Below are 56,701 nucleotides of genomic sequence, written 5' to 3'. Positions count from 1 at the left end.
ACCGCCTGTCGCTGGAGCAGGTGGCCGAGGGCTACAGGCTTTTCGACAAGAAACAGGAGGAGTGCCGCAAAGTCATTCTCACGCCCGGTTCGAGCGATGTCCCACTGACCGAAAACCTCGAAGTCACCCCGATACCCGCGTTGTAAATACCCAGCCAGGCTTGCCGGCGAAGGCGTTTTCAAGAACGCCTACGCCAGCAAGCCTGGCTCCTACGAAAAGCGATCTAAACTCTGGCTTCGTGCTGCCGCACTTCATCCGAGCGCTGGGTGGACACTGGAATGGGTGGAAACTCTTCGTTAAGTAAGCGCAAATGCTCAATCGCTTCGCCGAACTTCAAATCTGCTTTCCTGCGCATCGCCTGATAGCGATCAAACAACTCCCCGTCCATTTTGCCGCTCTCCAGTAACTCAAACGCGCTGCGGCTCAGTGCCTGGGCTTCTTCGAACATCTGACGATTACGCTCCAGAGCGAATGCCCGGCAGGCTTTGATTTGCTCGGAGGTGGAGTATTGAATCATGACCAGTACCTTATTATTCGAGGTCCCGTTTAACAGGTTTCGAGGCCAGAGAGGCGCCGATTCCGACGAGTCCCGCCGAACAACTGTGAGGCGGGATTAAACGTGTGACACGCTGGATTACAGAAGAATTTCAATTTGTTGAGCTCGAAAAATCGATAATTCGTTCGCGAAAAACGCAAGCCAAGAATCAACTATTTGGATTCTTCCACCGCTCATACCGGGCAAGCACCGGTTGCGTGCTGACCCCGTGGAACAGGATGCTCAAGGCGACCACCGACAGCGTCAGGTCAGTGCACAGGGTTGCCACCGACTGCCCAAGCCCATGGTTCAACGCATAAAATAGATAGAACAGGCTGCCGATCCCGCGTATGCCGAACCAGCCAATCAACGCGCGCTGCCGCCCGTCGAGCAACCGGCCCCACGGCATGGCGATGACGCACAGCGGTCGAATCAGGAAAAACAACACACCCGCGATCACCAGCGCTCGCCAGTCCCAATGCGCCACCAGCACCACGCCGAGCAGCGTCACCAGAAACACTTCCATGGCCCGTTCCACCAGGCTGCCGAAGGCGAGCATGTCGCCCATCATGATGCCCGCCGCGACCTGGGTGTCTTCCAGGTGTTCGGTATCGCCATGCACGGCGTGCTGCGGCTCGACGTTCTGATGACCAACGACGGGCTGAACCAGGTGTTCGGCGGGCGGCTGCGTGTGGCCGCTGGACTTGGCTTCGACCTGACGCAAACCGAGGCCTGCGGCGAACACGGATAGAAAGCCATAGGCGTGAATCGCTTCCGCCCCGACATAGGCCAGCGCGATCAGTGCCAGCGCGAGGTAGTCGTTGGGGGAAAGGGTGCTGTCGTCATTCTTGATCTGCAGTGACAACGTCAGTCGGCCAATGCCGCGCCCCATCCAATAGCCCATGAGCAATCCGGCCGGGACCGCCCACAGCAGGCTGCGCAACACCCAGTCACTTACCCAGCCAGGATTGCCATCGTGCTGCAGCAGAAGCAGCCCAAGGATCACAAACGGAAAAGCGATCCCGTCGTTGAGCCCGGCCTCACCCGACAGTCCGAAGCGCACGCTGTCGTCATCCCGGGCGTCGTTGACCTGTACCAGGGCCGCGAGTACCGGGTCGGTGGGCGCTAGAATCGAGCCGATCAACACAGAGAGGCCCCAGGAAAACCCGAAGCCGTAGTGCAACAGCAGGCAAATACCGGCAATGGTCAGCACCATCACCGGACCGGCCAGGCCGAACGCAATTCGCCAGGTTCTATCCTGGAGGGGCAAGCGCAGTTTCAAACCGCAGACGAACAACGAAAAGAGCACCGCGACTTCCGTCAGGTGCTCCATCCAGATCGAGGCGTCGCCCGTGTCCAGCTTCAAAAAACCGAGCCCGGCCGGCCCGATGGCGACGCCCAGCACCAGGCACACCGCCGACGTGGTCACCGGCATCCAGCGCAGGTACGAGGAGGTCAGCGCCAGCGTCAGCAGCACGGCGCCCAACACCGCGACCCATAAAATGAAGCTCATTCTTGATACTCACTGGATGGGTGCCGCGATGTCGGGCTTCTGGTATTCAACCGACTGTTGCGCGCAAGTATTCAGGCGTCAGCACGTTGAACCAGAGCAGGATCATGGAGACCAGGATAGTGACCAGCACCAACAACCCAACGCCCCAGACGCAAGCGGCGTTCAGCAGACCTTGTTCCTTGCGCTCGTGCATGAACGTTGGCAAGCCGACAAACAGAAGGAACGTCGAATAGATCGACGCGGCGCCCAGCACCGTGATCGCCAGCCAACGGCTCGGGTACAACCCGGCAATGCCGGCGAGGAAAAACGGCGTCACGGTGTAGGCCGCAAATCCGATGCATTGATTGACCGTCGGCCGTGCGTCGAAGGTGCGCGACATCCAGCGGATGAACAGGCCCATCAGCGCCACGCCGGCAACGATGGTCACGTACAGCAACACGCAAAGTTGCAGCGCGCTGGCACTGCTGAGCTTGACTGTTTCGTTCTCGGCCAGGCTCCAGCCGACATAAGTAGTCCCGATAAACAGGCACACGGCAGGGATCAAGGAGAGCAGCAACAGGTGAGCGAGGTAGTGGCGCGGATGTGCTTCTTCTTCCTTGCGGATATCCGTCCACGCGAAGTTCGGTTGGGTAAACAGCTTGACGATAGGTGCGGACATGACGGCCTCCTGATCTGGAGCGGCCCGTGACAGGGCCCCTAAACGTATTGAGGGGCGAATTTTGGCAGGGGTTCACTTTTTTCTGCCCTGAGCGAGACACAGTCCGATAGAGGGAATGTTTACAGCTGCGCAGAGTCAACCGAGCAATTGCACTGTTGCGGATGATTTGCCATGAGCGTCAGTCAATCCGTGGTCGAGTATTTGCGTCAAAATGACTTGCTGCTGACCACCGCAGAATCGTGTACGGCCGGAAAAATCATCACGCTGCTGGCAGAGGTTCCGCACAGCGGCGAGTTGATCGAATGCGGCTACGTGGTGTATTCCCCCGAAGCGAAGCAACGCTTGCTCAACGTCAGCCCCGAGACGATCGACACCTTCAACTTGACCAGTTGTGAAGTCGCGCGGGAAATGGCCTTGGGCGCGCTGCGAGACAGCACAGCCAACGTCGCGGTGGCGACTACCGGCATCCTCGGGCCGGAAGACGTCGATGGCATTCCTGCGGGCACCATTTGTTTCGCCTGGGCCTATCAGTCCGAGCGGGGCCACCATGTATTCAGCCAGCAACAGCAGTTTTGCGGCACGCGTTGCGAGGTTCAGTTATTGGCCGCGGAGCACGCGTTGAAGCTGGTTCCGCATTTTCATCAACAGGCGATCGCCGCTGAGCAAGGCCAGGGAACGCAGCATGAACGATGAATCCAGCCATAGCGATTTTCACAGCCGCGACTATCCCGTGCGTGAAGACATGGCGTATCAGGTCAAGGTCTGGCGATTCGAGCGCTGGGGCTGGTACACCCTGGTGCTGTTGATCTTACTGGCGCTGCTCGGGTTGTTTTCACGCGGGCCGCTGAGCACCCGTGACGTTCACGGTGGCGATGGCAAGGTCCGGGTGCAATACGAGATGTTCCACCGCAACGGCTCGTCCAACCCGATGCAGATCAGTGTGATCGGTGCGCCCGATGCCACGGTCGAGCTGGAGCTGAGTGGTGCGCTGCTGGACGGTTTCAGCATCGAAACCCTGCAACCGGAACCCGTGCGCGCCATCAGTGCCGGCCAAGGCTTGAAGCTGTGGCTGCAGACCGACGCTCAGGGTCAGGCCAGCCTCTACCTGACGTTGCGCGGTGATGGGCTGGGGCTGTGAGAACGGCAAGGTGCTGCACAAGCGCTTGCGTCACGCTCGATTGGTCGAAGCCGACATCATGGAAGCCGCGCGCTCGAGCCAGGGCATCGAAACCCTGGATCAGATCAAGTTCGCGATCATTGAGCGCAACGGCAAGATTTCGGTGATAGCGCAAGAGCAGTCATGAGGCCGCTGCCCAAACACAGCCTTCGGCAGCGGCCACAAGACAGGCTTAAAGCATCGGTTTGCCGCCGGTAATCCCGTAACGCTGACCGGTGATGTAGCTGGCTTCGTCCGAGGCCAGCAGCACATAAATCGGCGCGACTTCTACCGGTTGGCCGGGCCGTCCTAGCGGGGTCTGGCCACCAAAGTTCTGCACTTCTTCATCCGGCATGGTCGAGACGATCAGCGGCGTCCAGATAGGCCCCGGCGCCACGCAGTTCACCCGAATGTTCTTCGGCCCGAGCATCTGCGCCAGGCCGGCGGTGAAGTTGGCAATCGCTCCCTTGGTGGTGGCGTAAGGGAGGAGGGTGGGCTTGGGCATGTCCGAATTGACCGAACTGGTGTTGATGATCGAACCGCCAGCCTGCATGTGCTTGAGCGCTGCCTGACAGATCCTGAAAATGGCCGTGATGTTCACATCGAAGGTCATCACCCATTCTTCGTCCGGGATGTCTTCGAAGTGTTCGTGGGTCATCTGGAACGCGGCGTTGTTGACCAGAATATCGATCCGGCCGAAGCGCTCGACGGTTTTGTCGACCAATGCCTGGCACTGCGCTTTCTGTGCAATATCGCCGGGCAACAACAGGCATTGGCGGCCGGCCTGCTCGACCCAGCGCGCGGTTTCCCGGGCGTCTTCATGTTCGTTGAGGTAGGCCACCACCACGTCCGCGCCTTCACGGGCGAAGGCAATGGCCACCGCACGGCCGATACCGCTGTCGGCGCCGGTGATCAGGGCGATCTTGCCTTCCAGTCGGCCGGAACCTGTGTAGCTCTGTTCGCCACAGTCCGGGTACGGGTCCATTTTCTGTTGGGAGCCGGGGACCGGCTGGTGCTGTTTGGGGAAGGGTGGTTTTGGGTAGTCGTTCATGGGAAATCTCCGGTTTCAAGGCAGAAGAGTCAAAGGGTTGACCCTGGTGTTTTGCCTTGAGTTCGGTTGGATTTCGCAGGCTGTCTCAAACCAAAAAGATGACCCTGTGGGAGCGGGCTTGCCCGCGATTGCGGTGGGCCAGCCAATATTAATGTTGACTGTGCTGACGTCATCGCGGGCAAGCCCGCTCCCACAGGTTTTTTGGTGTTGTTGGGATGAGGTCAGGCCTTGAGGTTGAGCAGGCTGCGTTCCATGCGTGCAATGCCGTCTTCAAGCAAGGCCCGTGGGCAGCCGAAATTCACGCGAACGAATTGTTTGCTGTCATCGCCGAAATCTAGGCCGGGGCTGAGCCCGACTTTCGCGTGATCGAGGAAGAACTGCTGCGGGTTCTCCAGCCCCAGCGCCGAGCAATCGAGCCACGCCAGATAGGTGCTCTGCGGCACATTCATCGTGACGCCCGGTAAGCGGGTGCGCACGGCGTCGACCAGGTAGTCGCGGTTGTCTTGCAGATACGTCATCAGTTCGGCCAGCCAGGGACCGGCTTCGCTGTAGGCGACGCGGGTCGCTTCCAGGCCCAACGGGTTGACGCTGTCGACCATGCCGCAACGGGCGTGGTTGACCCGTTCGCGTACGGCCCGGTCCTCAATGATCATGAACGAGGTTTTCAACCCGGCGATATTGTAGGCCTTGCTCGCCGACATCAGCGTAATGGTGCGCTGGGCAATCTGCGGGCTCAGCGTGGCCACGGGCACGTGTTTGCGTCCGTCGAAGCACAGTTCGGCGTGGATTTCGTCGGAGATGATCCAGGCGTCCTGCTCCAGGCAGATGTCAGCCACCGCTTGCAGTTCTTCCCGAGGGAATACCTTGCCTAGCGGGTTATGCGGGTTGCTCAACAGCAGGGCACCGCCGCCGGCCAGGGACTGGCGCAAGGTGTCGAGCCGCGTGGTGTAGGTGCCGTCAGCCAGTTCTTCGAAATCCAGTTCAACCTTGTTCAACCCCCAATGGCCCGGCGCATGCCGCAGCGGCGGATAGTTGGGAACCTGCACCACCACGTTCTGTTGCGGCTGGACCAGCGCTTTGAGCGCCATGTTGAAACCCGATTCCACGCCCGGCAGGAAGATCAGCGCCTGCGGTTCGACACGCCAGGCGTACTTGTTCCAGAGATCGGCAACGATGGCCTCGCGCAAGTCGTCCTGCGCCACGCTGTAGCCGATCATCGGATGTTCCAGGCGCTTTTGCAGGGCCTGGATGATCACCGGCGGCGCGGCGAAATCCATGTCGGCCACCCACATCGGCAACACGTCGGCCGGGTAACGGCTCCATTTGGTGCTGCCGGTATTGTGGCGATCGAACACCTGATCAAAATCGAAAGTCATGCGCAGTCTCGTAACAGCTGGGTGGGTGATGGCGGCCATGATAATCGCCAAGCCCCTGTGGGAGCGAGCCTGCTCGCGAAGGCGTTGTGTCAGCCGACATGAATGCTGGATCTGCCGGCCTCTTCGCGAGCAGGCTCGCTCCCACAGTAAGCGGCACAGGGCCGACGGTCGGCTCTCGTGGCGAATTCGACAGCCCTGTCTAGTATTCAAGTGTCGGTAGCCACGCTGCCGCCACCGTGATTGTCCAGAAAAACCCGGCTTAAGTACCGGGTCATCACCTGATCAGGAGTGCACGATGGACCTCAGCCGTCGTCAGTTCTTCAAGGTCGCTGGTATCGGCCTTGCGGGCTCGAGCCTGGGCGCGCTGGGCATGGCCCCGCCAGCCTTCGCCGAGCAGGTACGCCATTTCAAACTCGCCCACACCCATGAAACCCGCAACACCTGCCCGTACTGCTCGGTCGGCTGCGGCGTGATCATGTACAGCCAGGGCGACAATGCCAAGAATGTCGCGCAGAGCATCATCCACATCGAAGGCGACGCCGACCACCCGGTCAACCGCGGCACCCTGTGCCCCAAAGGCGCGGGCCTGCTGGACTTCATTCACAGCCCCAGCCGCTTGCAGTACCCCGAGGTACGCAAGCCGGGCAGCAGCGAATGGACGCGAATCTCCTGGGATGAAGCGCTGGATCGCGTAGCCGACCTGATGAAGGCCGACCGCGACGCCAACTTTATCGAGAAGAACGCGCAGGGCCAAACGGTGAACCGCTGGCTGACCACCGGTTTCCTCGCGGCTTCCGCGGCGTCCAATGAAGCGGGTTACATCACCCATAAAGTGGTTCGCAGCCTCGGCATGCTGGGGTTCGATAACCAGGCGCGTGTCTGACACGGCCCGACGGTGGCAAGTCTTGCCCCGACGTACGGCCGTGGTGCCATGACCAATACCTGGACCGATATCGGTAACGCGAATCTGATCCTGGTGATGGGCGGCAACGCAGCAGAAGCGCACCCGTGCGGCTTCAAATGGGTGACCGAAGCCAAGGCGCACAACAAGGCGCGCTTGATTGTGGTCGATCCGCGTTTTACCCGGACCGCCTCGGTGGCCGACTATTACGCGCCGATTCGCACCGGCACCGACATTGCCTTCATGGGCGGGCTGATCAACTACCTGTTGACCGAAAACAAGATCCAGCACGAATACGTGCGCAACTACACCGACGTGTCGTTCATCGTCAAAGCCGGGTATGGCTTCGAGGACGGGATCTTCAGCGGTTACGACGTGGCCAAGCGCGTCTACACCGACAAGTCCGGCTGGGGCTATGAGCTCGGTGAGGACGGCTTCGTCAAGGTCGACCCGTCCCTGCAAGACCCGCACTGCGTCTATCAACTGATGAAGCAGCATTACAGCCGCTACAACATTCAACTGGCGAGCCAGATTTGTGGCATGCCGGTCGATGCCATGCAGAAAATCTGGGAAGAAATCGCCACGTGCTCGCAACCGGGCAAGACCATGACGATTCTCTATGCGTTGGGTTGGACCCAGCACTCGATCGGCTCGCAGATCATCCGCAGCGCGGCGATGGTGCAACTGCTGCTGGGCAACGTCGGCATGCCGGGCGGTGGCGTCAATGCCTTGCGCGGGCACTCCAACATCCAGGGCCTGACCGACTTGGGCCTGCTGTCCAATGCGCTGCCGGGCTACCTGACCTTGCCGCAGGATGCGGAGCAGGACTACAACGCCTACATCGTCAAACGCACGCAGACACCGCTGCGTCCAGGGCAGTTGTCCTACTGGCAGAACTACAGCAAGTTCCACGTCAGCCTGATGAAAGCCTGGTACGGCACCAACGCCACCGTGGAGAACAACTGGGCTTTCGACTATTTGCCAAAACTGGACATCCCCAACTACGACATCCTCAAGGTCTTCGACCTGATGGGCCAGGGCAAGGTCAACGGCTACATGTGCCAGGGCTTCAACCCGATTGCCGCGCTGCCCGACAAGAACCGGGTGATGGCGGCGCTGGCCAAGTTGAAATGGCTGGTGGTGATGGACCCGCTGTCCACTGAAACCTCGGAGTTCTGGCGCAACGTCGGGCCCTACAACGACGTCAAATCCGCCGACATCCAGACCGAAGTGATTCGCCTGCCCACCACCTGTTTTGCCGAAGAAGACGGCTCGCTGGTCAACAGCAGCCGCTGGCTGCAATGGCACTGGAAAGGCGCGGACGGACCGGGTGAAGCGCGCACCGACGTGCGGATCATGAGCGAGTTGTTCATCCGCCTGCGTCAGCGTTACCAGGCCAATGGCGGCGCTTATGCCGAGCCGATCCTCAAACTGTCGTGGCCGTACAAGATCGCCGATGAGCCTTCGCCGGAAGAACTGGCCAAGGAAATCAACGGCTACGCCACCGCCGACATCACCGATGCCAGCGGCGCGGCGATCAAGGCCAACGCGCAACTGGCCGGTTTCGGTCAACTCAAGGACGACGGCAGCACCGCGTCGGGCTGCTGGATTTTCTGCGGCAGCTGGACCGAAACCGGCAATCAGATGGCCCGACGCGACAACAGCGATCCGTATGGCATGAAACAACATCAGGGTTGGGCCTGGGCCTGGCCGGCGAACCGACGGATTCTTTACAACCGTGCTTCTTGCGACCCACAAGGCAAGCCATGGGACGAGAAAAAACGCCTGGTGTGGTGGAACGGCAAAGTCTGGGCCGGCACCGATGTGCCGGACTTCAAGGCCGACTCGGCACCGGAAGCCGGGATGAATCCGTTCATCATGAACCCCGAAGGCGTGGCGCGTTTCTTCGCTGTCGACAAGATGAATGAAGGCCCATTCCCTGAGCACTACGAACCGTTCGAAACACCGATCGGGATCAACCCGCTGCACCCGGACAACAAGAAAGCCACCAGCAACCCGGCGGCTCGGATCTTCGATTCGGTGTGGGATTCCCTTGGCGTGGCCAAGGATTACCCGTATGCCGCGACCAGCTACCGGTTGACCGAGCATTTCCACTTCTGGAGCAAGCACTGCAAGCTCAACGCGATTTCCCAGCCGGAGCAGTTTGTCGAGATCGGTGAAGTGCTGGCGAAAGAAAAAGGCATCGTTGCCGGCGACAAAGTGCGGGTCAGTTCCAAGCGCGGCTTCATCGAAGCGGTGGCGGTGGTGACCAAGCGCATCCGGCCGTTGCAGGTCAACAATCAAGTGGTGCACCAGATCGGCATCCCGCTGCACTGGGGATTCACCGGGCTCACGCGTCACGGTTACCTGACCAACACCCTGGTGCCGTTCCTCGGCGATGGCAACACTCAGACCCCGGAATCCAAGTCATTCCTGGTCAACGTGGAGAAAGTCTAAATGGCCAGCCAAGACATCATCGCCCGTTCGGCCACCACCACGTTCTCCTCGTCGGTGCGCAATCAGGAGGAAGTGGCCAAGCTGATCGACACCACCAAGTGCATTGGCTGCAAGGCGTGCCAGGTCGCGTGCTCGGAATGGAACGAGCTGCGCGACGACGTTGGCCACAACCACGGCACTTACGACAATCCCCAGGACCTGACCGCGGAAACCTGGACGTTGATGCGTTTCACCGAGCACGAAACCGACGCCGGCAACCTCGAATGGCTGATCCGCAAGGACGGCTGCATGCACTGCGCCGAGCCCGGTTGCCTGGCGGCGTGCCCCAGCCCTGGCGCGATCATCAAGCACGCCAACGGCATCGTCGATTTCGACCAGGACCATTGCATCGGCTGCGGTTATTGCATCACCGGTTGCCCGTTCAACATTCCGCGCATTTCGCAGAAGGATCACAAGGCTTACAAATGCACCTTGTGTTCGGACCGGGTGGCGGTGGGCCTGGAACCGGCGTGCGTGAAAACCTGCCCGACCGGCGCCATTGTCTTCGGCACCAAGGAAGACATGAAGGAACATGCGGCGGAACGCATCGTCGACCTGAAAAGTCGTGGCTTCGACAACGCAGGCCTGTACGACCCCGAAGGTGTCGGCGGCACTCACGTCATGTACGTGCTGCACCATGCCGACACGCCGAAGTTGTACGCCGGCCTGCCGAGCGCCCCGACCATCAGTCCGTTGGTGGAATTGTGGAAAGGCGTGAGCAAACCCTTGGGCTTACTGGCCATGGGTTTGGCCGTGTTGGCCGGGTTCTTCCACTACGTGCGGGTCGGGCCGCAAGTGGTCGAGGAGGACGAACTGCCGACCACCGTCGATCCTGCGGTACATGAGGTCGATCCATCGGTACACACCTTTGATCCGCGCGGGGAGAACAGACCATGATCCGCCGACAGATCCTGCGCTACACCTCGAACCAGCGCACCAACCACTGGCTGGTGGCGATTTTCTTTTTCATGGCGGCGCTGTCGGGGCTGGCGTTGTTCCACCCGGCGCTGTTCTGGCTGAGCAACCTGTTTGGCGGCGGACCGTGGACGCGCATCCTGCATCCGTTCCTGGGCGTGGTGATGTTCGTGCTGTTTCTGGGACTGGTGATTCAATTCTTCCGGGCGAACTTCTTTATCAGCAATGACCGCTTGTGGCTGCGGCGCGTCGGGCGGGTGATCCGCAACGAGGAAGAGGGCGTGCCCGCGATCGGCAAGTACAATCCGGGGCAGAAGCTGCTGTTCTGGATCTTGCTTATTTGCATGCTGGTGCTGCTGTTCAGCGGGTTGGTGATCTGGCGCGCGTATTTCAGCGAGTACTTCGGCATCACCAGCATTCGTTGGGCGATGCTGCTGCATGCGTTGGCGGGTTTGATCCTGGTGCTGAGCATCATCGTGCACATCTACGCCGGCATCTGGATCAAGGGTTCGGTCAGTGCCATGACGCATGGCTGGGTCAGCCGCGCCTGGGCGAAGAAGCACCATGAACTCTGGTACCGGGAAGTGACCCGCGACGAAAACCCCGAGCGGCCGATCAGTAAAAAAGGATAACCCCTTGGCGACCATTCTTGAGCCTGGAGAGATCGAAGCGGCGGCGAGTTCACCGCCGTTTCTGCATCAGCCACCGAACAACCTCTTCACCCTGCGGGCCTTGCGCCTGGAGCGTTTGGCCGAGGGCAATCCACTGGCCGATTACTTGCGATTAGTCGCTGGCCTGTCCCGCGTGCAGCAGGGTTTGCTGGACGCTCCACCGGTATCGGCCATGCCCGATCCAGAACGCCTGCGGCTGTGCCAGCAACATGGCTTGCCGCCGTTCGCCGCCGACAGCCTGACGCGCGAAGACGGTTGGTTGCCGTGGCTCGACGCGTTGTTGCAGCATTACCCGGCGCCCACGCAACCGGCGGTCGAGAACGCCGTGGCGACGTTGCGCGGCGCCGACGCCGGGCAACGCAAGGCGTGGGCGATTGCCTTGGTCAGCGGTCAGTACGCGCTGGTGCCGGCAGCGTTGGTGCCGTTTCTCGGCGCTGCATTGCAAGCGGCCTGGAGTCACTGGCTGCTGCACACGCCGGGCCTTGCGTTGAAGCCCGGCGACAGCCTCAATCAATGCCCGTCTTGTGGTTCGCCGGCCATGGCCGGGGTGATTCGCCATCGCGGCAAGTACAACGGTTTACGCTACCTGGTGTGCTCGCTGTGTGCCTGCGAATGGCATGTGGTGCGGGTCAAGTGCGTGTACTGCGAACAGAGCAAAGGCCTGGAATACGTCAGCCTCGATGACGACCGTCACGCCGCCAATCAGGCACCGTTGCGCGCGGAAGTCTGCCCCGGTTGCCGCAGCTACCTGAAACTGCTTTATCTGGAAAACGACGCCGAGGCCGAAGCGCTGTCGGCGGACCTGACCAGCCTGATGCTGGACATGCGCCTGGAGCAGGAAGGTTACCTGCGCCTGGCGCCGAATCTGCTGCTGGCACCCGGAGGCGACTGAGCTTATCCCTTCAAGCGCAACGGCTACACTCAGGCGCGACGGTCAACGTTTGCGGGAGCGCCTGATGTCTTCCAGATCTGCCAGCTCAACCCTGCGGCTACCCTCCATCGACAGCTTGTTGCGGCATCCTGCGTGCCAGCCATTGGCCGAGCGCTATGGGCGTGACGCGCTGCTGAGCAGTCTGCGGCAATTGCTCGATGACTTGCGTGAACCGGTGGTTTCGGGGCACATCGACGCCGTTGAAATCGCGCCAGACGTGTTGGCAGGCCGGGCTGCTGAACGCTTGGCCGCTCAGCATCGCAGCCACATCCGCCGCGTGTTCAACCTGACCGGCACCGTTCTTCACACCAATCTCGGTCGGGCACTGTTGCCGGAGGAGGCCATCGACGCGGTTCAGATGGCCGCCCGTTATCCGCTCAATCTTGAATTCGACCTGCGCAGCGGCAAGCGCGGTGACCGTGACGACTTGATCGAAGGCCTGATCCGCGAGCTGACCGGCGCCGAGGCGGTGACCGTGGTCAACAACAACGCTGCCGCGGTGTTGCTGACGCTCAACAGCCTGGGCGCACGCAAGGAAGGCATCATCTCTCGCGGTGAATTGATTGAAATCGGTGGCGCTTTCCGCATCCCCGACATCATGGCGCGCGCCGGGGTGAAGCTCCACGAAGTGGGCACCACCAACCGCACCCATGCCAAAGACTACGAAGCCGCCATCGGCCCGCGCAGTGGTTTGCTCATGCGTGTGCATGCGAGCAATTACAGCATTCAGGGGTTCACCACGCGTGTTCCGACGGCGGAACTGGCGGCGTTGGCCCACAAGCATGGGCTGCCGCTGCTGGAAGACCTCGGCAGCGGCAGCCTGTTGGACCTGACACGCTGGGGCCTGCCCGCCGAACCGACGGTGCGTCAGGCGTTGATCGATGGCGCGGACATCGTCACGTTCAGTGGCGACAAATTGCTCGGCGGTCCGCAAGCCGGGTTGATTGTCGGGCGCAAAGAGCTGATCGCGAAGATCAAGAAGAACCCGCTCAAGCGCGCATTGCGGGTCGACAAACTGACCTTGGCCGCCCTCGAAGCGGTGCTGGGCCTGTACCGCGATCCGGATCGACTGGCTGAACGCTTGCCGGCGTTGCGCCTGCTGACCCGTCCGCAGGCTGACATCCTGGCGCAGGCCGAACGTCTGCAACCGTCACTGGCTCAGGTGCTGGGCGATGGCTGGAACGTAAGCGCGGTGCCGGCGCTGGGCATGATCGGCAGCGGCAGCCAACCGGTGGCGCGCTTGCCGAGTGGCGCGTTGTGCTTGCGGCCGCAGGTGTCCAAACGGCTGCGCGGACGCTGCCTGCACAGTTTGGAAGCGGCCCTGCGTGCCTTGCCGATTCCGGTGCTCGGGCGCATCGATGACGACGCCGTGTGGCTGGACCTGCGGCAACTCGACGACGAGGCGGCGTGGCTGGCGCAACTCGGTCAATTGCAGGAGGAGGGCGCGCAACAGTGATTGTCGGAACGGCAGGCCACATCGACCATGGCAAGACGTTATTGCTCCAGGCCTTGACCGGCCAGGCCGGTGATCGTCGCCGGGAAGAACGCGAACGCGGCATGACCATCGACCTTGGCTACCTCTACTCAGCGCTCGAACCCGGTGCGGCCCTGACCGGTTTTATCGACGTGCCCGGTCATGAGCGCTTCACCCACAACATGCTGGCCGGGGCGCAAGGGGTTGATCTGGTGTTGCTGGTGGTGGCGGCGGACGACGGCGTGATGCCGCAGACGCGTGAACATTTGGCCATCGTCGAACTGCTGGGCATTCCACGGGCATTGATCGCGATCACCAAGTGCGACCGGGTCGACGCGGCCCGAGTGCAGGCCGTTCGCGAACAAATCGAAATGTTGCTGGCCCCCGGCCCTTATGCCGGTGCGCCGCAGATTGCGCTGTCGAGCGTGACCGGAGACGGCGTCGATACGCTGCGCCAGGCCTTGGTCGACGCGCAAACTGATGTGCTTCAACGCAGTGTCAGCGGTGGGTTTCGTCTGGCGATCGACCGCGCCTTCAGCGTGGCCGGCGCCGGTACCGTGGTGACTGGCACGGCGCTGTCCGGGCAGGTGGCGGTGGGCGATACGTTGTGGCTCTGCCCGCAGGGCAAACCGGTGCGGGTGCGCGGGCTGCATGCGCAGAATCAGGCTGCGGACACTGCGTTTGCCGGCCAGCGCGTCGCGTTGAACCTGAGCGCCGAACGCCTGGCACTGGAGCAGATTCATCGTGGGCACTGGTTATTGGCCGATTGGCTGTTTGCACCGACCCAGCGTGTGGACATCGAGATGCACGTGTTGGCCAGCGAAGCCCGGGGCTTTGAGCACTTTCAACCGGTGCACGTTCACTTGGGCACCCAGGACGTGACGGGGCGGGTGGCGTTGCTCGAGGGTTCCAGCCTGGCGCCGGGTGAGCGGATGTTCGCGCAGCTCCTGCTGAAAGCGCCGGTGCATGCGGTGAAGGGTGATCGTTTGATCCTGCGTGACCAGAGCGCCCAACGCACCCTCGGCGGTGGCCGGGTGCTCGACCCTTTCGCGCCGACCCGACAACGGCGAAGTCCAGAACGGCTGGCGCAGCTACAGGCACTGGCCACCACTGACAGTCTGGAAGCCGTGCTGCCTGCGCTGCTGACTCACAGCGACTCCGGGCTCGACCCGCAGCAATTGGAGCGTCAGTTCAACCGTCCGCGCAGCACGTGGGTGTTGCCCGATGACGTGCGCTTGATCGACACCCGTCAAGGTCCGTTGTTGTTCAGCGCTGACCGTTGGAACGCTTTGAAAGCGCCGCTACTGGAGCACCTCGCACGCTTTCATCAACTGGAACCGGACCAAATGGGCCCGGACCGAGATCGCCTGCGTCGCTTCAGCGGCACCCCGCTGGACCGCTCGACGTTCATCAGCCTGCTCGACGAACTGCTGGCCAGCGGCGCCATTTCCACCAGCGGGCCATGGCTGCATCTACCCGATCACCAGGTGCGGTTGAGCGCAGAAGATGAAGCGTTGTGGCAACAGTTGCAGCCGGTGTTCGAACAGGCCGGTTTCGATCCGCCGTGGGTGCGCGACCTGGGCCACGATGAGGCCGCGGTGCGCTTGCTGCTGCGCAAAATGGCGCGGCTGGGGTTGCTGCATCAAGTGGTTCGTGACCTGTTTTACACCGACGCGGTGCTGCGCCGATTGGCGGCTATGCTGATGCAACTGGCGGCCGAGAACCCGGTCATACAGGTTTCGGCCTTTCGCGATGCCGTGGGCCTCGGTCGCAAGCGCAGCATCCAGATTCTCGAATACTTCGACCGAATCGGCCTGACCCGACGGTTTGGCGACCGACGCCAGATTCGACCCGATAATGCGCTGGCAACGCAACCATAGGCACCGCGTTTATCCTGTTAAAACGCGTCATCGTTAACGTTCATCGCGAGCAAGCTCGCTCCTACAGGGGAATGCATACTCAGAGATCAGGCCGGCCGGTAGGCCGCCGTGCTTTTGATTTTGACGCACCGCCCCCTCGTAAGGCCGAGTGCAGGTTCTGCGCAGTGGGCAACCCGGCATGGATGCCGGGTTAGCCGCCGCCGGCCATGGATGGCCGATGGCGGCGGGCCCACGGAGCAGGACCGGAGCGAGGGCATGCCGAGCCTAGGCGAGGCACCGAACGAAAGGGGCAAGAGCCCTTGGTTACTTGGGGCTTTTCCAAGTGACACGCCGTAAGGGCGTAACCCAAAGCAGCCGTTACCGCAGGAATGGATATGTACACCATCAACTATCCACGCAGCCTTCGCTGGCAATCCATCGCCTACAGAGATTTACACTGATTTCAAGGAAGGCAATCGCGCCCGGTGGCGCGGCCGGGCTTCAAACCCGGTTGGGGACGGCATCCGTTCCCGGGCAGGTTCGACTCCGGCTGCCTTCCGCCATTTTCAAAGACGCCCGAAGCTCAGCGGGTACTGAATGACCACATAAACCCGGTCGATGTCATCACCGGCCTGAGCCGTGTTCGCCCGATGCGACACATGGGACAGTTGCAGCGACAAGCCCTTGGCCGATCCGGATTGCACGACGTAACGCAAATCGATGTCCCGCTCCCAATGCCGTCCGCCGTCGCCTTGTTGAGGCACGAACGCCCCGGCTGTCTCGTCGAACGGGTTATAGGCCCCGCCCTGAGGCGCATGGGTACCATCAATCTGACTGCCCTTCACATAGCGGGTCATGAAGTTCAGGCCGGGAATCCCGAACGGCCCCAGATCGAGGTCGTAACGTGCTTGCCATGAGCGTTCGTGGGCGCCATTGAAGTCAGCGTACTTGATCGAGTTGGCGAGGTAGATGGAGTCGCCACCGACGAAATCGAACGGAGTGTCACCATTGATTTTTTGCCAGGCCAGGGTAAAGGCGTGCGCACCCAGCGTGTATTTGCCCGACAGGCTTGACGCCGTGTTGTCGATGGCGCCGGCCAGGGCTTGGCCGGTGTCCCGCGTGTGATAAACATTGGCATCGAGGAACACGCCGGACTGTTTCAGGTGCAGGTTGGCGTAGTACTGATGCCAGGTATCGGTCAGCTCGGACGCATAGAGCGCTGCGCCGACCGGGCTCTGCGTGAACAGGTCGGCCCCGAGAAACGAAATGCCGCCGGCTTCGGTGTTGGCACCGTAGCCGTAAAAGTCGTCCTTGCCCGAAGAACTGTCCTGATTCTTGAACGCCGTGAAGTGACCGGCCACCAGGTTCATGCCATCGATTTCGCGGCTATTGAGCAGGAAACCGGTGGCGTACTCCGGTTGCAGGCGTTTGTCGGCGGTATCAAATACCGGGGTTTCCACCAGCATTTCACCGAACGCCAGCGTGGTTCGCGAGGCTTTGACTTTCACGGCAGCGCCGCCGCTGGAATAGTTGTCTTCACTGCGGCCGTCACCGTCCACGGGCAGCAGTCCCGTCCCGGAATGCCCCTTGCCGCCATCCAGTTTCACCCCCAGAAAAGCGTGTGCATCGAGGCCAAAACCGATGGTGCCGGGTGAGAAACCGGATTCAAAGGTGCTGATAAAGCCTTGAGCCCATTCCTGTTTGTAGCTCTTGTCTGCCGGCGAAGGGGAGCGGTAGTCACTGTTGAGGTAAAAATTTCGGCTCAGCACTTCAAGTGTCGCGCCGTCGAGAAACCCTTGTGCGGATTCATCAGCCAGGGCTGTCCCGGTTGTGCCGGCGAACAACACCGACAACCAGAATCGCAGGCTGGATTTCAAGTCTTGCGAGGCGAACTTCATGGGGCAATCACCACGGAACAGCGACTCCGGTGGGTCCGAAGTCGCTTGATGGTCGTCAGGCGATCAATGGCCTTCCGAGGCACCGAACATGGTTTTGGCGTAGATCAGGCCCAGACCGTAGGCGCCGCCATTGGCAATCGAGGTTTTCACGGTTTCATCGTAGGTCTCGCTGCGCGCCCAGTCACGTTGCAGTTCCAGCAGGTATTGCAGCGAGGTCATCGGCCGCGCGCCGATCTGGATCATGCGCTGCATGGCCATTTCATGGGCTTCGGTGGTGACGTCGCCACAGGCATCGGCAATCACATACACCTCAAAACCCTGGTCAATCGCCGACAGCGCCGGGCCGACGATGCACACGGAAGTCCAGAGGCCAGCCAGGACGATTTTCTGTTTGCCGAATTTATTCACCTCGACGGCAATGCGCTCGTCTTCCCAGGTGTTCATGCTGGTACGGTCGATGACGTTGTGTTCCGGGAACACTGACTTGATTTCGTCGAAGATCGGGCCGGAAAAACTCTTCTCGGCAACGGTGGTGAGAATGGTCGAGACCTTGAAGCCACGCGCGGCCTTGGCGACGAGCGCAGCGTTGTTGCGCAGGGTGACGGCGTCGATCGACTTGGTCGCAAAGGACATTTGCGACTGGTGATCGATCATGATCAGCGTGTGGTCGGTCGGGGTCAGCAGGGTTTTGCCAGGAACAGCTTTTGCGGTGGCCATGACGATGTCCTTACGGGGTGAGTGAGGAGGTCATGGTTACGTAGATCGCGGCGGGGATATTGAATCGGTGTGCTGTGTTTGGGGGTTTTTGCGGGGACGGGAAGAGAAGGGAGCCTGTGGTGGGCCAAAATCCTCGATTTTTTGATTTTCGACACTGCGTGTGGGACCGGCTCTGACGCCAAATCCACACAGTTAAACTGGCGTGTTTAAAGACACTCAGTGTTACTTCCCGCAGGCTACAACACCTTGCGTCGTTGCCTACAGGTGCGTAAGAATCCGCCGGCTTGTGCGTCTTGGACGTGGGTTTTATCGTTTCCCCGTCGCTGAACAACAGCGATCGGGTTTGGTAGCCCGCCCCTACATGACGCATAGCGTCACCTTACGCAGATGCTTTTTCAGCATCTATTTTATGGTGGCCATGCGCAGGGCGCCTTCGGGCGCGCCGGGTTTTCCATGTGGGCCGGTCTACCAACCTTCGTATGGCCGCCACCCTTCGTTTGGTAGCGAGGGTGATGGCTCCTTTAGTCCCATATGGAGTTTCATCTATGTTCAAACCAACACCGAATCCCCCGGACGCCGATCCGACATCGCAATTCGAAAGCCCCGATCCAAAAAAACACGACGAGGCCGTCAAACGTGCCCTCGATTTCTACCTCGACCCTGCCGCCCGCACCGCCCACATCAACGCCACCCCGCGAAAAGTGACCACGATGTTCACCGTAGATCCAGAGCTCGATGTCGAAACCCTGTTGGGGCATGCTTGCGAGTCGCTGGCATCGATCGATGTCATGCTCATGGACTTGGCGGATCGTGTAGAGGGGACAAGTCGCAATACGCTGCTGGGTATTGCCCAAGTTGTGATGTCGGCAGAGTTGGTGGTGAACCGGGCGCTGGATCAACTCGATCCTTGTGAGTAGATCAGTACCGCTGGGGCGTCCGGCTGCGAAGCAGTCGTAAATCCTGAGCACGCGGTTTTCCTGATACACCGCATTGCCTGATTTCACGACTGCTGCGCAGCCGAACGCAGCCTCGTATGAAGTTATCGCGCGAGGCTGGCGGTCATTGCATCACGTAACGCCCTGGCGCCGACTCGATCGCCGGGTATTGCGCGTTTCCGGTGTGCAGCACCGAAGGTTGGCGCTCGCCGGACTGTTCAGCCAGCCAGACGAACCAGTCATTCCACCAGCTACCCGCGTGTTGCTGGGCGTTGTTGAACCAGGTTTCCGGGTCCTCGGTGATCCGATTGTTGGTCCAGTAGTTGCGTTTTTCCTTGGCGGGCGGATTGATCACCCCGGCGATATGGCCTGAGGCGCCCAACACAAAGCGCTTGGTCCCGGAGAGCAATGCGGTGCTGGCGTAGGCGCTTCTCCACGGCACGATGTGATCGTCGTGGGTGGCGAGGATGTACGCGGGCGCGTCGATGGCGCGCAGGTCGAGCTTGACCCCGCAGCAGTCCAGTTCGCCGGATTTCAGGTCGTTCTGCAGATACGTGTGGCGCAGGTACCAGCAGTACATCGGCCCTGGCAGGTTGGTGCTGTCGTTGTTCCAGAACAACAGGTCCAGCGCGTTGGGTTTCTGGCCCTTGAGGTACTTGTCGACGTTGTAGTTCCACCACAAGTCGTTGGGCCGCAGCAGCGAGAAGGTGTTGCCCATGTCTTCGCCCTTGAACAGGCCGATCGGGCCATTCAGGCCGCCGATGGTGCGCTCGCGGTAGGCCACCAGTTCTTCGTCGACGAAGATGTCGATGGGGCCGGTGTCGAGGTAATCGAGGAAGGTGGTCAACAGGCTGACGCTGGCAATGTCTTTGTCACCGCGCGCCGCCAACACCGCCAGCGCCGAACTCAACAGCGTTCCGCCAATGCAGAAACCGACGCAATTGGGCCGTTGCTCGCCGCTGATCTCACGGGTCACTTGCAGGCCTTTGATGATGCCGGTTTCGATCAGGTCATCCCACGTGGTGCCGGCGTGTGCCTGGTCGAAGTTGCGCCATGACATCAGAAACACCGGATGGCCTTGCTGCAACAGGTGGCGAACCATCGAGTTGTCCGGGCGCAGGTCGAGGATGTAGTACTTGTTGATCGACGGCGGCACAACGAACACCGGGCGTTGGTACTGGGTTTTGCTTTGCGGGTAGTACTGGATCAGCTGGAACAGTTCGTTCTCGTAGACCACTTCGCCAGGGGTGTTGGCCAGATCGACGCCGACCTTGAAGGCGCCGCTGTCGCACTGGCGCATTTTGCCTTCTTGCAGGTCGCTGGCCAGGTGCAACATGCCGGTGAGCAGGCTGCTGCCTTGCGTATCAAAGACACGCTGCAGGGCATCGGGGTTGCTGGCGAGGAAGTTACTCGGCGCGCCCGCGGCGATGGCCTGTTCCACCAGATACAGCAGGCGCAGGCGTGGTTTTTTGTCCTTGATCGGCAGCTTATCGAGCAGTTTCAGAAGAAACCCGGCATTGAGCAGGTAAAACGCCGCGAGGGAGCCGAACAGCGGCTGGCTCCAGTTACCGCTGGCAAAGCGTCGATCGTCGAAGCTGAAGGGCTGGCCGGTCAGCAGACGCTGGCCGAGTTCGCCCCATTGCTGCTGATAGTCCGCTTGCAGGCTGTCCAGGGTGTCGCGCGGCAGGTCAAACCACTCGCTGTATTCCTGCCCCGTGAACCACGGATTGGTGCTGACCCAAAGGCGTAATTGTTGCACTGCAAAGGAGGCAATGAACGGAACCTGGCCTGACCAGAAGGTGTTGAACGTATGCGCATTGTTGTCCATGGAACTCCTTGCCCACTTCAGTAAACCGGGCAGAAAAAAACCGCGGCGCCGGACTTCGGCGCCGCGTCGGCAGTCAAGCAAGCAGTCCTGTCTTTCTTCTTAGCGTTCGATCACCAGGGCGACACCCTGGCCGCCACCGATGCACAACGTGGCCAGGCCTTTCTTGCCATCGCGTCGAATCAGTTCGTGCAACAGCGACACCAGAATCCGCGCACCTGATGCGCCGATCGGATGACCCAGGGCAATTGCGCCACCGTTGACGTTGACCTTGCTGGTGTCCCAACCCAGCTCCTTGCCGACCGCCAGTGATTGCGCAGCGAAGGCTTCATTGGCTTCGATCAGGTCGAGGTCATCCAGCGTCCAGCCGGCTTTGGTCAAGGCCTGACGGGTGGCGGGCACCGGGCCGATGCCCATGATCGACGGGTCTACACCGGCACTGGCATAGGCCTTGATGCGCGCCAGTATTGGCAAGCCAAGCGCCAGGGCCTTGGCCTCGCTGGCCAGCATCAGCACGGCGGCGCCATCGTTGAGGGTCGACGAGTTGCCAGCGGTGACGCTGCCGGTTTTCTGGAAGGCAGGTTTGAGGTTGCCCAATGCCTGGAGCGTGCTGTCCGGGCGCGGTTGTTCGTCGGTGTCGAAGACCAGCGGCTCGCCCTTGCGCTGAGGAATCAGGATCGGGGTGATTTCACGCTTGAAGTAACCGGCTTCGATGGCCGCGGCGGCTTTCTGTTGCGAGGCGGCAGCGAAGGCGTCCTGATCTTCACGACTGAGTTCGTACTTGCTCGCCAGATTCTCTGCGGTGATGCCCATGTGGTAGTCGTTGAAAGCGTCCCACAAACCATCCTGAATCACGCTGTCTTGCAGTTGCGCATGACCCAGGCGCAGGCCGGTGCGTGCCTTCGGCAGAACGTAAGGGGCCAGGCTCATGTTTTCCTGACCGCCGGCAATCACCAGTTCGGCGTCGCCGCAACGGATTGCCTGGACCGCGAGTTGCACAGCCTTGAGGCCGGAGCCGCAGACTTTGTTCAGGGTCAGGGCTGGGGTGGTGTGAGGCAGGCCAGCCTTGATGGCGGACTGACGTGCCGGGTTTTGCCCCGAGCCTGCGGTCAGCACTTGGCCGAGGATCACTTCATCGACCTGCGCGGCATCGATACCGGTCTGTTCCAGCAGGCTGCGAATCACCGCAGCACCCAGTTCGGTGGCGGGAATGGCGGCCAAGGCACCTTGAAAGGTACCAATGGCGGTGCGCGTAGCGGCAACGATTACGACTTCGTTCATGCATGACCTCATTAAGATTGTGTCGAGCGGGAGCGGGGCGTCCATGCCCCGACAGGCCTATTGCATGTTCATGCCGCCGTTGACCGAGAAGTCGGCGCCGGTGCTGTAGCCCGATTCATCGGACGCCAGCCAGGCGACGATGGAGGCGATTTCCTCGGGTTGGCCAAGACGCCCGACCGGCGTGGCTGCAATCATGGTGTCGAGAATGTCCGGGCGAATGGCCGCGGTCATGCTGGTCTGGATGTAGCCAGGGGAAACGGTGTTAACAGTCACGCCCTTGCCCGACACTTCTCGGGCCAGCGCCATGGTGAAACCGTGGATACCGGCTTTGGCCGCGCTGTAGTTGGTCTGGCCGAACTGGCCGCGTTGGCCGTTGATCGAGGAGATGTTGATGACCCGTCCCCAGCCCTTGGCCAACATGCCTTCAATCACCTGTTTGGTGGTGTTGAACAGGCCGCTGAGGTTGGTGCCGATCACCGCGTTCCAGTCTTCGGGGGTGAGTTTGCGGAACGACGCATCACGCGTAATGCCGGCGTTGTTGACCAGTACATCGACCGGGCCGAATTGCTCACGGGCCATCTCGAAAGCCTTGCGCGTCGACTCCCAATCGGTGATGTCGCCGTAGATGCATTCGAACTGATAACCCGCCGCCAGCTGTGCGGCAATCCATTCGTTCTTGCGGGCGGAATCAGAGCTGCAACCGACAATGACTTTGAATCCTTCCTTGTACAGGCGTTGGCTAATCGCAGTGCCAATCCCACCCATACCACCCGTTACCAACGCAATACGACTAAGCGACTTCATCGACTCATTACCTTTTTTTATATTGCATTGCAAGATGCAAGGATTGTTCGGTATTGGCCGGGTGTGCGGAAGTGTTGAGAGGTGACTGTCTGGTGTCCAACGGTGCCAAGCGCGAAATGAAATTGAACTGTTGGCGGCTGTTCTCATCGCGTCGAAGCCATGGGTTCGCTTGAGATCGCCCTTGTAGCAGCTGCCAAGCCTGCGAGGCTGCGTTCGGCGGCGAAGCCGTCGTGAAATCAGGCACCTCGGTGTGTCAGCAAAACCTTGCATGCAGGATTTACGACGGCTTCGCCGCCGAACGCAGCCTCGCAGGCTCGGCAACTGCTACAGGCGACGACTGGTGGGCAGATGTGGCAAAAAAGCGTGAGTACCTATACTGAGATCAATTTTTCGAATTAAACGGCCGGTTACTATTTGCTGTACCGTAGATCAGTCATGGCTCCGGACAGGATGTTCGGTTCCAGAGGTCATTGAGGACGCCATGTATAGAATGAGTTCAGGCTATGCCAGCGTGCTGGTAAATACGCTTTCGGCTCAAGGACTGGATGTTGCCAGTCTGTGTCAGGAAGCTGGACTGGATATTAATCTCGCGAACAAACCAGGAGCGTTTTGCGAGCGAAAGGCGATCTATCGATTATGGGAACTGGCCGCTCAGGCCTCGGGCGATCCAGACATTGGTTTGAAGGCTTATGGAAGTTTCCATCCCGGCAGTTTTCAGATTGTCGGCTACACCATGATGTCCAGCCTGAACCTGAAAAAAGCCCTTGAACGCCTGGTCCGTTTCAGTCCGTTGATCGGCACTGGCTTCAGCCTTTTCTTTACAGCGGAGCAGCAAAATTACCGACTGTCCGGGCTCGATCATCAGCAAAAGGGTTCGGTCAAACCTCGCCAATACACCGATGCAGGCCTGGCTTCATTGCTGGGTTTCTGCCGTAAGCTGGCGGGCGGCAATGCACCTCAACCCTTGAGCGTCGGATTTACCTATCCCGAACCTGAAGACACCTCCGAGCATCGACGGTTGTTTGGCTGCGCGCTGCATTTCGACGCGGCATACGACAGCATCTTGTTTGACGAGCAGGAGTTGCTGCGTCCGTTGAGCATGGCCAACGAAGCGCTGGCGGTCCTGCACGACAGTTTTGCCGAGGCGCAATTGGATCTGCTGTTTGGTTTCTGTATCGTCGGCAGGATTCGCGCGCTGATCACCGAGCGCTTGAGTCAGGGTCAGGGGCAATACGACATGGAGTCGATTGCTGCCGCGTTGAACATCAGCAAGCGAACGTTGCAGCGCGCCCTGGAAAAGGAAGGCACGCAATTCAAGGACGTGCAGAACGCAGTGCGCCGGCAATTGGCCGATTTCTACCTGCGCCATTCGCACTTCAACATGAAGCATGTGGCGTATCTCCTTGGTTTTCATGACCACAGCAGCTTCAACAAAGCCTGCAGCCGCTGGTTTGGCATGACACCCGGCCAGTATCGGGCCGATGAATCGTTTCAAGTCGAGGAAACCGCGCCGGTCTGACGCGGTTCCCGTAGCGATTCAGTGTCACAGCACTGGGGGTTTCTTTACGCCTTTTTTGTTCTTGGCAGGTTTGCGTACCGGGGTCGCAACCTTGGCGATAGGTTTTTGAGGCACCGCCGGGGTTTTTGGCTGGGGCGGTTCAGGTGTTACGGCCGGGGGTTCCTGTTTGGTGACTTCGGGAGCGATCTGTTTAATCGGTTCAGGAATGACGACCGGGGCTTTCTGCTTGATCGGCTCAGGCGTGACGACCGGCGCTTTTTGCTTGACTGGCTCTGGTGTTACCACCGGGACTTCTTCCTTGACGACATCAGCCTCACCGGGCGGTTGGGTCAGGCTGAAACCCGGCAATGGGACGTCGAACAGCGTGTGCAACGTGCACCAGAACGGGTGTTCAGCACCGTTGCCAGTCAGCAGTTCCGGCAGCAAATTGGCGACGGCGGCCAGCACCTGCTGGCGCTCCTCGGCCTCGGGAAGCATCAACGGCAAGCTCTGCAGGCTTTCTTGCGGGTAAGTGGCGACCAGCAGTTTTTGCAGGCTGACGGTTTCACGAAGATCGAGCGGCTCCGCGCTGTAGTCCTGCAGCAGCACCTGCATTTGCTGGATCAGTTTCTCGACGCTGTCCTTGCCGGGTTCGTCGCTGTCGCGGCCGAGCAAAAAGAGGATGCGGATCAAGGCTTCCATCAGACCGCCAAGGGGCAGGGCGTCCTGCAAACGTTCGATCAACGCCTTGTCATGCAGCTCGGCATGCGCCTGAAGATTGCGTCCCGGTGCATTGCCGGCGAGGCTATTGAGAACGCCATACACGCCGTAGAAACACATTTCCTGAGCCGCATCACGCAGATCGCGATAGCCGTTCAATGCGTCCTGAACCTGGTTGGAAAACAGTTCCTGCCAAGCTAGCAGCGGGTTGTCCAGACTGGCGGGGCGACGATGCTTGTTCACTTGGGCGACGCTATCGGCCAGCCACCACAGCGCCGGGTTCAAGCTGCTCCACAGCACTTGCTGCTGATGGAAAGGGTGGGCCTTGCGCATCAACTCGGCGCTCGGTTCGTTGATCAACTGGCGCAACCATGGACGTACGAAGCCGTCGTACAGGCCGTTGTTGATGACAGACGCGCGCTCGACCAGGGCAAATTCGCGGTCGTCGTCACGGGGCGGTTTGGCGTCGCCATGGATATCGGCAATTCGCCGAGGTTCGAAACGCACGCCGTACTGCGTATCGACGCTGCCCGACGTCGCCGGCAAATCATCGATGAGCATTTCGTACAGCCCGGCCGGCAGCGCATTGATCGTATCGACCGCACCCAGCAATTCGCGGTGTTCGCGCCGAGCCACTTCGCCGGAAACGAAGATGCCCAAATGCCCGATGCTGGCGTGTCGCAGGTAAACGATGGTCCGCCCGGCATTTTGCAAGGCGAGATCGCTGGGGTAGACGTCGGTGATCCAGTCCAGCGCCTGTTGCGGCGAGGTGATGTTGTCGCCGTAGGAACAGAACACCACCACCGGCACTTCGATCAGTTTGAGGTCGAGCCCGCTGCTCTTGCGTCCGAGGCCGCCGGACAGCTGATTGCCAATGAACAGGTCGTCGACAATCATCTCGATTTCTTCGCCGTTAAGCAGGGTCGGACTGCCCCACCAGCGTTCGAAATCGAGAAACCGCGCCGCTTCGCTGTCGACTTCACTGAACAGGTGGTAGTACTTGCCCCAGTAGGTATTGGCCGGGTCGAGGCTCTCGAAATTGCTGACCAGCCACGTCCCGTCGAAGCGGCTATTACCGAGGTCGCTGCCCAGGCGCGCCATCCAGCCGCCGCCCAACAGGCCGCCGGTGTAGCGCATTGGATTGCGGCCATTGACGCCGGCCCAGTAGGACAACGGCGCGCCATTGACGATGATCAGGCCCGGTAGCTCGGGACGTTTGGCCGCAAGACCCATCAATGCCCAGCCCGCCTGGCAGTTGCCGATGATCACAGGCTTGGTGCTGTCCGGATGCCGGGCACTGACAACTTCGATAAACCGCGCCTGCGCCTCAACGATGTCTGCGAGGGTTTGCCCAGGACGTGGCGAGTGACTGAAGGAGATGAAATAGGTGGGATGGCCAGCCCTGAGGCTTTCACCGATGACCGAATCCTGTTTGAAACCGCCGATCCCCGAGCCGTGGCCGCCGCGTGGGTCAATGATGATCACGGGTTGTTTTTTGCTGTCGATCCGTTGACCAGGGCCCGCGAGAATCTGCAACAACGAGTAATTGACCGGGCGTGGCAGTTCGGCGCCATCGACCAGCGTTTCATGGTTGAACTTGAGCAGCAGCGGATACCCGGCACGTTCGTGGGCCAGCGTATTGTCGCCGCGTTGGCGCAAGGTGTCCCAGAACAGCACGCTGCGTTGGCCGAGGTCAGTGAAGTATTCCTGCCAGTCGGACGTGGTCGGTTGCCTTAGCTGCCCAAGGCTTAAAGGCGCGAAGGTTTTGGCCTGGCGCTTCTGCACGGCGTCGAGGACGTTGCGGGTATTGAGGCGTTGCAGATGATTGAGGTGCTCGAATAAACCAGCGGGGGCGCAAAGCCCTTCATCTTGCAACGCAATATTTTCTTCCTGACCCATCGTGAACTCCTGACGCCATGCGTGAGAACCTGCCCCTCTAAACCCTTTGACTAAACAAGGCTAGGCTGGCTGTTCGATAGACAGGAGTTTATAGCTAAGAGGGGGGCAGTGAGCAAAGTTTATTTTGCGCTGCACAAAAATAGCCGTTGCCAAATAGTTTTGTGCACTGCAATATCAAGGCTAACGCGATGACTGGCCGGATCGCTATCGCGTCCCCGGGCCCATCAGGGCCTTCTAGTACCAGGAGATTCAAGCATGTCTTTTTTCAATTCGGAAAAACTGCAAACCGCTCAGAAAGCCAACCTTGACCTGCTGCAGCAAATCAGCGGCAAGGTTTTCGCCAGTGTCGAACAGCTGAGCCAGTTGCAGTTCAAGGCACTGCGTGACTCCACCGAAGAGCATTTCGAAGGTGTTCGCAAGCTGCTGGCCGTCCGCGATCCACAAGGCTTCGCTGAGCTGCAGGCTTCTTTCACCCAGCCGAGCGCGCAAACCGAACGCCTGGCCGAGTTCAACCGTCAGGTGCAAGCGCTGATCGTGGGCACGCAGTCGGACATCGCCAAACTGACCTCGAGTCAGGTCGAGGCCGGCACCCAGCAGGTTCAAGCGTTTGTTGAAGAGATCAGCAAGAATGCACCGGCCGGTTCCGAGCCAGTCGTGGCCGCGTTCAAGTCGGGCCTGGCGAATGCCGGTACTGCGTTTGAAAGTGCACAGAAAGCTGTGAAACAGGCTTCCGAAGCCGCTCAGAGCAACTTCGACGCAGCCACCGCCGCAGCCGCTAAAGCTGCTCCGGAAGCCAGCGCCAAGACCAGCGGTAACAAGTAAGTCACATCAGTACGGTTGCACCGATGGCGATGGGTTTATTCCCCATCGCCATTTTTTTTCGTGCCATTGGCATCCGGCTTGCCGCCAAACATGCCGAACAGGTTCTGGGTGTTCAGGTACAGCGCCTTGGACTGATCGACGTATTGACGCATCAAGTCCTGCATCACCGGCGCTTGCTGGTGCATGAAGGTGCTCCAGGCTTCGGACGACTGCGCGCCGGTCTGGGACTGGATGTCGATGACAGTTTGAATGCTTTTGTCCAGGTAACTGCCGAGTACGCCTTGGTACGGACCGTAGAACTGGATAATCCCCATCAGCATTTCGCTGGTGAAGATCGGTTCGCCACCGCTTTCAGCTTCCAGAATGACTTGCAGGAGGATGCTGCGCGTCAGGTCCTCGCCACTCTTGGCGTCGACCACCTGGAAGGCCACTTTATCAACCACCAGTTGGCGTATGTCCGCCAGCGTCAAGTGACTGCTGGTGTGGGTGTCATACAGTCGGCGATTGGGATATTTCTTGATCAGGCGGGGGGTGTTATCAGTCATGCGGGCGTCTCGCGGCGGGCCTGGTTTGCAGGCATCTTAACCTACTATGGGGACTGCCGCGGATCTGGAGCCTCCTTGGGTGTCCATTGGGAACAAGTCCGCCGGGTTGTCTGGACGAGCACGGTTTAATGTGGGAGCGGGCTTGCCCGCGAAGAGGCCCGGAAGCACACCACTCATCCACCAGAAAAAAGGGGACTGCGCCATTAAGCGAGTCCCCTTTGCAAACACTGGATCGACTTACCAAATCGGCAAGGTGTAACTGACAATCAACCGATTCTCATCCAGATCACTGCCAAAATTGGTCGAGCGAACCGTCGCATTACGCCATTTCACCCCGACATTCTTCAGCGGACCACTCTGCACCACATAACCAATATCGGTATCACGCTCCCATTCCTTGCCTTCCGGGCGGTTGCCGCCCAGATCGATGTTGTCACCGGTGATATAGCGAGTCATAAACGTCAGCCCCGGAACCCCCATCGCCGCAAAGTTATAGTCATAACGAGCCTGCCAGGATTTTTCGTCCTTGCTGGCGAAGTCACCGATCTGCACGAAGTTCACCAGAAACGCATCGGTGCCGTTGACGTAGGCATACCCAGTGTCGCCACTCATGCCCTGATAACCCAGGCCAAACGCATGCCCGCCAAGGCTGTAGGTGAACATCGCGCCAATCGCATTGTTATCGACGTTACTGCCGCCATCGTCGGTGGAGCGGGCGAAGCGCAGGTCCGTCTTCAACGACTGCCCCGTGGTCACCGGCAACACGTAAGTCAGGTTCACCAGGTGCTGGCTGTAGAAATTGTCGAGGTGACCATAGCTATAGCCAGTAGCCAGATTGCTGGTCCATTTGTAATTCAGGCTGGCGAAGTCGAAGCTGTCGCTGTCCAGATGACGCGTGGTGATGCCCTTGGCGCCGGTCCGGGTGATGCCCATGTCCTCGTAGTCCGAGGAGTCGCGCTGGTTGACCTGCGTCAGACGCCCGGCATCCACGGTCAGGCCTTCGATTTCCAGCGACGTCAACTGACCGCCCTTGAAGGTTTGCGGCAACAGCCGTGAATCGTTGGCCAACACCGTCGGCAGTTTGGGCAGCAGGGTGCCGAGTTTCAGCGTGCTTTTCGAGGCCCGCAGTTTGGCGGTCAGGCCCAGTTCGCCGTATTCGTCCTGCGCGCCTTTACGGGTATCGCTATGGCGTTTGAGCAGGCCGGAACCGGCGCGATCGGGGCTGGAGTCAAGTTTCACGCCGAGCAGGCCAATGGCATCGAAACCGACACCCACCAAGCCTTCGGTGAAACCGGATTCGTAGCGCAACAGAAAACCTTGCGCCCATTCCTCTTGTTTGGATTGAGGTGCGTTGGTCTGGCGATAATCGCGATTGAAGTAGAAGTTGCGCAGCTCGAGGCTGGCCTTGCTGTCCTTGATAAAGTCAGCAGCGGCGGGGGCCGAGAGGCTGATGACACCGCCGGCCAGCAGCAGTCGGGTAACGAGATTGCGGGTGTGACGATCCATGGTGAAGCCCCTTTGTTTTTATTATGGAAAAGCAGGTCCCGCGGCCCTCGCCAGACAGGCGAGGGCTGATCAATAAAAAACGCGAACGCCGAAAAGAGAGGAGCGTGGCGCCGCGTGCGGTTCAATCGTTAGAACTGTTCGGCGCTGAGGCCATACAACGAGCCGCTGCCCGCGCGGATGGATTGCTCCAGGCTCAAAATGCGCGGCAGCAGGCGGTGGATGTAGAAGTCGGCGGTGGCGATTTTCGCGCCATAAAAGGCTGGATCTTCGCTGTGTTTTTTCTTCGCGACTTGAGCCATGCGCGCCCAAAGCCAGGCGTAGGCGACGTAGCCGAACAGGTGCAGATATTCCACCGAGGCCGCGCCAACTTCGTTGCGGTTGGTCGCGGCCTGGTCTTGCAGCCAGTCGCTGAGGTCTTCCAGGCGCTGCACGGCATCGAGCAGTTGAGCGCAGTAGGGCGCGTCGGGTTGATCGGCGAACTGGCGGATCTGGCCGGTGAACTGGCGCAGCGCAACGCCCTTGTCTGCGAGCACTTTGCGACCGAGCAGGTCCAGCGCCTGAATGCCGTTGGTGCCTTCGTAGATCTGCGCAATCCGCACGTCACGGACCAATTGTTCCTGGCCCCATTCGCGGATGTAGCCATGCCCGCCGAACACCTGCTGGCCGTGGATGCAGCTTTCCAGACCGGTGTCAGTGAAGAACGCCTTGGCAATCGGGGTGAGCAGCGCCACCAGGTTTTGTGCGCTGTCGCGTTCCTGCGCATCATCGGAAAACTTCGCCAGATCGAGTTGTTGCCCGACATAACTGGCGAACGCGCGACCGCCTTCGGTCATGGCTTTCATGCTCAGCAGCATGCGGCGCACATCGGGGTGAACGATGATTGGATCGGCGACTTTGTCCGGGGCAATGGCACCGGTCGGCGCGCGGCTCTGCACGCGTTCACGGGCGTAGGCCACGGCGCTTTGATAAGACGCCTCGGCACAACCGATGCCTTGAATGCCGATGGACAGGCGTTCGTAGTTCATCATGGTGAACATCGCCGCCAAACCTTTGTTGGCTTCGCCGACCAGCCAACCGCTGGCACCGTCGAAATTCATCACGCAGGTGGCCGAGGCCTTGATGCCCATTTTGTGTTCGATCGAACCGCAACTCACGGCGTTGGGATTGCCGAGGGAGCCGTCGGCATTGACCAGCACTTTAGGGACGACAAACAGCGAGATCCCTTTTGGCCCCGCAGGCGCGTCCGGCAGTTTGGCCAGCACCAGATGCACGATGTTTTCGGTCAGGTCCTGATCGCCACCGGTGATGAAGATCTTGCTGCCGGTGATGCTGTAGCTGCCATCGGCCTGGGGTTCGGCGCGGGTACGGATGATCCCCAGGTCGGTGCCGGCATGGGCTTCGGTCAGGCACATGGAACCGGCCCAGCGGCCTTCGTACATCGGCGGCAAATAGAGGTTTTTCAGGGTGTCGCTGGCGTGGGCATCCAGCGCCAGGCACGCACCGGAGCTCAACGCCGAATACAAAGCAAAGCTTGAGTTGGCGCCGTAGAGCATTTCTTCAAACTGCACCGCGAGCATCTTCGGCATGCCCATGCCGCCGAAATCGGCGTTGCCGGACAAACCGACCCAGCCGCCTTCGATGTAGGTGGCGTAAGCCTGCTTGAAACCGATCGGCGTGCTGACCTGGCCGTCGAGCCACTGCGCGCCTTCTTCGTCGCCGCTGCGATTCAACGGGGCAATCAGGTGCGAGGTGACTTTGGCCGCCTCTTCAAGAATGGCGTCAGCGGTGGCGGCGTCGACGTTGTCGGCCAGGGCCGGCAAACGCGCCCACAGGGCCGGGGCGTCGAACACTTCGTGCAGCACAAAGCGCATGTCGCGCAGCGGGGCGTTGAATTCGGGCATAACGTGAACCTCAATCGGACGGTTGTACGGTGGGCACGGCGCCGTTGAACGGCCCGTGCCTTTGCAATCAATGGCTGGAAGCGCTGGCGGCACCGAGGCCGGTCTGGGCGCGAACGAACTGGTCGGCGTAGGCGTCACGTTCCTTGCCGGCGCGCACGCTCTGGTCGAGTTTCGACACGACGACGATCACCAGGAACGCCAGCGGCATGGAGAACAGGGCCGGGTGGTCGTACGGGAAGATCGCGTGAGCATGACCGAGCACGGTGACCCACACGGCTGGCGAGAGGATCACCAGCACCAGCGCGCAGATCAGGCCGGAAAAACCGCCGATGATCGCGCCTTTGGTGGTCAGGCCTTTCCAGTACATGGCCATGATCAGCACCGGGAAGTTGGTCGACGCGGCGATGCCGAAGGTCAGGCCGACGAGGAATGCGACGTTCATCTTCTCGAACAGAATGCCCAGCAGAATCGCGATGATCCCAAGGGCGACGGTGGCCATGCGGGTCACGCGCATTTCCTGTTTCTGCGTGGCTTTACCTTTCTTGAACACGGTGGCGTAGAGGTCGTGGGAGATCGCCGACGCACCGGCCAGGGCCAGCCCGGAGACCACCGCGAGGATGGTGGCGAACGCGACCGCCGAGAGGAAACCGAAGAACAGGTTGCCGCCGACCGCCTTGGCCAGGTGCATGGCGACCATGTTGCCGCCGCCGATCAAGGCGCCGCCGACTTCACCATTCACGTAGTACTGCGGGTCGGTGCCGATGATGACCATCGCGGCAAAGCCCAGGGTGCAGACCACCAGGAAGAAGAAACCGATGAAACCCGTGGCGTAGAACACCGACTTGCGCGCTTCCTTGGCGTTCGGCACGGTGAAGAAGCGCATCAGGATGTGCGGCAGGCCGGCAATCCCGAACACCAGGCCCAGCGACATCGACGCGGTGTTGATCGGGTCGGCGAGCATAGAGCCCGGACCCATGATGTTCCAGCCACTGGCGTGAGCCTCGACGGCTTTGGTGGCCAGGGTTTCGTAGCTGAAACCGAACTGCGACATGGCCATCACCGCCAGGGTCGTGCCGCCGGCCAGCAGCAATACAGCCTTGATGATCTGCACCCACGTGGTGGCGATCATGCCGCCAAAGATCACGTAGACCAGCATCAATGCGCCGACGATCACCACGGCGACCGGGTAATCGAGACCGAACAACAATTTGATCAACTGACCCGCGCCAACCATCTGCACGATCAGGTAGCAGCACACCACTGTCAGCGAACCGAACGCGGCGAAGATCCGCACTTTGTTCTGGTCCAGTCGATAGGACACGATATCGGCGAAGGTGTAGCGGCCCAAATTGCGCAGGCGCTCGGCCATCAGGAAGGTGATGATCGGCCAGCCGACAAAGAAGCCGATGGTATAGATGAAGCCATCGTAACCCTTGGCGAACACCAGGCTGGACAAGCCCAGCAGCGTGGCGGCGGACATGTAGTCACCGGCAATCGCCAGACCGTTCTGGAACCCGGTGATGCCACCGCCTGCGGTATAGAAGTCGGAGGTGGATTTGGTTTGCCGCGCCGCCCACCAGGTGATGGCCAGCGTGCCGAGGACGAACACAAAGAACATGCCGATCGCATGCAGGTTGAGCGGTTGTTTCTCGATGGCGCCCAACGCGGGCGCAGCCAGCACAACGGAGGCCGGCAGCAGCCCGGCACCGGCGAGGAGCAATTTACGAAGCAGGTTCATTACTTGCTCTCCTCAAGAATGGCCGCGCCCAGTGCATCGAAGCGGGTATTGGCGCTGTAGACATACCAGCCGGTCAGCAGCCAGGAAAAAATGATGATCGCCGCGCCAACCGGCATGCCCAATGTCAACATTCGATGTTCGCCCAGCGGTGCATGCAACCACTGCGGGGCAAACGCCACCACCAGCATGAACAGGTAATAAGTGCCCAGCACGGCGGCACTCAACGACCACGCCAGGCGCGAACGGCTACTGACCAATTGAAGGAATTTCGGATTGCTCCGAATGCGTTCACAGCGTTGGGTATCGGTTGAATGGATGTCGATCATGGGTGGCTCCACATTGTTTTTGTTATCAGTGTTTGGGGGCGGGCAGGGCCGAATCAGGCATGCACGAACCCGAGGCGGCAGGTAAAAGCACCTGCCGCCTGGTGGGTACAACGTTGGTTCGGTTAGAGCGCTTTAGCCCTGTCGCGCAGGACGTACTTCTGGATCTTGCCGGTGGACGTTTTCGGCAACAGGGTGAAAATCACGGTGCGCGGTACTTTGAAACCGGCCAGGTGTTCGCGGCAGAAACTGATGATGTCGGCCTCGCGAACGTCCTGGTGATCAGCCTTCAAGGTGATGAACGCGCAAGGCGTTTCGCCCCACTTTTCATCGGGACGGGCAACCACTGCCGCTTCCATCACGCCGGGGTGGCGGTAAAGCACACCTTCGAGTTCGATGGTGGAAATGTTCTCGCCGCCCGAGATGATGATGTCCTTGAGTCGGTCCTTGATCTCGACATAACCGTCCGGGTGACACACCGCCAGGTCGCCGGTGTGGAACCAGCCCCCTTCGAACGCTTCGGCGGTGGCGGTCGGGTTTTTCAGGTAGCCCTTCATCACGGTATTGCCGCGCATGAAAATCTCGCCGATGGTCTGACCGTCCCGTGGGGTCGGTTCCAGCGTCTTCGAGTCGCCGACCATCACGCCTTCGAGCGTCGGGTAGCGCACGCCCTGACGGGATTTGATTTGTGCCCGTTCATCCAGCGGCAACTCATCCCATTCGGCATGCCAGGCGCAGAGGGTTACCGGGCCGTAGGTTTCGGTCAGGCCATAGACGTGGGTGACCTTAATGCCCATTTCTTCCACGGCACCGATCACTTTGGCCGGTGGCGCCGCACCGGCGACCATGGCATTGACCGGGTGATCAATGGCCGCTTTCGCCGACTCGGGCATGTTGACCAGCGCGTTGAGCACAATCGGCGCAGCACACAGGTGAGTAATCTGATGCTCGCGGATCAGCGTAAGGATTTTCTGTGGGTCGACCCGGCGCAGGAACACATGCACACCGGCCAACGCGGTGATGATCCACGGGTAGCACCAACCGTTGCAGTGGAACATCGGCAGCGTCCAGAGGTAGACCGGATGGTTGCCCATGGCCCAGGTCATCTGGTTGCCGAGTGAATTCAGGTAGGCGCCGCGATGGTGGTAAACCACGCCTTTGGGGTTGCCGGTGGTGCCGGAGGTGTAGTTCAACGAGATGGCTTGCCATTCGTTCGCCGGCCATTGCCAGGCGTAATCCGGGTCACCTTCGGCCAGCAGCGCTTCATAGTCCAGCTCGCTGACGGCTTCACCTTCGCCGTATTCCGGGTCATTGACGTCGATCACCAGCGGCGGGTGATCGAGCATGCCGATCGCCGCGTGAATCACGCTATGGAACTCGCGGTCGGTGATCAGCACCTTCGCCTCGCCGTGCTGCAGCATGAAGGCAATGGCTTCGGCATCCAGGCGCACATTGAGCGGGTTGAGCACGGCGCCGATCATCGGCACGCCGAAATGCACTTCGAGCATCTCGGGGATGTTCGGCAGCATCACCGCCACGGTGTCGTTCTTGCCGATGCCACGACCGGCCAGCGCCGAGGCCAGGCGTCGGCAACGGGTGTAGGTCTGCGCCCATGTGCGGCGAATCGAGCCATGGATGACGGCGGGGTAGTTGGGATAAACGCTGGCCGTGCGCTCGATGAAGCTGAGCGGAGACAAGGCAATATGATTGACAGCCGCAGGGCCTAGCCCTTGTTCGTAGATCGACATGACGGGTACTCGGTGGCTGATTGTTAGCTCTATGGATGACCTTTAAGCGTATCCGCTGAGGTCATCTTTTATGTCCGGTTTGCTTTATATAACAATCTACCGTTGATATGGAAGTACAACCTACGCAGTATAGTATATGTACTATATTCGATTCTTCAGGTGCCAAATGAATGCCGCCATGCCTCCGAGGCCGGTATATCCTTGGCTACCCCAACGAAGCGGACCCGTGATGACCCTGACTCCCGTTCGATTGCACAGCTGGTTGCGCCTGCAGCGCGAGGGTGTGTCCCTGGCCGCCCGGGCCGATGCGTTGTGCCGGGCGTTGCAGGATTGTCCCGAGGTGCGCCGGGCGGTTTATCTGAGTTGGCAGCCCCATGCCGGGATTTACAGCCACGAGGGCGCCGCGCTGCATTTTCCACCGGGCCTGGGCGACCCGGCACTGGCCAGCGATCAGTTACTGTTCGATCGGCTGGTCGAGGAAGGGCGTCTGGATCTGGCTCAGGTACGTCAACTCGATTGCTGGTTGTCCGGCCGATTGCGCCGGGCTGCCATCAGTCATGGGCAGGTGTTCGATCTGGCCTTGCAGCCCGGGCAGGCCGGATTGCTGCTGGTGGAAGTCTGCGAGGGCGTGAGCCTTGACTGGCTGGGTTGGGTGCAGGATTTGCTGACCACCTTGCTCAGCAGCGTCAATGGCATGCTGCGAGGCTCGCCGCTGTTGGGCCACGATCCGCAACCGAGTCTGTTGCTCGACGCCCAGGGCCGACCGCTGGAGTTCAATGCGGCGTTGTTGGCGCTGCTCGCGGAAAAACCGCTGACCGATGTGCTGGGCTTTTTACCGGTCAATCATCGAGTGCTGGTGCGCGCCTGCCTCGATCAGCAACGTGCCATCGAAGGGGTCGAGGCGCAGTTCGAAGCGCAGATCCTGATCTGGACGTTTATCCCCGATCCGCAGGACAACCGCGTCCTCGCCCGTTGCCGTGACGCCACGGCGCAAGTGCTGGCCGAGCGCGAGGCCACCAAGGCGCGCCGGCTGTACCGGCTGATCATCGAGAACACCACCGACCTGATTTCCCGTCACACACCGGACGGGCGCTTTCTCGATGCGTCGCCGGCGTCCTGGACCTTGCTCGGCTACTGGCCTGAAGAGTTGCGCGGGCAATTGGCCCAGGGCCTGTTCCATGGCCACGACCTGGCCAATCTGGTGCAGCGTGCGCGAGATGCCCTGGAGCAGGACGGTTATCACACCATGACCTACCGCATCCGCCACCGGGCCGGGCACTATCTGTGGTTCGAAACCGCCAGCCGGGCGATTCGTGAAACCTACACCGGTGCGGTGGTTGAAGTGGTCAGCGTCTCCCGCGACGTCACTGCCCGGGTGCAGGCCGAAGAAAACAAGCGGCGCCTGGCCGAGGTCGTCGAGGCCAACACCGATCCGGTGTTGTTCATCGACCCCGAGGGGCAGGTCACATACCTCAACCCGGCCGCGCGGCGCATCCTGGGGATTGACGAGCAACAGCCAATGCCGGCCCTGGGCGAGTTGTTCGCCAGCGCCGACCTCGCGCGTTTGCAACGGGATGGCTGGAGCAGTGCCGAACGTGACGGGGTCTGGAGCACCGATGCGCGGTTGCAACCACCGGCGGGCGGCACGTCGGTGCCGGTGTCACTGGTACTGCTGGCGCACCGTGCGGCCGGCAACGAGCGCTATTACTCATTGGTGGCGCGAGACATGACCGAACGTGAACTGCGCGAAGTGCAACAGCGCCGCCATCAGGACGAGCTGGCGCACACCGCGCGCCTGGTGACGCTGGGTGAACTGGCGTCGGGCATTGCCCACGAGATCAACCAGCCGTTGGCCGCCGTGGTCAATTACGCCAATGCCAGCCAGCGCTATTTACAGACACTGGGTTCCAATCCCCAAGCCGCCGAACGAGTCGCGCAAGGCCTGGAGCGCATCACTTATCACGCCACCCATGCGTCGGAAGTGATCCGGCGTCTGCGGGCGTTTCTGCGCAAGGGCCAGCGCCGCATGCAGGCCCTGAATTTCACCGACGTCGCCCGCGAGGCCGTGCGTTTGTGTGCCTGGGAGGCGAGCAATTGCCAAGTGACAATCGAGGATCGACTGCCGGATAATCTGCCGCCCGTTTATGCCGACCGGGTGCTGCTGGAGCAAGTCCTGCTCAATCTGTTGCGCAACGCCATCGATGCCAACCGCGAACAACACCCCGGCCAGCCTTCGTTGATCGTGATGGCTGCGGGGCAGGGCAGTGGCGCCACGGTGGAAATCAGTGTGCAGGACCAGGGGCCAGGCGTCAGCGAGCCCGAGCTGGAACAGATTTTCACCCCGTTCTATACCAGCAAGGCCGATGGCCTGGGGCTCGGGCTGTCCATGAGCCGCAGCATCGTCGAAGGTTTCGGTGGCGAATTGCAGGCCCGGCGTCAGCCTGTCGGGCTGCTGATGTGTTGCCGCTTGCCGCTTGCCGGCCCAACAAAACAACAACAGGAATAACGTAATGTCAGGTGTGACGGAGCACGTGGTGTATGTGGTCGACGACGACCAAGGCATGCTCGATTCAACGGTCTGGTTACTGGAGTCGGTCGGCCTCAAGGCCTTGCCGTTTACCAGTGGCGTCGAGTTTCTCAATGCCTGTGATGCGACGCTCGATGCCTGCGTGCTGCTGGACGTGCGCATGCCCGGCATGGGCGGGTTGAACGTGCAGGAAGAAATGCGCGCCCGCGAATTGAACCTGCCGATCATTTTCGTCAGCGGCCACGCGGACGTGCCGATCGTGGTACGCGCCTTCAAGGCCGGCGCCCACGACTTCATCGAAAAACCCTATAACGAGCAACTGCTGCTGGACAGCGTGCAGCAGGCGCTCAGCAATTGCGCGGCCAACCGTTCCGGCAATCAGGGCCACGAAGCCTTGCAGGCGCGTTTGCTCACCCTGACCCCGCGGGAACGCGATGTGTTGTTGCCGCTGGTGCAGGGTTACACCACCCGTGAAATCGCCGAGCAACTGGGGGTCAGCGCCAAAACCGTCGACTTGTATCGCTCGCGGGTGATGAAACGCATGCAGGCCAATACCTTGCCGGACCTGGTGGGCATGGCCATCGCCGCTGAACTGGTCGACCCACTGAAGCTGCGTTGAGGCCTCACGTTTTCTGCTGAACGTCTATGCTGGGCTAACCGATCACAACCCTCTGCAGCGATCTGCAAGGAGGCAGTCATGGTGCCCACGTCCATCACCGAAAAGATGTTCAGTCGCAGCCTGCTTGATGTACTGATTCGCGCCGGACTCATTGTCATCCTGGTGTTGTTCTGCTTCCAGATATTCAGCCCGTTCCGCGACCTGATGCTGTGGTCGGTGATCCTGGCGATCACCCTTTACCCGCTGCAAAAGCGTCTGATGGCCGGGCGCGGCCTCAAAGAGGGGCACGTCGCGACGCTGATCATCTTGATCGCCATCGTTATCCTGATGGTGCCGATTTACCTGTTGGGCACCTCGATTGCCGACTCGGTCGAAAAAGCCATGAATGTGGTCAGGGAGGGCGGGGTGCACATTCCTCCGCCGGCCGATTCCGTCGCCGGTTGGCCGGTGGTGGGGAAACCGCTGTCGGCGGCGTGGCTGCAGGCCTCAACCGATCTTCCGGGTTTGACCGAGAAGTACATCCCGCAGATCAAAGGGGTCAGCCTGACCTTGTTGAGCAAACTGGCTGGCGTCGGCATGGGTTTCCTGACCTTTATCTTCGCCCTGATCATCGCCGGCATTTTCATGGCCTATGGCGAAGGCGGCAGCCGTAGCGCGGTACAAATCGCCAGCCGTGTCAGTGGTCCGGCCAAGGGGCCGAAAATCGCCGAGCTCTGCACCGCCACGATCCGTGCGGTGGCGCTGGGGGTGGTCGGTATCGCGTTTATCCAGATGCTGCTGGTGGGCCTCGGTTTCGTCCTCAAAGGCGTCCCCGGCGCAGGCCTGCTTGCCTTGGCGGTGTTGCTGCTGGGCATCATGCAGTTGCCAGTGACGGTGATTACGCTGCCCGTGATCGTCTACGTGTTCGCCACCGAGGGCGCCTCCACCGCGACCATCATCTTCGCCATCTATGTGTTTGTTGCCGGTCTGGTGGATAACGTGCTAAAGCCGTTGCTGCTCGGGCGCGGGGTCGATGTGCCGATGCCGGTGGTGTTGATCGGTGCCTTGGGTGGCATGGTGACCGGCGGCATTATCGGGCTGTTCATCGGCCCGGTGGTGCTTGCGGTTGGCTATCAATTATTCTGGCAGTGGGTACAGGATCGGCCGCCGGAAGAAGGGCTGTAACCATGAGTGCGCACAATGATGAACTGCTGGACCAGGTGCTGATCGCCCACGGGGGTCTTGAACGCTGGAACAGCTTCAGCACCGTACGGGCCACGATCGTGACCGGCGGTTCGTTATGGGCCATGAAAGGCCTGACGCAGGACAGCGCACCCCGCCAGATGACGGTCTGGTTGCATGAGCAGCGCGCCTCGGTGACGCCCTTTGGCGGGGCGGATCAATTGACCGCTTACACGCCGGAGCGAATTGCCATTCAAAAGACCGATGGCCAGGTGATTGCCGAACGATCGGCCCCCAGAGAATCCTTCCGCGAGCACGGCGAAAACTCCCCTTGGGATCCACTGCATCGGGCGTACTTCAACGGTTATGCGATGTGGTCCTACTTGACGATGCCGTTCCAGTTCACCTTGCCGGGTGTCGTGACCGAGGAGGTCGAGCCCTGGCACGAGGGAACACAGCTCTGGCGGCGATTAAAGGTGACCTTTCCCGAGAACATCGCGACGCACTGCGCGGTTCAGGAATTCTGTTTCGGTGACGACTTTCTGTTGCGTCGACACGACTACAACGTCGACGTGAGCGGTGGTTTGCCTGCCGCCCAGTATGTTCATCACTATATTGAAGCAGACGGGCTGCGCATGCCTGGCAAGCGGCGCGCTTATCGACGCATGCCCGACGGCCAGGCCGACAGGGACGCGCTGCTGGTGGCGATCGATCTCAGCGACATCGGTTACACATAATGCCAAGCGGAGGAATGAATCATGACCGTGCATTCCTGGGAAAAACTCTACCTCGATGACCTGAGCCTCGGCCAGGTGTTCGAAAGCGACAGCCTCCACGTCGAGCGAAGGAAGATGTTGGCGTTTGCTCAGGAGTACGACCCGCAACCGTTCCACCTCGACCCGGAAGCCGCCGACCTGAGCCTGTTTCGCGGCCTGGCGGCGAGTGGCTGGAACACGGCGGCCCTGACCATGAAACTGCTGGTGGCCAGCGTGCCGCTGGCTGACGGGATTATTGGTCTGGGCATCGAATTGAGCTGGCCGACGCCGACGTACCCCGATGACACGTTACGTCTCACCACCACCGTCCAGGCGATCGAACCGTCCGCCACCAAGCCCGACCGGGGCGTGGTGACCATGCTCATGGAAACCCGCAATCAGCACGACAACGTGGTGCAACGCGCCACCGGCAAACTGCTGGTCTTCAGGCGACCGCCGCCTGACTGAGAAAGTCGTCATGGCTGTATGGCGCGCGCATGATGGGTGAGGCCATTTCACCGTCCCGTTGCGCGCGTTCTCTGTCGATTGCAGGGGACCGGAGGAGGCGTTTTGAAACCATTTCTGCCCAGGCCCAGCGCCACAACGATGAATATGTTGCGTGAAGGGTGCCTGCAACGTCGTGAGGCGGTGCCGCAAACGTTAACGGAACAAGCGGTCATTCCAGGCATCCCGAATGCGCGCTACTGGCTGGATCAGGACCTGACGTCGTTCATCCAGGATGCGAGCCTGGCCAACGATCGAGAGATCGCGGCGCTCACCGGCACAGGGATCAGGGATGATGTATTGCCACTGGGCCATTACCTGGCGATTTCGGGAGGTGGCGACGCCGGCACCTTCGCGGCGGGCATCATTGCCGGATGGACCCTGCACGGAAGCCGGCCAATGTTCAAGGTCGTCACCGGCATCAGCGCGGGTGCCCTGGTCGCGCCGTTCGCTTACCTGGGGCCTGAATACGACCCGGTCATTCTGGGAATCTGCAGCGCCATCGGTCCCAAGGACGTTTTCCATTCGCGAAGTGTCCTGACCCGGCTGGCCAGCGACGGTATAGCGGACAGCAAGCCACTGGCGCGTCTCATCGCCAAGTACATCACCGCCGAGGTGCTGGCGGCCATCGCCGAGCAATACGCCAAAGGACGACTGCTGATGATCGGCACCACCGACTTGGATGCCGGGCGGCCCGTGACCTGGAACATGGGCGCCATTGCTTCCAGCGATGCACCCGGAGCGCTCCACCTCTTTCGTAACATCATGGTCGCGTCGATGAGCATTCCCGGCGCCGTCTCACCGGTGATGATCGATGTCGAGGTTGACGGCAAACAGTTTCAGGAAATGCACGTGGACGGCGGCGTGCTCACTCAGGTGTTCCTTTACCCACCGGGCACCGTGATGGCGCTCAACAGCGTGACCGGCGCACGCCTACGGCAGGGACGGCATTTCTACGTCATTCGCAACGGCAAACTGGTGCCGCAGTGGTCCGGCACCAAGCGCCGTACCTTGAGTATCGGCGGCCGAGCCATCAGCACGTTGATCCAGACTCAGGGGATCAGCGACCTGGACCGGATCTACCGAATTGCCGAGCAGGACGGGGCAGACTTCAACCTGGCGTATATCGGCGCTGATTTTCACTTTCCGCGCAATCAGAAATTCGATGGCGAGTACATGAAGCGCTTGTTCGATTACGCCTTCCAACTCGCCGCGAAAGGTTACCCGTGGCATAAATCGCCGAGTTCCTGAATACGGTGCAGGCCCCGCACACCCCGTATAGATTTCACTTATAGCCGCAGCAAGATTCAGTATTATTTTTTCGCCCACGAAGCTGTTCCACTCCCGCTATCAGTCCACGCGGGAGGGTGCTTTATGTTGCTTGTGAGCGGGACTCGAATGTGAGGCGTCAGCGCTGGTGATGCCACCGCGCACCGCGCGTGAAAGCGTCGCCCATCCACATGGAGTGCGTGCTGCTGAAGGTTGTCGAATTACCTTCGGAGATTGAAGAAAACCTGCTGATTATCGGGCGGGTGGTCGGCTTGCACATCAACGACATCTGGCTCATCGAAGGGCGTATCGATCTTTCCAACGTCCGGCCACTGGCCCGGCTTGGTGACGGCCAATTCGCAACGTTTGCCGAAATCCTCAAAGGTGTTGCCTGAGGAACCGGACAAATTCTCGCGCCAGTTGCGAAGGCTCTTCCTGGGTGGGAAGCAGGAGTGCGATTTCATACTTGATCGGCGGTGAGAATGGCTTGAGCACTAAATTCCCGGTGAATGGCAGGCTGACGACCGGGTCGATGATCCCGACGCCCATGCCGGCACACACCAGTTCGCAGGCGGTGGAGAAGAATTCTGTCTCGGCCACCACGTTCCAGGATGCCCCGTACGCCGAAAAGGCCATGGCCAACTGCTGGTAGATCGGATCACCCTTGAACAGTGAAACGAACGGCACGCCATCCAGGTCCGCCGGCGTGATCACGTCCAGTGCTGCCAGGGGGTGGCCGAGCGGCACCATGCACTGGCATTCGTACGAAATCACCTCCATGTTCGAGGTCGGGTAGTCGAGGGGCAGTTCGGCGATAGCCAGGTCAAATTGCTGCGTCGACATCAGTTCGCGAACTGACTGGGAGTTGCGGGTGATGATCTTCAGTTGCAGCCCCGGACGCTCCTTCGCGAACTCGGCCATCAATCGTGGCAGCAGGTTGATCGAGATACTGGCGTACGCGGCGATGGCCAAGTGGCCGCGTTTGCCGGTGCGAATCTCCTTGGCGATGCGATGGGTTTTCTCCACCGCCTCCAGCGCGCGTTCGGCCTCGACAAAAAACAGCCGCGCTTCGGGGGTGGGTTGCAGGCGACCGCCCTTGCGCACGAAAAGCGTCAGGCCGGTTTCATGCTCCAGATTGGCGATGGTGCTGCTGATGGCGGGTTGAGAGATGCCCAAAAGCTCGGCAGCACGGGTCATGGTGCCGTGGATCATCAAGGTTCTGAAGCACTCAAGTTGCCGGATTCGCATGGGCCACCCTATAGATTTCACTTATACAGAGGCGACTTTATATTATTGGTTTGCGGTTTTCCTCTGTGTTTTCCTTGACGTCAGGTACCCGGCCTTCAGGCCATTAGCCGTGCACGAGGAGAACCACACACCATGACTGCAATCACGACGATTTACCCCGGCGAACGGGTCCGCTTGCCTGCCCGGCGTGGGGTAGCGATCCGCTTGAAACGGGGGCAGATCATCAAGCTCATCAACACCCATGGCCAGCAAGTCGTAGACACGTGGGCATTCAACCCGGACGACCTCTGCGAGGCCATGTCGATGGAACACAGCCGTCCCTTCTGGTTGAAGCTCAACCCCCGGCAAGGTGACAGCCTCGTCACCAACAAACGCCGGAAAATCCTGACGCTCATCGAGGACACCTCACCGGGCATCCACGACACGCTGGTCGCCGCTTGCGACCCGACGCGCTATGAGCAGTTGGGGGTGATCGGGCATCATGACAGCTGCAACGAAAATCTCTTTCTGGCCCTGGGTGCCCTCGGCCTGGTGGCACCGGAAACGCCGAGCCCGTTGAACCTGTTTATGAATGTGCCGGTGCATCAGGACGGGCGTATCGAGTTTGCGGCACCGGTCAGTGAGCCTGGGCAATACGTAGCGCTGCAGGCGGAAATGGATGCGATCGTGGTTTTTTCTGCCTGCCCGCAGGACATTACCGCCGTCAATGGAATGCGGCCTCAGGACGTTCACTACAGCGTCACCTGACGCCACACAACGCCTGCCGGTGGACGCTGTCTGCCGGCAGGACATTGAATTCGTCGCCCAACAAAGACAGGTGTCCGGAGTAAGCCATGCGCAAAATACCCCCATTGAATTCCGTGCGCGCGTTTGAGGCGGTCGCACGTCACCAGAGTTTTTCCGCGGCAGCCAACGAACTCTCCGTGACGGTCGCTGCGGTCAGCCATCAAGTCCGCCAACTGGAAGACGGGCTGGGGCAAAAGCTCCTGGAGCGAGGCCGGACGGTGACGCTTACCCCGGCGGGCAAAACCATTTATCCGCTGTTACGCGACGGCTTCGACCAGATTGCCCAGGCGTTTGCCCTGATCGATGCACCCAAGGAGGGGGATGCCATTCAGGTCTCCACCACGCGTGCATTTGCCGAGCGGTGGCTGATGCCTCGTCTGGCACGTTTCAACGACATTTATCCAACGATCAGGGTACACATCCATGCCTCGGAGAAGGTCGTGGACCTGCGTTCCGAAACGGTCGATCTGGCGATTCGGTACGGCCCGACCGATGCAGGCAGGCAAGGCCCCGTTCTGTTCGACGATGAGTACATCGCCGTCGCGGACCAAAGCATTTGCCCTGTCGACCGACATCCCACGATCAACGACTTTCACAACCGTTCGCTGCTGGCGTTCAAGTGGAAGAATCAGGCGCTGCAGGCTCCTTCCTGGTCCGCGTGGCTGGCCCGGGTCGAGCACGATACTACCCGGGATTTCCGCATTTCCTGGTACAGCGAAGAAACACTCGCCCTGCATGCGGTAGAGCGGGGGTTGGGGCCGTTGCTGTGCAGCACGGTATTGATTGACGATGAGCTGCGTTCGGGGCGTATGCGTCGAGTAACGGGACCGGCGTTGCCAGGTTTCACCTACCACCTGATCGAAGACCCAAGGACCGATTCGCGTCGCAGCGTGTCATTGTTTCGCGACTGGCTGTTGAGCGAGGCGAAAGCGTTCAGGGACAACGCCCTGAACGAGGTGTCAACCGGTCGGCTCGCGCTTACGTCCTGATGCCAAGGGCCGTCTCGATCGCCAGGCAGGCACCGAGCAGTTGATCGTCGCTGGCGGCGGCCAATGCGGCCTCGATCAACGTATCAGGTGTGGTGAGGCCTTGTTTCAATCGCTCGGCGGTTTCCGGCAGCGTGATCATGGTTGCTCCGATTGGGTGGGCGAAGGTGACGGGCAATCAGGCGGGCGACAGTTCGCGTTGACGTTCTTCAACCATTTGCTTCACCAGCACGGGAACGGCATCGAACGCATCGGCGATGGAGGCTTCATGGCGTGCGTCACCAAACTCCTGGTAGTCGATGGAGAGGACGTGGGTTTCATTCACCCCCAGATAGTGCGCGCAGGTCTGGATATGAGTGTCGAGGTGGTTCATCTTTTCGCGCACGCCGCCCGGACCAAATCCGAACTCGCCCCGGGAAGACAAAATCACCAGCTTCTTGCCGCTCATGATGGGTTCCAGCGGGTAATCGCCGCGGGCCAGATCAAAGGTGAAGGTCTTGCCGATACGAATCACTTTATCGAACCACGACTTGAGGGCGGCGGGCATACCGTAGTTGTACATCGGGGTGCCCATGACAATGACGTCGGCTCGGTCGATTTCGTCGATCAACGTGTCCGAGAGCCGGATCTCCTCGCGTTTTTCCGGCGTCAGGTGCGCCTCGGGGGTAAAGACTGCGGCAATCCAGTCCTCCGTCACGAAAGGCGGAGGGTTGTGGCCGACGTCACGGGTAATGACGTGCGTCTGGTCATCGTGCTCGATCCAGGTGTCGACGAATGCCTTCGACAGTTTGCGACTCAGGGAGCGATCAGTTCGGGCGCTGGCATCGATGTGAAGAAGAGTGGTCATGGAGGGTTTCCTGTTAAGCCAGAGGCGGAATGACCTCGGCGACGGAAACAAGTGGGCCACGACTGTCGATGATCCAGCTATTGATATTTATTTGAAGCGCGTCAAATAAAACTCAACCAACGAGTTTTATTGTTTAACGGGATTAGAACACTAGCGTGTTTGAGGTTTTGGCGGATGTTTACAGGCGTCAATAACCTGCGCAATTGATGTTTTCTCAAGGGCACAATTTTTCTAAAGTCGCGTTTAGTTATTATCAATTACATAAAAGTATGCACCTCGCTTTAATGGCTCCGGGCGATTCAAGTGGTCGCCGTTCAGCGAGGAAAATAATAATGTCTACCCGTCGTGAATCTGAAAAAAGCGTAATCAGCGAGGCCAACTATGATGCGTTGGGCATTGAACCAGTGCCCGATAGTCATCGTACTTCCAGTCCGTTGGACCAGTTCTGGATTTGGGCCGGAGCGAACGTAGCGCCCATCAACTGGGTGCTGGGTGCCATCGGTATTCAGTTGGGCTTGAGCCTGATTGAAACCCTGCTGGTGATCGTGGTCGGCAATCTGCTGGGCGCCGCATTGTTTGGCGGTATCTGCATCATGGGCCACCGCACGGGGGTGCCGCAAATGGTGCTCTCGCGGTTGGCGTTCGGTCGGCGCGGCGCCTACTTGCCCACCATCATGCAAGTGTTGATGCCCATGGGCTGGGTGGCCACCAACACCTGGATCGTCCTTGATCTGGCGGTGGCCGCCCTGGAAAAGATCGGGATCAGCGGAGGCATGGAACTCAAGTACGGCATCGCGTTGATCGTGATGCTGATCCAGGTCGGCATTGCGGCCTGGGGCTTCAACGCCATCAAGTGCTTCGAGCGCTACACCATGCCGGTGATCCTGCTGATCATGGTGGTGATGACCGTGCTGGCGTTCACCCACGTGGACGTCCAATGGCAAGCCTCGACCACCGAGGGCATCGGCAAACTCTCGGCCATGAGCAGCCTCATGACTGCGATAGGCATCGGCTGGGGCATTTCGTGGCTGGTCTACGCCTCGGATTACACCCGTTTCACCCAAAGCAAACTGTCCGACGGCCAGGTGTTCCGCTCGACCTTCCTTGGCATGTTCCTGCCCACCGTATGGCTGGCGTTTCTGGGGGCGGCCATCGCGTCAGCAGGTGCCGGCTCGGACCCTGCGCAACTGATCATTGCCGTGTTTGGCACGATGGCGTTGCCCGTCCTTCTGGTGCTGCTACATGGCCCGGTCGCCACCAACATCGTGGTTATTTACTCGGCGGCACTGGCCACGCTGTCGCTGGACATCCGCGTTCCACGCTGGGTGGTCTCGACGGTGTCCGGGGTCGTCGCACTGTTCATGCTCTACCTGTTTCTGCAATCCGGTGAGTTTGTCCATGCCTTCGAAAACCTGATGGTGTTTTTCGTGGTGTGGATCAGTCCGTGGGCCGGTATCACCCTGGTGGATTTCTTTTTGCTGCGTCGCGGGCAAGTCGATCTGAAATCGCTTTATTGCCATCACTCTGAAAGTGCATGCCGTGATGTCAACTGGCGAGGTGTGTTTGCGCTTGCAATCGGTGTATTGGCGGCGTGGTTATTTCAAGTCGGAACCATTAAGGCGTTGCAAGGGCCGATGGCAATGGCATTGGGCGGAATTGATTTGTCATGGTTAGCGGGATTTGTCGTGGGGGGTGGCGCTTATTACGTGTTGCACCGTTCACGGCGAGCGGAAGTTATCCAGTCATCGCTCCTTGTTAAGTAAGCGTTCATCAACTCCGGATAACTTTTCATTGCTAAAAGAGGTAAGTGTAAATGTCTCATCTTGAACAACTCAATGTTCTGACCGCGTTGAATGCTGGCGCTGAAGTCGATGCGTTTCTGGGTAACGTCGTCGAGATTGCGATCGTGACGCGGGATCACCAGCGGACCATGGATGGCTTGCTGAAGCTGGGTATCGGTCCTTGGCGCGTCTACACCTTCAGCCCGGAAAACACCCTAAACCAGACCTATCGTGGCGAGCCCGCCGAGTTTGTCCTGAAAGTCTGCTTCGCCCAGTCGGGAAACATGGTCTGGGAGTTGATGGAACCGGTCTCCGGACCGACGATTTTCGCGGACTTCCTCGACGCGCATGGCGAAGGCATCCAGCACGTCGCTTATGACTGCAACAACATCCCGTTCGAAGAGCGCATCACCGAGCTGGAACGTCGGGGCTTCAAGTGCGTGCAGTCGGGTTCCTGGATGGGCGTGAATCATTTCGCCTTCTTCGGCACCGAGGCGGATACCACCACCGTGTTTGAAACCTATGCATTCCCCGCGGATTGGGATTACCCGGAACCGGAGCAGTGGTATCCGCCACGGGCATAACGCAACGGCGGCAATACCTCAGCGTTTGGGCAAGCCCGGCGCTGAGGCTTTCAATACACAGAACGACGCCTGGAGTACGGCATCATGAACACCGTTCGCATGGATAACATCAGTTGGGTCGACTACGAGCGCCGCGTGAAGTCGGGCGCGGTGGTTTTTCTGCCGATTGGCGCGACTGAGCAACACGGCCCGCACTTGCCCCTGGGAACCGACGCCTTGCTGGCCAGTGCAATCAGTGAAGACGTGGCCAGGGAAATCGACGGGATCGTCGCGCCAGCGCTGTCCTATGGGTACAAATCCCAGCCGAAGTGTGGAGGAGGGCAGCACTTTTGCGGCACAACCAGTGTGGATGGGGCGACCCTGATCGCGATGGTCCGGGACGCCGTCCGCGAGTTTCATCGCCATGGCGTGAAGCGCCTGGTGCTGGTGATCGGTCACTACGAAAATCAGTGGTTCGTCACCGAAGGCATCGAGTTGGCGATGCGTGATATTGGCGCGCAGGCCGGTTTGGAGGTCATGCGTCTGGAGCACTGGGAGTTCGTTCAATCAGCGACGCTCGACAAGATCTTTCCGGACGGTTTTCCGGGGATTGCACTGGAACACGCTGCGGTCATCGAAACGTCGATGATGCTGCACTATCACCCGCAGATGGTTGCTCTGGAGCAGATTCCGGATCACGGGCCCGCTGAGTTTCCGGTCTACGATATGTATCCGACCCGGACCGAATGGGTGCCGGAGAGTGGCGTGCTGTCCTCTGCACGTGGCTCCAGCGCCGAGAAGGGGAAATTGCTGGTGAATGATGTGATCAGCGGGATCGTCCAGGCCGTGCGGTTCGAGTTCAGGCTCGATCACACCGTGAGGTAATCCACGGTCGATTCAGGTTTCGAAGCAGGACACCAGGAAACTCATCACCGCCTGCACGGCCGGGGTATGGCGGATGTCGCTGTGGACCACCAGCCACACGTCCCGCGCCAGGTCTGCGCCAACCGACGGCATCGTTTGCAGGCCGTAACGGTCACCCAGAAAATAGGGCAGGGCGGCGACACCGGCGCCTGCCTGCGCGACGGTGGCCTGGATATTCAGATCATTGCTGCGCAGCAGGATCGGTCGATCACCCGCTTGTTTCTTCAGCCACGCCTGTTGCGGGGATTGCTCCATGGTTTCGTCGTAGGCGATGAACACCCGATCTTCCGGCGCGGTGTTGGCCAGATAGTCCGCCGAGCCGTACAGGTGGAACGGCACAGTGGCGACCTTGCGTGTCACCAGATCCGGTTCCTTGGGGCGACTGAGGCGCACGGCAATGTCGGCTTCCCGTCGCGACAACGAGGCACTGCCCAGGCTGCCGATCAGGTGCAAGGACAACTGCGGATAGTGCGCGCGCAATTCATTGATCCGCGGCGCGATCAACGCGCAGGCCAGCGCTGGCGGGGCGCTGACGGTGACGTCGCCGGCGTAGCTGTCCTGCCCGGCGAGCGCGGTGCGTTGCACGGCGAAGGACTCGCTTTCCATGCGTCGGCCCAACTGCGCAATGCGTTCTCCGTCCTCGGTGAGGAGGTAGGCGCGAGGGCGCCGGTCCACCAACTTGAGGTTCAGCGAGCTCTCCAGCGCGCTGATGCGTCGCGCCACGGTGGCATGGTCGACCTTGAGTTTGCGTGCCGCCGCCGATAACGACTGTTCGTGGGCGAAGACGATGAAGTAGCGCAGATCCTCCCAATCGAACATGGGCGTTTTCTCACATGAAGGGTGAATAAATGGGGAATTTTGCCCCAACGGCAAGCCTGCAAGAATCCTGCAAAACCTGACAAGCAGGTTTCAAGCATTCAGCGGTTTGCCGAGTGTTCATCGCACGACTTGACGAGGAAACAGCCATGTCAAAATCAACGCCTCTCGCCTATGCCGGGATTGTCGGTGCCACGTTTTTCTGGGGCACCAACTTCAACGCCGGTGCCTACATCATCAAGAGCATGGCACCGATCAGCGCGTCCATTGAGCGCTTTTCAATGTCTACCCTATTGCTGCTGTTGGTTTTCGGCCTGGCCGGCAAGTTGCGCCTTGCCACGCTGAAGAACAATCTGCCGGCGTTTATCGGCCTGGGCCTGCTGGGTTTTACCGCCTTCAACCTCGCGACCTTCTTCGGTCTGCAAACCACTACGCCCATCAACGGCGCATTGATCCTGGCAACCACGCCGCTGTGGACGATGATCTTTGCAGTGCTGCTGGAAGGCGAACGGATTGATCGCGGCCGAGCCATCGGTCTGATCCTCGGTTTGTTGGGCGTTGGCCTGGTGATTACCCGTGGCGATATCCACGTGTTGCTCGGGCTGAAAGTGGCCACCGGCGACGCGATGATTCTCGCCGGCAGCATGGCCTGGGCGGCGAACATGGTCGGCACCCGGCGTTTCGTCAAAGACGTCACACCGCTGGAAACCACCAGCTTCTCGATGTTGTTCGGGGTGATTGGCCTGATCGTGCTGGGCTTCATCTTTGAAGACCCGATCGCCAATATCCATAGCGCCTCACTGTCCGTTCATGGCGCCGTCATCTACCTGGCCGTGTTAGGTTCGTTGATCGCGTACTTGCTGTGGTTCAAGGGCATCCATGCCATTGGCGCTGCGCGGACCTCGATCTTCTTCAACCTGGCCCCCGTGTTCACCATGCTGGTGTCCTCGATACTGGGCGTGGTGCCCAATATCTGGCAATTGCTTGGCGCGGCGGGCGTGATTCTTGGCGTGGTGTTCGCCTCGGGGCTGGTGTTCCGCCCGACTGAACCCGCCGTGGTGAAAGACCGCAAGGACTTGAAAGAGACAGCCGCCTGATCGCTCAGGTTGGATTAAAACTCAGTGCGGACTCCTGCAATCGATATCGGCTATCCATCACGATTTCAGGTGGTCGCGCACTGTGAGGTGGGGTTATCAGGTGCAGGAGGAGGATGAAAAAAACCGTCGGATTCATGGTGCGTTGGAACGCCTGGGGCCGACGATCAAAGACCGATCATGTCCCGGTGGACTTCCAGGGAATTACGCTCCACCCAGTTGTGCGCCAGTCGACCGTCCGGACGCACTTCCCAAACCGCCGTACCGAGCATTTCAAATGGACTGTTGCACGAGCGTCCGCCGATAAACCCGTTGTTTTTTCCGGCCAGTTTCCAGCGCGAGGCGACGCGAGTGCCTTCGGCATTCTGGAACGTCTCGATACTGCCGAATTCGAAGTCGTCGATTTTCGACAGGAACACGCCTATCCATTCAATGAAGGCCTCCCGGCCGACAATCTCAACGCCACCCGACGTAATAACGAAGTCTTCGGCGACGAAGCGCGCGGCGGCTTGCGGGTCTTTTGCCTGCCAAACCTCACGCCAAAAGCTTTCAACTATTTCTACCGCTTTATTGCCTGTCATGTGGAAATCCTCGTAGTGATGGCTTGATCATCGGAGTTTGCGATCCAGAGCTCAAACGCATAAATTTAATGGCATCCAGTAGAAAGGCGAATTCATCATGCAAGCCACTGACCTGGAAATCGACCTGCTGCGGGCGTTTATCGCGGTCGCGGAAACCGGCAGTTTCACCGCGGCGGCCGAGGTGATTGCGCGCTCGCAATCGGCGGTGAGCCAGAAAATCATTCGCCTGGAAGACATTCTCGGTTTACGGGTTTTCGAGCGCACCAGCCGGGCCCTGACGCTGACCGCCGACGGCGAGCGGCTGCTGGTGGGCGCACGCAAGTTGATGGTGCATTTCGACACCTTCATCCGCGAGATCAAGCAACCGGCCACCCTCAGTCTTTTGCGCTTGGGGGTTTCGGAAAACCTGGTGCCGACTCAGTTGCCCAAGCTGTTGTCGCGCTTTAGCAAGCTGTACCCTGACATCCAGCTGGAACTCACTACAGGCTTGAGCAACGATCTGCTGGACGACCACGAAGCCGGGCTACTGGACGTGGTCATTGCCAAGCGCAAGATCAGTCCTAACGCGCAACGGGGGCGAATCATCTGGCGCGAGCCTCTGGTGTGGATCGCCGCGAAGGACTATGAAATCGACACGGCGAGGCCCGTCCGCCTGGTGATGATGCGCCCCCCCTGCGCGTACCGGGCAATCATGATCGAAGCCATGGCGTCGGTTCGGCGCGAGTGGATGTGCGCGTGCCTGGCCAGCAACTTGATGGGCGTGCAGGCGGCAGTCGCCGCAGGGTTGGGGATTACCGCCCTGGGCGCATCGTTCCTGCAGGAAGGTATGCGTATTGTCGAACCGTCGGAAAAATTGCCGACCTTACCGTCCACCGAAGTGGCCGTGATTGGCGACGAAGCTCGCACTCAGCACCTGGTCCAGCCCTTGGTGTCATTGCTCACCGAGGGCTTGATGTCGGGCAACAGCCTGACTTGAACGGTTTTGCCAACAATCCGTGAATGCCGGACTAACCTCATTGATCACACCAACGAGGGAGACCGGACGATGACGATGCCGCTGTTGAACGCTAAGACCTCCACCCAACGCCGCTTAGTCGGCTCGTCCGTGCTTGCGCTCGCACTGATGCCGTTCGGCGTCCTCGGTGCTGCCGAGGTGCAAACCGGCAACGCCACGGCGGCGACCCCAGCAGCGGCGACACAGGCCTCGTTCGGCCCGCTGAAGCATGTCGACGCCGGTTTACTCAATGTGTCTTACGCCGAGGTTGGTCCTGCCGATGGGCCTGTGGTCATTCTTCTGCACGGTTGGCCCTACGATATTCACAGCTACATCGATGTGGCGCCCTTGCTGGCGGCGAAGGGTTATCGAGTGCTGATCCCCTATGCGCGGGGCTACGGCGACACGCATTTCCTCTCCGCCAAGACGCTGCGCAACGGCCAACCTTCCGCGCTGGCCAGCGATGTCGTCGCTTTCATGGACGCACTCAAGATCAAGCAGGCAGTTCTCGGCGGTTACGATTGGGGCGCGCGCTCGGCGGGCATCGTCGCGGCGCTCTGGCCGGAGAGGGTGAAGGCGCTGGTCTCCGTCAGCGGATACTTGATCAGCAACCAGGAAGCGGGCAAGAATCCGTTGCCGCCCAAGGCCGAATTGCAGTGGTGGTATCAGTATTATTTCGCCACCGAACGCGGTCGTGCCGGCTACGAAAAATACCGGCATGACTTCGCCAAATTGATTTGGCAAACGGCGTCGCCGAAATGGGCGTTGGACGACGCCACCTTCGACCGCAGTGCCGCCGCGCTGGACAACCCCGACCACGTCGCCATCACCGTCTTCAACTACCGCTGGCGGTTGGCGCTGATTCCGGGCGAACCCCAATACGAAGCGCTAGAGCAGCGGTTGGCCAAAGCGCCGTCCATCAGCGTGCCGACCATCACCCTTGAAGGCGACGCCAACGGCGCACCGCACCCGGCTCCCGAAGACTATGCCAAGCGCTTCACCGGCAAATATGAATTCCGACTGATCAGCGGCGGCATCGGCCACAACCTGCCGCAGGAAGACCCGCAGGCTTTCGCCAAAGCGGTGATTGATGCGGACCATCTGTGACAGTTGAACAATCAGCTGACCGGCTCGGCGGTACAACTCATTTGCGCTGAGCCGGGTTTCTGAAAAAGGACCACGTTGCCGTCTTGCCAGAAGCTGTAGGTGCCCTGGTTGTCCTTGCCAGCGTATCGGGTTCCCGCATCACTCGGCACCTGGGTCAGGGTGACCGAGGTGTTCGCCCACTTCAGGTACACGACGCCCGGCTGCGTGGTAAAGAAGGTCGCGGCAACCAGCGCGTTAAACCCGGTGCACCGAAAGGCCAAAGGGCCTTCGGTGAGTCGGTCTGGGTCCTTGGTTCGCACAATGGCCGAGCCTTGGCGCAGCTGGTGCGCGCGCTCGGCATAACTGCGGATCGTGCACGCTTTCGGTTCGCGCTCGGAGGCGCATTGATTGCGGGCCGCGATCCAGAACTGCTGGTCGATCATGACTTTGTCTGGACTGGGAACTGAACGTTCATCCGTGAGCGCGAGGAGATAAAGACGCGTCAGTTCGAGGTCCATCTGCGCCAGTTGCGCGTCGCGACAGATCAGCTTTTCGACGGCAGCACTGGCAGTGGCGCAGTCGAAGCTGGTCTTGAAGAGGGGGGCAGGCTTCGCCGCATGGGCACACGGGCTCATCGCCACGCACACGCTGGCAGCGAGCAGACAGGCGTAACGGGTCGTGACCGATTTCATGTCGGCTTCCGCATGGGGTGTATCGCAGTGTAAGTCAGTGCTCAAAACTTGCCACACCGTCGGGCGCAGAAACGCCTGCCTGGTAGCGGCTGGCGTCCGGTTCTGTAGCAGCATGCAGGTCGTGTTAATAAATGTTAAGTCGAAAAAATACTTCACATAATCCGATCATTGGTAGATGATCTTCCTCGGCCGGTATGACAACCTGAAAACACGTCAAAAACAGGATTGCCTTGATGTTCGATGAGATCCCCACTCATGTGCTGAACCACAGCGCCCCTCAGCGGATTATTCCGCTCGGTGCCGATCCTGCTGACCGCCCCTCTATTTACAACGCGACCACCGTCTAGTCGCTGCTTCCCTCTGGAGTACCCCATGAATAACAAGAATGTCGGTGTTGTCGGTCTGGGCGCGATGGGCCTGGGCATTGCCCGCTCGTTGTTGCGCAGCGGTTTTAACGTGCATGCCTGTGATGTGCGTGCTGCCGTCACCGAACAGTTCGCCGGGGAGGGCGGCGTGGCGTGTCCTTCGCCGTCGCACATGGCCGCTGAGTGTGAAGTGATCATCACCGTGGTGGTCAATGCCGAGCAGACCGAGACCGTCTTGTTTGGTGAGGGCGGTGCCGTGGCTGCACTGCGGCCGGGTAGCCTGGTGATTGGCTGTGCCACCGTGGCCCCGACCTACGCCGTGGATTTGGGCCAGCGTCTGGCCGCGCTGGGCCTGCTGTACCTCGATGCACCGATTTCCGGTGGCGCCGCCAAGGCTGCCGCTGGCGAGATGACCATGATGACCTCGGGCCCGGCCGACGCTTATGCCAAGGCTGAGTCGATCCTCGCGGGCATGGCCGGCAAGGTGTATCGCCTGGGTGATGTGCATGGCCTCGGTTCGAAGGTCAAAATCATCAACCAGTTGTTGGCCGGGGTTCACATTGCCGCGTCCGCCGAAGCCATGGCGCTGGGCCTGCGTGAAGGGGTCGATGCCGATGCGCTGTATGAGGTGATCACCCACAGCGCCGGCAATTCCTGGATGTTCGAAAACCGCGTGCCGCACATTCTCAAGGCTGACTACACGCCGTTGTCCGCCGTGGATATTTTCGTCAAGGACCTGGGCCTGGTGCTGGATACCGCCCGGGCCAGCAAATTCCCGCTGCCGCTGTCCGCCACCGCGCACCAGATGTTCATGCAGGCGTCGAGCGCCGGCTTCGGTCGTGAGGACGACTCGGCGGTGATCAAGATTTTCCCGGGCATCGAATTGCCGACGGCCAAGCCTGAATCCGTTTAAGGAATACCTCTCATGACTATCTCCACCGCACGCCCGTTGCTGGGCTGCATCGCCGACGATTTCACCGGTGCCACGGACCTGGCCAACATGCTGGTGCGCGGCGGTATGCGCACCGTGCAAAGTATCGGCATCCCGAGCGCCGAAGTGGCCGCTGGGCTTGATGCCGATGCCATCGTCGTTGCCCTGAAGTCGCGTACTACGCCGGTCGCCGAAGCGGTCGAAGAGTCCCTCGCCGCGCTGGCCTGGTTGCGCGAACAAGGCTGTGAGCAGATTTTTTTCAAATATTGCTCGACGTTCGACTCCACCGCGGCCGGCAACATCGGCCAGGTCAGCGAAGCGCTACTGAAGGCCTTGGACAGTGAATTCACGCTCGCGTGTCCGGCATTCCCGGAGAACGGCCGGACGATTTTCCGCGGTCACCTGTTTGTGCAGGATCAACTGCTCAGCGAATCGGGCATGCAACATCACCCGCTGACGCCGATGACCGATGCCAA

General features: G+C 60.2%; 52 protein-coding genes, 1 tRNA gene and 1 pseudogene (2 of these 54 only partly in view). 31 read left to right on the top strand and 23 right to left on the bottom strand.

Going from position 1 to position 56,701, the window contains the following annotated elements:
- Nucleotides 1–146 carry the 3' end of a zinc-dependent alcohol dehydrogenase gene (locus ACA057_RS16425; protein WP_497340434.1) on the top strand. 1,078 nt of this gene lie to the left of the window's left edge, so only the last 146 of its 1,224 coding nucleotides appear in the window; the start codon falls outside the window, past its left edge; its stop codon occupies nt 144–146.
- A gap of 77 nt (nt 147–223) precedes the next feature.
- Here ACA057_RS16425 and ACA057_RS16420 read toward each other — a convergent pair whose 3' ends face one another.
- The 3 genes from ACA057_RS16420 to ACA057_RS16410 all read right to left on the bottom strand — a co-directional run bounded on the left by ACA057_RS16420 (nt 224) and on the right by ACA057_RS16410 (nt 2,706).
- On the bottom strand, nt 224–517 hold the full coding sequence (locus ACA057_RS16420; RefSeq protein ID WP_497340432.1) for a hypothetical protein: 294 nt from the start codon (nt 515–517) through the stop codon (nt 224–226).
- 187 nt (nt 518–704) lie between these two features.
- A complete protein-coding gene (locus ACA057_RS16415) occupies nt 705–2,048 on the bottom strand; it encodes a cation:proton antiporter (RefSeq protein WP_497340430.1) in 1,344 nt (447 codons plus the stop codon).
- A 46-nt stretch (nt 2,049–2,094) separates the two neighbouring features.
- A complete protein-coding gene (locus ACA057_RS16410; protein WP_497340428.1) occupies nt 2,095–2,706 on the bottom strand; it encodes a Yip1 family protein in 612 nt (203 codons plus the stop codon).
- Between the two features lie 171 nt (nt 2,707–2,877).
- On the opposite strand from ACA057_RS16410, the gene ACA057_RS16405 reads away from it, so the two are divergent.
- The 3 genes and pseudogenes from ACA057_RS16405 to ACA057_RS16395 form a co-directional block, all read left to right on the top strand.
- Nucleotides 2,878–3,399: a CinA family protein gene (locus ACA057_RS16405; RefSeq protein ID WP_497340426.1), complete on the top strand. Its 522-nt coding sequence runs from the start codon at nt 2,878–2,880 to the stop codon at nt 3,397–3,399.
- Nucleotides 3,389–3,844: a hypothetical protein gene (locus ACA057_RS16400; protein WP_497340424.1), complete on the top strand. Its 456-nt coding sequence runs from the start codon at nt 3,389–3,391 to the stop codon at nt 3,842–3,844. Before ACA057_RS16405 ends, ACA057_RS16400 begins: the two co-directional genes overlap by 11 nt.
- Nucleotides 3,843–4,010, top strand: a pseudogene (locus ACA057_RS16395) (YetF domain-containing protein); the annotation flags it as partial. The gene ACA057_RS16400 and the pseudogene ACA057_RS16395, both read left to right, overlap by 2 nt.
- A 45-nt stretch (nt 4,011–4,055) precedes the next feature.
- Here the strand turns inward: ACA057_RS16395 and ACA057_RS16390 are convergent.
- On the bottom strand, nt 4,056–4,913 hold the full coding sequence (locus ACA057_RS16390) for a glucose 1-dehydrogenase (protein WP_497340422.1): 858 nt from the start codon (nt 4,911–4,913) through the stop codon (nt 4,056–4,058).
- A 221-nt stretch (nt 4,914–5,134) separates the two neighbouring features.
- A complete protein-coding gene (locus tag ACA057_RS16385) occupies nt 5,135–6,289 on the bottom strand; it encodes a MalY/PatB family protein (RefSeq protein ID WP_497340420.1) in 1,155 nt (384 codons plus the stop codon).
- A 295-nt stretch (nt 6,290–6,584) separates the two neighbouring features.
- On the opposite strand from ACA057_RS16385, the gene fdnG reads away from it, so the two are divergent.
- The 7 genes from fdnG (at nt 6,585) to ACA057_RS16350 (ending at nt 16,099) form a co-directional block, all read left to right on the top strand.
- On the top strand, nt 6,585–9,647 hold the full coding sequence (fdnG, locus tag ACA057_RS16380) for a formate dehydrogenase-N subunit alpha (RefSeq protein WP_497340418.1): 3,063 nt from the start codon (nt 6,585–6,587) through the stop codon (nt 9,645–9,647).
- On the top strand, nt 9,648–10,583 hold the full coding sequence (gene fdxH / locus ACA057_RS16375; protein WP_497340416.1) for a formate dehydrogenase subunit beta: 936 nt from the start codon (nt 9,648–9,650) through the stop codon (nt 10,581–10,583).
- The gene (locus tag ACA057_RS16370) at nt 10,580–11,233 is read left to right on the top strand and encodes a formate dehydrogenase subunit gamma (protein ID WP_497340414.1); all 654 of its coding nucleotides are present in this window, start codon (nt 10,580–10,582) and stop codon (nt 11,231–11,233) included. The genes fdxH and ACA057_RS16370 overlap by 4 nt, the downstream gene beginning before the upstream one ends.
- 4 nt (nt 11,234–11,237) lie before the next feature.
- Entirely contained in the window at nt 11,238–12,164 is a 927-nt protein-coding gene (gene fdhE / locus ACA057_RS16365) for a formate dehydrogenase accessory protein FdhE (RefSeq protein ID WP_497340412.1), read from the top strand.
- Between the two features lie 64 nt (nt 12,165–12,228).
- Entirely contained in the window at nt 12,229–13,659 is a 1,431-nt protein-coding gene (selA, locus tag ACA057_RS16360) for an L-seryl-tRNA(Sec) selenium transferase (RefSeq protein WP_497340410.1), read from the top strand.
- Nucleotides 13,656–15,557 (top strand): selenocysteine-specific translation elongation factor, encoded by a 1,902-nt coding sequence (gene selB, locus ACA057_RS16355; RefSeq protein WP_497340408.1) that lies wholly within the window; start codon nt 13,656–13,658, stop codon nt 15,555–15,557. The genes selA and selB overlap by 4 nt, the downstream gene beginning before the upstream one ends.
- Before the next feature lie 446 nt (nt 15,558–16,003).
- Nucleotides 16,004–16,099 (top strand) — tRNA-Sec (locus ACA057_RS16350).
- 3 nt (nt 16,100–16,102) lie between these two features.
- Here ACA057_RS16350 and ACA057_RS16345 read toward each other — a convergent pair.
- The gene (locus ACA057_RS16345; RefSeq protein ID WP_497340406.1) at nt 16,103–17,434 is read right to left on the bottom strand and encodes an OprD family porin; all 1,332 of its coding nucleotides are present in this window, start codon (nt 17,432–17,434) and stop codon (nt 16,103–16,105) included.
- Nucleotides 17,435–17,497: 63 nt separating this feature from the next.
- Nucleotides 17,498–18,151, bottom strand: a complete 654-nt coding sequence (locus tag ACA057_RS16340; protein ID WP_497340404.1) for a hydrolase — start codon at nt 18,149–18,151, stop codon at nt 17,498–17,500.
- Between the two features lie 545 nt (nt 18,152–18,696).
- Here ACA057_RS16340 and ACA057_RS16335 point away from each other — a divergent pair.
- Nucleotides 18,697–19,068, top strand: coding sequence for a DUF6124 family protein (locus tag ACA057_RS16335; protein WP_497340402.1), 372 nt, complete (start codon nt 18,697–18,699; stop codon nt 19,066–19,068).
- A 142-nt stretch (nt 19,069–19,210) separates the two neighbouring features.
- On the opposite strand, the gene phaC is transcribed toward ACA057_RS16335, so the two are convergent.
- The 3 genes from phaC to phbB all read right to left on the bottom strand — a co-directional run bounded on the left by phaC (nt 19,211) and on the right by phbB (nt 22,996).
- Nucleotides 19,211–20,914, bottom strand: coding sequence for a class I poly(R)-hydroxyalkanoic acid synthase (phaC, locus tag ACA057_RS16330; protein ID WP_497340400.1), 1,704 nt, complete (start codon nt 20,912–20,914; stop codon nt 19,211–19,213).
- A gap of 99 nt (nt 20,915–21,013) precedes the next feature.
- Nucleotides 21,014–22,192, bottom strand: a complete 1,179-nt coding sequence (locus ACA057_RS16325; protein ID WP_497340398.1) for an acetyl-CoA C-acetyltransferase — start codon at nt 22,190–22,192, stop codon at nt 21,014–21,016.
- Nucleotides 22,193–22,249: 57 nt separating this feature from the next.
- A complete protein-coding gene (gene phbB / locus ACA057_RS16320) occupies nt 22,250–22,996 on the bottom strand; it encodes an acetoacetyl-CoA reductase (RefSeq protein WP_497340396.1) in 747 nt (248 codons plus the stop codon).
- A gap of 481 nt (nt 22,997–23,477) precedes the next feature.
- Between phbB and ACA057_RS16315 the strand changes: the two genes are divergently transcribed.
- A complete protein-coding gene (locus ACA057_RS16315) occupies nt 23,478–24,515 on the top strand; it encodes an AraC family transcriptional regulator (protein WP_497340394.1) in 1,038 nt (345 codons plus the stop codon).
- 24 nt (nt 24,516–24,539) lie between these two features.
- Here ACA057_RS16315 and ACA057_RS16310 read toward each other — a convergent pair whose 3' ends face one another.
- Entirely contained in the window at nt 24,540–27,113 is a 2,574-nt protein-coding gene (locus ACA057_RS16310) for a DUF3141 domain-containing protein (protein WP_497340392.1), read from the bottom strand.
- 255 nt (nt 27,114–27,368) lie between these two features.
- On the opposite strand from ACA057_RS16310, the gene phaP reads away from it, so the two are divergent.
- On the top strand, nt 27,369–27,935 hold the full coding sequence (gene phaP, locus ACA057_RS16305) for a TIGR01841 family phasin (RefSeq protein ID WP_497340390.1): 567 nt from the start codon (nt 27,369–27,371) through the stop codon (nt 27,933–27,935).
- Nucleotides 27,936–27,970: 35 nt separating this feature from the next.
- Here the strand turns inward: phaP and phaR are convergent, their stop codons facing one another.
- The 6 genes from phaR to ACA057_RS16275 all read right to left on the bottom strand — a co-directional run bounded on the left by phaR (nt 27,971) and on the right by ACA057_RS16275 (nt 35,696).
- Entirely contained in the window at nt 27,971–28,480 is a 510-nt protein-coding gene (gene phaR / locus ACA057_RS16300; RefSeq protein WP_497340388.1) for a polyhydroxyalkanoate synthesis repressor PhaR, read from the bottom strand.
- Between the two features lie 237 nt (nt 28,481–28,717).
- Nucleotides 28,718–29,986, bottom strand: a complete 1,269-nt coding sequence (locus ACA057_RS16295) for an OprD family porin (RefSeq protein WP_497340386.1) — start codon at nt 29,984–29,986, stop codon at nt 28,718–28,720.
- Nucleotides 29,987–30,114: 128 nt separating this feature from the next.
- Nucleotides 30,115–31,887: an acyl-CoA dehydrogenase C-terminal domain-containing protein gene (locus ACA057_RS16290; RefSeq protein ID WP_497340384.1), complete on the bottom strand. Its 1,773-nt coding sequence runs from the start codon at nt 31,885–31,887 to the stop codon at nt 30,115–30,117.
- A gap of 67 nt (nt 31,888–31,954) precedes the next feature.
- Nucleotides 31,955–33,625, bottom strand: a complete 1,671-nt coding sequence (locus tag ACA057_RS16285) for a cation acetate symporter (RefSeq protein ID WP_497340382.1) — start codon at nt 33,623–33,625, stop codon at nt 31,955–31,957.
- Entirely contained in the window at nt 33,625–33,951 is a 327-nt protein-coding gene (locus ACA057_RS16280; RefSeq protein ID WP_401352870.1) for a DUF485 domain-containing protein, read from the bottom strand. Before ACA057_RS16280 ends, ACA057_RS16285 begins: the two co-directional genes overlap by 1 nt.
- 122 nt (nt 33,952–34,073) lie before the next feature.
- Nucleotides 34,074–35,696 (bottom strand): acyl-CoA synthetase, encoded by a 1,623-nt coding sequence (locus tag ACA057_RS16275; protein ID WP_401352868.1) that lies wholly within the window; start codon nt 35,694–35,696, stop codon nt 34,074–34,076.
- 229 nt (nt 35,697–35,925) lie between these two features.
- On the opposite strand from ACA057_RS16275, the gene ACA057_RS16270 reads away from it, so the two are divergent.
- From ACA057_RS16270 to ACA057_RS16240, 7 genes are all read left to right on the top strand, one after another.
- Nucleotides 35,926–38,202: a PAS domain-containing sensor histidine kinase gene (locus ACA057_RS16270; protein ID WP_497340379.1), complete on the top strand. Its 2,277-nt coding sequence runs from the start codon at nt 35,926–35,928 to the stop codon at nt 38,200–38,202.
- Nucleotides 38,203–38,206: 4 nt separating this feature from the next.
- Nucleotides 38,207–38,842 (top strand): response regulator transcription factor, encoded by a 636-nt coding sequence (locus ACA057_RS16265; RefSeq protein ID WP_497340377.1) that lies wholly within the window; start codon nt 38,207–38,209, stop codon nt 38,840–38,842.
- A 78-nt stretch (nt 38,843–38,920) separates the two neighbouring features.
- Nucleotides 38,921–40,006, top strand: coding sequence for an AI-2E family transporter (locus ACA057_RS16260; protein ID WP_497340375.1), 1,086 nt, complete (start codon nt 38,921–38,923; stop codon nt 40,004–40,006).
- A gap of 2 nt (nt 40,007–40,008) precedes the next feature.
- A complete protein-coding gene (locus ACA057_RS16255; protein ID WP_497340373.1) occupies nt 40,009–40,740 on the top strand; it encodes a hypothetical protein in 732 nt (243 codons plus the stop codon).
- Nucleotides 40,741–40,761: 21 nt separating this feature from the next.
- Entirely contained in the window at nt 40,762–41,226 is a 465-nt protein-coding gene (locus tag ACA057_RS16250) for a MaoC family dehydratase (RefSeq protein WP_497340371.1), read from the top strand.
- A gap of 144 nt (nt 41,227–41,370) precedes the next feature.
- Nucleotides 41,371–42,513 (top strand): patatin-like phospholipase family protein, encoded by a 1,143-nt coding sequence (locus tag ACA057_RS16245; protein ID WP_497349930.1) that lies wholly within the window; start codon nt 41,371–41,373, stop codon nt 42,511–42,513.
- 188 nt (nt 42,514–42,701) lie between these two features.
- Nucleotides 42,702–42,926, top strand: a complete 225-nt coding sequence (locus ACA057_RS16240; RefSeq protein ID WP_497340369.1) for a hypothetical protein — start codon at nt 42,702–42,704, stop codon at nt 42,924–42,926.
- Here ACA057_RS16240 and ACA057_RS16235 read toward each other — a convergent pair.
- Nucleotides 42,910–43,779 carry a LysR substrate-binding domain-containing protein gene (locus ACA057_RS16235; protein WP_497340367.1) on the bottom strand — a complete coding sequence of 290 codons (870 nt, stop codon included), beginning with the start codon at nt 43,777–43,779 and terminating at the stop codon, nt 42,910–42,912. The genes ACA057_RS16240 and ACA057_RS16235 overlap by 17 nt on opposite strands.
- A gap of 132 nt (nt 43,780–43,911) precedes the next feature.
- On the opposite strand from ACA057_RS16235, the gene ACA057_RS16230 reads away from it, so the two are divergent.
- Both ACA057_RS16230 and ACA057_RS16225 read left to right on the top strand, forming a co-directional pair.
- Entirely contained in the window at nt 43,912–44,526 is a 615-nt protein-coding gene (locus ACA057_RS16230; RefSeq protein WP_497340365.1) for a DUF1989 domain-containing protein, read from the top strand.
- Nucleotides 44,527–44,612: 86 nt separating this feature from the next.
- Nucleotides 44,613–45,554, top strand: coding sequence for a LysR substrate-binding domain-containing protein (locus tag ACA057_RS16225; RefSeq protein WP_497340363.1), 942 nt, complete (start codon nt 44,613–44,615; stop codon nt 45,552–45,554).
- Here the strand turns inward: ACA057_RS16225 and ACA057_RS16220 are convergent.
- Nucleotides 45,544–45,693 carry a hypothetical protein gene (locus ACA057_RS16220; protein WP_497340361.1) on the bottom strand — a complete coding sequence of 50 codons (150 nt, stop codon included), beginning with the start codon at nt 45,691–45,693 and terminating at the stop codon, nt 45,544–45,546. The two genes, ACA057_RS16225 and ACA057_RS16220, sit on opposite strands and share 11 nt — an antisense overlap.
- Nucleotides 45,694–45,729: 36 nt before the next feature.
- Nucleotides 45,730–46,398 carry an FMN-dependent NADH-azoreductase gene (locus tag ACA057_RS16215; RefSeq protein WP_497340359.1) on the bottom strand — a complete coding sequence of 223 codons (669 nt, stop codon included), beginning with the start codon at nt 46,396–46,398 and terminating at the stop codon, nt 45,730–45,732.
- A gap of 332 nt (nt 46,399–46,730) precedes the next feature.
- Between ACA057_RS16215 and ACA057_RS16210 the strand changes: the two genes are divergently transcribed.
- The 3 genes from ACA057_RS16210 (at nt 46,731) to ACA057_RS16200 (ending at nt 49,627) form a co-directional block, all read left to right on the top strand.
- Entirely contained in the window at nt 46,731–48,161 is a 1,431-nt protein-coding gene (locus ACA057_RS16210) for a purine-cytosine permease family protein (RefSeq protein WP_497340357.1), read from the top strand.
- Nucleotides 48,162–48,211: 50 nt separating this feature from the next.
- A complete protein-coding gene (locus ACA057_RS16205) occupies nt 48,212–48,763 on the top strand; it encodes a VOC family protein (protein ID WP_497340355.1) in 552 nt (183 codons plus the stop codon).
- A gap of 84 nt (nt 48,764–48,847) precedes the next feature.
- Nucleotides 48,848–49,627 (top strand): creatininase, encoded by a 780-nt coding sequence (locus ACA057_RS16200; protein WP_497340353.1) that lies wholly within the window; start codon nt 48,848–48,850, stop codon nt 49,625–49,627.
- A 12-nt stretch (nt 49,628–49,639) separates the two neighbouring features.
- Here ACA057_RS16200 and ACA057_RS16195 read toward each other — a convergent pair whose 3' ends face one another.
- Nucleotides 49,640–50,485 (bottom strand): LysR family transcriptional regulator, encoded by an 846-nt coding sequence (locus tag ACA057_RS16195; protein WP_497340351.1) that lies wholly within the window; start codon nt 50,483–50,485, stop codon nt 49,640–49,642.
- 146 nt (nt 50,486–50,631) lie between these two features.
- Between ACA057_RS16195 and ACA057_RS16190 the strand changes: the two genes are divergently transcribed.
- The gene (locus ACA057_RS16190; protein ID WP_497340349.1) at nt 50,632–51,579 is read left to right on the top strand and encodes a DMT family transporter; all 948 of its coding nucleotides are present in this window, start codon (nt 50,632–50,634) and stop codon (nt 51,577–51,579) included.
- Nucleotides 51,580–51,743: 164 nt separating this feature from the next.
- Here the strand turns inward: ACA057_RS16190 and ACA057_RS16185 are convergent, their stop codons facing one another.
- On the bottom strand, nt 51,744–52,157 hold the full coding sequence (locus ACA057_RS16185) for an ester cyclase (protein WP_497340347.1): 414 nt from the start codon (nt 52,155–52,157) through the stop codon (nt 51,744–51,746).
- A 97-nt stretch (nt 52,158–52,254) separates the two neighbouring features.
- Here ACA057_RS16185 and ACA057_RS16180 point away from each other — a divergent pair, with 97 nt between their 5' ends.
- Nucleotides 52,255–53,133 (top strand): LysR substrate-binding domain-containing protein, encoded by an 879-nt coding sequence (locus tag ACA057_RS16180; protein WP_497340345.1) that lies wholly within the window; start codon nt 52,255–52,257, stop codon nt 53,131–53,133.
- Between the two features lie 69 nt (nt 53,134–53,202).
- Nucleotides 53,203–54,258: an alpha/beta fold hydrolase gene (locus ACA057_RS16175; protein WP_497340343.1), complete on the top strand. Its 1,056-nt coding sequence runs from the start codon at nt 53,203–53,205 to the stop codon at nt 54,256–54,258.
- 11 nt (nt 54,259–54,269) lie between these two features.
- On the opposite strand, the gene ACA057_RS16170 is transcribed toward ACA057_RS16175, so the two are convergent.
- Complete coding sequence (locus ACA057_RS16170) at nt 54,270–54,929, bottom strand: MliC family protein (protein ID WP_497340341.1); 660 nt, start codon at nt 54,927–54,929, stop codon at nt 54,270–54,272.
- A gap of 372 nt (nt 54,930–55,301) precedes the next feature.
- On the opposite strand from ACA057_RS16170, the gene ltnD reads away from it, so the two are divergent.
- A complete protein-coding gene (ltnD, locus tag ACA057_RS16165; RefSeq protein WP_401352840.1) occupies nt 55,302–56,207 on the top strand; it encodes an L-threonate dehydrogenase in 906 nt (301 codons plus the stop codon).
- Nucleotides 56,208–56,219: 12 nt separating this feature from the next.
- Nucleotides 56,220–56,701 carry the 5' portion of a 3-oxo-tetronate kinase gene (otnK, locus tag ACA057_RS16160; RefSeq protein ID WP_497340339.1) on the top strand. It continues 811 nt past the right edge of the window, so the window shows 482 of its 1,293 coding nt (coding positions 1–482); it begins with the start codon at nt 56,220–56,222; its stop codon lies off the right edge, out of view.

The sequence above is a fragment of the Pseudomonas sp. LBUM1661 genome (genome assembly GCF_059695925.1).
This window is presented reverse-complemented; position numbering and strand designations above follow the sequence as displayed.

Excerpts from the sequence above, each read along its gene's own strand:
- ACA057_RS16420 (WP_497340432.1), bottom strand. The coding sequence starts at position 517 with ATGATTCAATACTCCACCTCCGAGCAAATCAAAGCCTGCCGGGCATTC.
- ACA057_RS16415 (WP_497340430.1), bottom strand. The coding sequence starts at position 2,048 with ATGAGCTTCATTTTATGGGTCGCGGTGTTGGGCGCCGTGCTGCTGACG.
- ACA057_RS16410 (WP_497340428.1), bottom strand. The coding sequence starts at position 2,706 with ATGTCCGCACCTATCGTCAAGCTGTTTACCCAACCGAACTTCGCGTGG.
- ACA057_RS16405 (WP_497340426.1), top strand. The coding sequence starts at position 2,878 with ATGAGCGTCAGTCAATCCGTGGTCGAGTATTTGCGTCAAAATGACTTG.
- ACA057_RS16400 (WP_497340424.1), top strand. The coding sequence starts at position 3,389 with ATGAACGATGAATCCAGCCATAGCGATTTTCACAGCCGCGACTATCCC.
- ACA057_RS16390 (WP_497340422.1), bottom strand. The coding sequence starts at position 4,913 with ATGAACGACTACCCAAAACCACCCTTCCCCAAACAGCACCAGCCGGTC.
- ACA057_RS16385 (WP_497340420.1), bottom strand. The coding sequence starts at position 6,289 with ATGACTTTCGATTTTGATCAGGTGTTCGATCGCCACAATACCGGCAGC.
- fdxH (WP_497340416.1), top strand. The coding sequence starts at position 9,648 with ATGGCCAGCCAAGACATCATCGCCCGTTCGGCCACCACCACGTTCTCC.
- ACA057_RS16370 (WP_497340414.1), top strand. The coding sequence starts at position 10,580 with ATGATCCGCCGACAGATCCTGCGCTACACCTCGAACCAGCGCACCAAC.
- selA (WP_497340410.1), top strand. The coding sequence starts at position 12,229 with ATGTCTTCCAGATCTGCCAGCTCAACCCTGCGGCTACCCTCCATCGAC.
- ACA057_RS16345 (WP_497340406.1), bottom strand. The coding sequence starts at position 17,434 with ATGAAGTTCGCCTCGCAAGACTTGAAATCCAGCCTGCGATTCTGGTTG.
- ACA057_RS16340 (WP_497340404.1), bottom strand. The coding sequence starts at position 18,151 with ATGGCCACCGCAAAAGCTGTTCCTGGCAAAACCCTGCTGACCCCGACC.
- ACA057_RS16335 (WP_497340402.1), top strand. The coding sequence starts at position 18,697 with ATGTTCAAACCAACACCGAATCCCCCGGACGCCGATCCGACATCGCAA.
- phaC (WP_497340400.1), bottom strand. The coding sequence starts at position 20,914 with ATGGACAACAATGCGCATACGTTCAACACCTTCTGGTCAGGCCAGGTT.
- ACA057_RS16325 (WP_497340398.1), bottom strand. The coding sequence starts at position 22,192 with ATGAACGAAGTCGTAATCGTTGCCGCTACGCGCACCGCCATTGGTACC.
- phbB (WP_497340396.1), bottom strand. The coding sequence starts at position 22,996 with ATGAAGTCGCTTAGTCGTATTGCGTTGGTAACGGGTGGTATGGGTGGG.
- ACA057_RS16315 (WP_497340394.1), top strand. The coding sequence starts at position 23,478 with ATGTATAGAATGAGTTCAGGCTATGCCAGCGTGCTGGTAAATACGCTT.
- ACA057_RS16310 (WP_497340392.1), bottom strand. The coding sequence starts at position 27,113 with ATGGGTCAGGAAGAAAATATTGCGTTGCAAGATGAAGGGCTTTGCGCC.
- phaP (WP_497340390.1), top strand. The coding sequence starts at position 27,369 with ATGTCTTTTTTCAATTCGGAAAAACTGCAAACCGCTCAGAAAGCCAAC.
- phaR (WP_497340388.1), bottom strand. The coding sequence starts at position 28,480 with ATGACTGATAACACCCCCCGCCTGATCAAGAAATATCCCAATCGCCGA.
- ACA057_RS16295 (WP_497340386.1), bottom strand. The coding sequence starts at position 29,986 with ATGGATCGTCACACCCGCAATCTCGTTACCCGACTGCTGCTGGCCGGC.
- ACA057_RS16290 (WP_497340384.1), bottom strand. The coding sequence starts at position 31,887 with ATGCCCGAATTCAACGCCCCGCTGCGCGACATGCGCTTTGTGCTGCAC.
- ACA057_RS16285 (WP_497340382.1), bottom strand. The coding sequence starts at position 33,625 with ATGAACCTGCTTCGTAAATTGCTCCTCGCCGGTGCCGGGCTGCTGCCG.
- ACA057_RS16280 (WP_401352870.1), bottom strand. The coding sequence starts at position 33,951 with ATGATCGACATCCATTCAACCGATACCCAACGCTGTGAACGCATTCGG.
- ACA057_RS16275 (WP_401352868.1), bottom strand. The coding sequence starts at position 35,696 with ATGTCGATCTACGAACAAGGGCTAGGCCCTGCGGCTGTCAATCATATT.
- ACA057_RS16270 (WP_497340379.1), top strand. The coding sequence starts at position 35,926 with ATGACCCTGACTCCCGTTCGATTGCACAGCTGGTTGCGCCTGCAGCGC.
- ACA057_RS16265 (WP_497340377.1), top strand. The coding sequence starts at position 38,207 with ATGTCAGGTGTGACGGAGCACGTGGTGTATGTGGTCGACGACGACCAA.
- ACA057_RS16260 (WP_497340375.1), top strand. The coding sequence starts at position 38,921 with ATGGTGCCCACGTCCATCACCGAAAAGATGTTCAGTCGCAGCCTGCTT.
- ACA057_RS16255 (WP_497340373.1), top strand. The coding sequence starts at position 40,009 with ATGAGTGCGCACAATGATGAACTGCTGGACCAGGTGCTGATCGCCCAC.
- ACA057_RS16250 (WP_497340371.1), top strand. The coding sequence starts at position 40,762 with ATGACCGTGCATTCCTGGGAAAAACTCTACCTCGATGACCTGAGCCTC.
- ACA057_RS16245 (WP_497349930.1), top strand. The coding sequence starts at position 41,371 with ATGTTGCGTGAAGGGTGCCTGCAACGTCGTGAGGCGGTGCCGCAAACG.
- ACA057_RS16235 (WP_497340367.1), bottom strand. The coding sequence starts at position 43,779 with ATGCGAATCCGGCAACTTGAGTGCTTCAGAACCTTGATGATCCACGGC.
- ACA057_RS16230 (WP_497340365.1), top strand. The coding sequence starts at position 43,912 with ATGACTGCAATCACGACGATTTACCCCGGCGAACGGGTCCGCTTGCCT.
- ACA057_RS16225 (WP_497340363.1), top strand. The coding sequence starts at position 44,613 with ATGCGCAAAATACCCCCATTGAATTCCGTGCGCGCGTTTGAGGCGGTC.
- ACA057_RS16220 (WP_497340361.1), bottom strand. The coding sequence starts at position 45,693 with ATGATCACGCTGCCGGAAACCGCCGAGCGATTGAAACAAGGCCTCACC.
- ACA057_RS16215 (WP_497340359.1), bottom strand. The coding sequence starts at position 46,398 with ATGACCACTCTTCTTCACATCGATGCCAGCGCCCGAACTGATCGCTCC.
- ACA057_RS16210 (WP_497340357.1), top strand. The coding sequence starts at position 46,731 with ATGTCTACCCGTCGTGAATCTGAAAAAAGCGTAATCAGCGAGGCCAAC.
- ACA057_RS16205 (WP_497340355.1), top strand. The coding sequence starts at position 48,212 with ATGTCTCATCTTGAACAACTCAATGTTCTGACCGCGTTGAATGCTGGC.
- ACA057_RS16200 (WP_497340353.1), top strand. The coding sequence starts at position 48,848 with ATGAACACCGTTCGCATGGATAACATCAGTTGGGTCGACTACGAGCGC.
- ACA057_RS16195 (WP_497340351.1), bottom strand. The coding sequence starts at position 50,485 with ATGTTCGATTGGGAGGATCTGCGCTACTTCATCGTCTTCGCCCACGAA.
- ACA057_RS16190 (WP_497340349.1), top strand. The coding sequence starts at position 50,632 with ATGTCAAAATCAACGCCTCTCGCCTATGCCGGGATTGTCGGTGCCACG.
- ACA057_RS16185 (WP_497340347.1), bottom strand. The coding sequence starts at position 52,157 with ATGACAGGCAATAAAGCGGTAGAAATAGTTGAAAGCTTTTGGCGTGAG.
- ACA057_RS16180 (WP_497340345.1), top strand. The coding sequence starts at position 52,255 with ATGCAAGCCACTGACCTGGAAATCGACCTGCTGCGGGCGTTTATCGCG.
- ACA057_RS16175 (WP_497340343.1), top strand. The coding sequence starts at position 53,203 with ATGACGATGCCGCTGTTGAACGCTAAGACCTCCACCCAACGCCGCTTA.
- ACA057_RS16170 (WP_497340341.1), bottom strand. The coding sequence starts at position 54,929 with ATGAAATCGGTCACGACCCGTTACGCCTGTCTGCTCGCTGCCAGCGTG.
- ltnD (WP_401352840.1), top strand. The coding sequence starts at position 55,302 with ATGAATAACAAGAATGTCGGTGTTGTCGGTCTGGGCGCGATGGGCCTG.